Source organism: Gammaproteobacteria bacterium, from assembly GCA_034522055.1.
Classification (GTDB): Bacteria; Pseudomonadota; Gammaproteobacteria; order JAABTG01; family JAABTG01; genus JAABTG01.
This window is the reverse complement of record JAXHLS010000002.1, coordinates 461,374-517,786: the sequence shown is the minus strand read 5'-3', so window position 1 is coordinate 517,786 and position 56,413 is coordinate 461,374. Positions and strand designations below refer to the sequence as shown.

The 56,413-nt window shown below is 67.1% G+C and carries 54 protein-coding genes (2 of these 54 running past the window's edge); 30 read left to right on the top strand and 24 right to left on the bottom strand.

The features are described from left to right. A protein-coding gene (locus U5S82_02500; GenBank protein ID MDZ7750539.1) for an Ig-like domain-containing protein crosses the window boundary here: on the top strand, positions 1-468 show its final stretch. It extends 8,274 nt beyond the left edge of the window; 468 of the gene's 8,742 nt are visible here — the last part of the coding sequence; the start codon falls outside the window, past its left edge; the stop codon is at positions 466-468. Positions 469-625: 157 nt separating this feature from the next. On the opposite strand, the gene U5S82_02495 is transcribed toward U5S82_02500, so the two are convergent. The 4 genes from U5S82_02495 to U5S82_02480 all read right to left on the bottom strand — a co-directional run bounded on the left by U5S82_02495 (position 626) and on the right by U5S82_02480 (position 4,836). Further along, entirely contained in the window at positions 626-1,951 is a 1,326-nt protein-coding gene (locus U5S82_02495) for an HlyD family type I secretion periplasmic adaptor subunit (GenBank protein ID MDZ7750538.1), read from the bottom strand. Positions 1,952-1,964: 13 nt separating this feature from the next. After that, the gene (locus U5S82_02490; GenBank protein MDZ7750537.1) at positions 1,965-4,121 is read right to left on the bottom strand and encodes a type I secretion system permease/ATPase; all 2,157 of its coding nucleotides are present in this window, start codon (positions 4,119-4,121) and stop codon (positions 1,965-1,967) included. A gap of 41 nt (positions 4,122-4,162) precedes the next feature. Then, on the bottom strand, positions 4,163-4,291 hold the full coding sequence (locus U5S82_02485) for a hypothetical protein (protein ID MDZ7750536.1): 129 nt from the start codon (positions 4,289-4,291) through the stop codon (positions 4,163-4,165). A gap of 128 nt (positions 4,292-4,419) precedes the next feature. After that, complete coding sequence (locus U5S82_02480; GenBank protein MDZ7750535.1) at positions 4,420-4,836, bottom strand: hypothetical protein; 417 nt, start codon at positions 4,834-4,836, stop codon at positions 4,420-4,422. Positions 4,837-5,428: 592 nt separating this feature from the next. Between U5S82_02480 and U5S82_02475 the strand changes: the two genes are divergently transcribed. Continuing rightward, positions 5,429-6,328 carry a choice-of-anchor L domain-containing protein gene (locus U5S82_02475; protein ID MDZ7750534.1) on the top strand — a complete coding sequence of 300 codons (900 nt, stop codon included), beginning with the start codon at positions 5,429-5,431 and terminating at the stop codon, positions 6,326-6,328. A 136-nt stretch (positions 6,329-6,464) separates the two neighbouring features. Here U5S82_02475 and U5S82_02470 read toward each other — a convergent pair whose 3' ends face one another. The 8 genes from U5S82_02470 to U5S82_02435 form a co-directional block, all read right to left on the bottom strand. After that, positions 6,465-7,034, bottom strand: a complete 570-nt coding sequence (locus tag U5S82_02470) for a rhomboid family intramembrane serine protease (GenBank protein ID MDZ7750533.1) — start codon at positions 7,032-7,034, stop codon at positions 6,465-6,467. 136 nt (positions 7,035-7,170) lie between these two features. Continuing rightward, positions 7,171-9,873, bottom strand: coding sequence for a glucosidase (locus U5S82_02465; GenBank protein MDZ7750532.1), 2,703 nt, complete (start codon positions 9,871-9,873; stop codon positions 7,171-7,173). A 22-nt stretch (positions 9,874-9,895) separates the two neighbouring features. Further along, on the bottom strand, positions 9,896-12,022 hold the full coding sequence (locus tag U5S82_02460) for an amylo-alpha-1,6-glucosidase (protein ID MDZ7750531.1): 2,127 nt from the start codon (positions 12,020-12,022) through the stop codon (positions 9,896-9,898). Between the two features lie 3 nt (positions 12,023-12,025). Then, the gene (locus U5S82_02455) at positions 12,026-12,841 is read right to left on the bottom strand and encodes an SDR family oxidoreductase (GenBank protein ID MDZ7750530.1); all 816 of its coding nucleotides are present in this window, start codon (positions 12,839-12,841) and stop codon (positions 12,026-12,028) included. An 84-nt stretch (positions 12,842-12,925) separates the two neighbouring features. After that, positions 12,926-13,780: an SMP-30/gluconolactonase/LRE family protein gene (locus tag U5S82_02450; protein MDZ7750529.1), complete on the bottom strand. Its 855-nt coding sequence runs from the start codon at positions 13,778-13,780 to the stop codon at positions 12,926-12,928. Further along, positions 13,777-14,262 (bottom strand): gluconokinase, encoded by a 486-nt coding sequence (locus tag U5S82_02445; GenBank protein ID MDZ7750528.1) that lies wholly within the window; start codon positions 14,260-14,262, stop codon positions 13,777-13,779. The genes U5S82_02450 and U5S82_02445 overlap by 4 nt, the downstream gene beginning before the upstream one ends. 179 nt (positions 14,263-14,441) lie before the next feature. Then, positions 14,442-15,152 carry an endonuclease/exonuclease/phosphatase family protein gene (locus U5S82_02440; GenBank protein MDZ7750527.1) on the bottom strand — a complete coding sequence of 237 codons (711 nt, stop codon included), beginning with the start codon at positions 15,150-15,152 and terminating at the stop codon, positions 14,442-14,444. A 5-nt stretch (positions 15,153-15,157) separates the two neighbouring features. Next, positions 15,158-17,296: a VTT domain-containing protein gene (locus U5S82_02435; GenBank protein MDZ7750526.1), complete on the bottom strand. Its 2,139-nt coding sequence runs from the start codon at positions 17,294-17,296 to the stop codon at positions 15,158-15,160. A gap of 210 nt (positions 17,297-17,506) precedes the next feature. Between U5S82_02435 and U5S82_02430 the strand changes: the two genes are divergently transcribed. Then, complete coding sequence (locus U5S82_02430) at positions 17,507-18,445, top strand: carbohydrate kinase family protein (protein MDZ7750525.1); 939 nt, start codon at positions 17,507-17,509, stop codon at positions 18,443-18,445. Between the two features lie 135 nt (positions 18,446-18,580). Here U5S82_02430 and U5S82_02425 read toward each other — a convergent pair whose 3' ends face one another. From U5S82_02425 to U5S82_02410, 4 genes are all read right to left on the bottom strand, one after another. Next, positions 18,581-20,662, bottom strand: a complete 2,082-nt coding sequence (locus tag U5S82_02425; GenBank protein ID MDZ7750524.1) for a thioredoxin domain-containing protein — start codon at positions 20,660-20,662, stop codon at positions 18,581-18,583. A gap of 81 nt (positions 20,663-20,743) precedes the next feature. Then, positions 20,744-21,919: a sensor domain-containing diguanylate cyclase gene (locus tag U5S82_02420; protein ID MDZ7750523.1), complete on the bottom strand. Its 1,176-nt coding sequence runs from the start codon at positions 21,917-21,919 to the stop codon at positions 20,744-20,746. Between the two features lie 4 nt (positions 21,920-21,923). Further along, positions 21,924-22,805 carry an HDOD domain-containing protein gene (locus U5S82_02415; GenBank protein MDZ7750522.1) on the bottom strand — a complete coding sequence of 294 codons (882 nt, stop codon included), beginning with the start codon at positions 22,803-22,805 and terminating at the stop codon, positions 21,924-21,926. 129 nt (positions 22,806-22,934) lie between these two features. Next, complete coding sequence (locus tag U5S82_02410; protein ID MDZ7750521.1) at positions 22,935-23,813, bottom strand: SPOR domain-containing protein; 879 nt, start codon at positions 23,811-23,813, stop codon at positions 22,935-22,937. Between the two features lie 146 nt (positions 23,814-23,959). Between U5S82_02410 and lgt the strand changes: the two genes are divergently transcribed. Next, positions 23,960-24,763, top strand: coding sequence for a prolipoprotein diacylglyceryl transferase (lgt, locus tag U5S82_02405; GenBank protein MDZ7750520.1), 804 nt, complete (start codon positions 23,960-23,962; stop codon positions 24,761-24,763). 445 nt (positions 24,764-25,208) lie between these two features. Here the strand turns inward: lgt and pip are convergent, their stop codons facing one another. Beyond that, positions 25,209-26,168, bottom strand: a complete 960-nt coding sequence (pip, locus tag U5S82_02400) for a prolyl aminopeptidase (protein MDZ7750519.1) — start codon at positions 26,166-26,168, stop codon at positions 25,209-25,211. A 128-nt stretch (positions 26,169-26,296) separates the two neighbouring features. Between pip and U5S82_02395 the strand changes: the two genes are divergently transcribed. After that, positions 26,297-26,572, top strand: coding sequence for an RND transporter (locus tag U5S82_02395; GenBank protein ID MDZ7750518.1), 276 nt, complete (start codon positions 26,297-26,299; stop codon positions 26,570-26,572). A gap of 4 nt (positions 26,573-26,576) precedes the next feature. Beyond that, positions 26,577-27,449, top strand: coding sequence for a class II glutamine amidotransferase (locus U5S82_02390; protein ID MDZ7750517.1), 873 nt, complete (start codon positions 26,577-26,579; stop codon positions 27,447-27,449). Positions 27,450-27,469: 20 nt separating this feature from the next. On the opposite strand, the gene U5S82_02385 is transcribed toward U5S82_02390, so the two are convergent. After that, on the bottom strand, positions 27,470-27,883 hold the full coding sequence (locus U5S82_02385; GenBank protein MDZ7750516.1) for a PilZ domain-containing protein: 414 nt from the start codon (positions 27,881-27,883) through the stop codon (positions 27,470-27,472). Positions 27,884-28,063: 180 nt separating this feature from the next. Here U5S82_02385 and U5S82_02380 point away from each other — a divergent pair, with 180 nt between their 5' ends. From U5S82_02380 to U5S82_02360, 5 genes are all read left to right on the top strand, one after another. Next, entirely contained in the window at positions 28,064-28,897 is an 834-nt protein-coding gene (locus tag U5S82_02380) for a thymidylate synthase (GenBank protein ID MDZ7750515.1), read from the top strand. A gap of 4 nt (positions 28,898-28,901) precedes the next feature. Next, a complete protein-coding gene (locus tag U5S82_02375; protein MDZ7750514.1) occupies positions 28,902-29,402 on the top strand; it encodes a dihydrofolate reductase in 501 nt (166 codons plus the stop codon). Between the two features lie 61 nt (positions 29,403-29,463). After that, positions 29,464-30,015: an RNA polymerase sigma factor gene (locus U5S82_02370; GenBank protein ID MDZ7750513.1), complete on the top strand. Its 552-nt coding sequence runs from the start codon at positions 29,464-29,466 to the stop codon at positions 30,013-30,015. Continuing rightward, on the top strand, positions 30,012-30,743 hold the full coding sequence (locus tag U5S82_02365) for a hypothetical protein (GenBank protein MDZ7750512.1): 732 nt from the start codon (positions 30,012-30,014) through the stop codon (positions 30,741-30,743). The genes U5S82_02370 and U5S82_02365 overlap by 4 nt, the downstream gene beginning before the upstream one ends. A gap of 102 nt (positions 30,744-30,845) precedes the next feature. After that, entirely contained in the window at positions 30,846-31,316 is a 471-nt protein-coding gene (locus U5S82_02360; GenBank protein ID MDZ7750511.1) for a DsrE family protein, read from the top strand. Between the two features lie 369 nt (positions 31,317-31,685). Here the strand turns inward: U5S82_02360 and U5S82_02355 are convergent, their stop codons facing one another. The 3 genes from U5S82_02355 to U5S82_02345 form a co-directional block, all read right to left on the bottom strand. Beyond that, positions 31,686-32,528 carry a symmetrical bis(5'-nucleosyl)-tetraphosphatase gene (locus tag U5S82_02355; GenBank protein ID MDZ7750510.1) on the bottom strand — a complete coding sequence of 281 codons (843 nt, stop codon included), beginning with the start codon at positions 32,526-32,528 and terminating at the stop codon, positions 31,686-31,688. A gap of 108 nt (positions 32,529-32,636) precedes the next feature. Further along, entirely contained in the window at positions 32,637-33,020 is a 384-nt protein-coding gene (apaG, locus tag U5S82_02350) for a Co2+/Mg2+ efflux protein ApaG (protein ID MDZ7750509.1), read from the bottom strand. Positions 33,021-33,059: 39 nt separating this feature from the next. Continuing rightward, positions 33,060-34,445 carry a lysine 2,3-aminomutase gene (locus tag U5S82_02345; protein MDZ7750508.1) on the bottom strand — a complete coding sequence of 462 codons (1,386 nt, stop codon included), beginning with the start codon at positions 34,443-34,445 and terminating at the stop codon, positions 33,060-33,062. Positions 34,446-34,936: 491 nt separating this feature from the next. Between U5S82_02345 and U5S82_02340 the strand changes: the two genes are divergently transcribed. The 15 genes from U5S82_02340 to U5S82_02270 all read left to right on the top strand — a co-directional run bounded on the left by U5S82_02340 (position 34,937) and on the right by U5S82_02270 (position 50,241). Beyond that, complete coding sequence (locus tag U5S82_02340) at positions 34,937-37,216, top strand: LPS-assembly protein LptD (GenBank protein MDZ7750507.1); 2,280 nt, start codon at positions 34,937-34,939, stop codon at positions 37,214-37,216. Positions 37,217-37,237: 21 nt separating this feature from the next. After that, positions 37,238-38,521: a peptidylprolyl isomerase gene (locus U5S82_02335; protein MDZ7750506.1), complete on the top strand. Its 1,284-nt coding sequence runs from the start codon at positions 37,238-37,240 to the stop codon at positions 38,519-38,521. Between the two features lie 32 nt (positions 38,522-38,553). Beyond that, the gene (gene pdxA / locus U5S82_02330) at positions 38,554-39,534 is read left to right on the top strand and encodes a 4-hydroxythreonine-4-phosphate dehydrogenase PdxA (protein MDZ7750505.1); all 981 of its coding nucleotides are present in this window, start codon (positions 38,554-38,556) and stop codon (positions 39,532-39,534) included. Positions 39,535-39,555: 21 nt separating this feature from the next. Next, complete coding sequence (gene rsmA / locus U5S82_02325) at positions 39,556-40,368, top strand: 16S rRNA (adenine(1518)-N(6)/adenine(1519)-N(6))-dimethyltransferase RsmA (GenBank protein MDZ7750504.1); 813 nt, start codon at positions 39,556-39,558, stop codon at positions 40,366-40,368. Between the two features lie 559 nt (positions 40,369-40,927). Next, on the top strand, positions 40,928-42,343 hold the full coding sequence (locus U5S82_02320) for a form I ribulose bisphosphate carboxylase large subunit (protein ID MDZ7750503.1): 1,416 nt from the start codon (positions 40,928-40,930) through the stop codon (positions 42,341-42,343). Positions 42,344-42,391: 48 nt separating this feature from the next. After that, positions 42,392-42,736: a ribulose bisphosphate carboxylase small subunit gene (locus tag U5S82_02315; protein ID MDZ7750502.1), complete on the top strand. Its 345-nt coding sequence runs from the start codon at positions 42,392-42,394 to the stop codon at positions 42,734-42,736. A gap of 283 nt (positions 42,737-43,019) precedes the next feature. Further along, entirely contained in the window at positions 43,020-45,194 is a 2,175-nt protein-coding gene (locus U5S82_02310; protein MDZ7750501.1) for a CsoS2 family carboxysome shell protein, read from the top strand. Positions 45,195-45,202: 8 nt separating this feature from the next. Further along, a complete protein-coding gene (locus tag U5S82_02305; GenBank protein MDZ7750500.1) occupies positions 45,203-46,765 on the top strand; it encodes a carboxysome shell carbonic anhydrase in 1,563 nt (520 codons plus the stop codon). Beyond that, positions 46,765-47,016, top strand: coding sequence for a carboxysome peptide A (locus U5S82_02300; GenBank protein MDZ7750499.1), 252 nt, complete (start codon positions 46,765-46,767; stop codon positions 47,014-47,016). The genes U5S82_02305 and U5S82_02300 overlap by 1 nt, the downstream gene beginning before the upstream one ends. Continuing rightward, positions 47,016-47,294: a carboxysome peptide B gene (locus tag U5S82_02295; protein MDZ7750498.1), complete on the top strand. Its 279-nt coding sequence runs from the start codon at positions 47,016-47,018 to the stop codon at positions 47,292-47,294. Before U5S82_02300 ends, U5S82_02295 begins: the two co-directional genes overlap by 1 nt. A 64-nt stretch (positions 47,295-47,358) precedes the next feature. After that, the gene (locus U5S82_02290; protein MDZ7750497.1) at positions 47,359-47,673 is read left to right on the top strand and encodes a BMC domain-containing protein; all 315 of its coding nucleotides are present in this window, start codon (positions 47,359-47,361) and stop codon (positions 47,671-47,673) included. Positions 47,674-47,718: 45 nt separating this feature from the next. Further along, complete coding sequence (locus U5S82_02285; protein MDZ7750496.1) at positions 47,719-48,021, top strand: BMC domain-containing protein; 303 nt, start codon at positions 47,719-47,721, stop codon at positions 48,019-48,021. Between the two features lie 41 nt (positions 48,022-48,062). Then, positions 48,063-48,539: a ferritin-like domain-containing protein gene (locus U5S82_02280; GenBank protein MDZ7750495.1), complete on the top strand. Its 477-nt coding sequence runs from the start codon at positions 48,063-48,065 to the stop codon at positions 48,537-48,539. Positions 48,540-48,569: 30 nt separating this feature from the next. Further along, entirely contained in the window at positions 48,570-48,878 is a 309-nt protein-coding gene (locus U5S82_02275; GenBank protein ID MDZ7750494.1) for a 4a-hydroxytetrahydrobiopterin dehydratase, read from the top strand. 370 nt (positions 48,879-49,248) lie between these two features. After that, on the top strand, positions 49,249-50,241 hold the full coding sequence (locus U5S82_02270) for a LysR substrate-binding domain-containing protein (protein ID MDZ7750493.1): 993 nt from the start codon (positions 49,249-49,251) through the stop codon (positions 50,239-50,241). 514 nt (positions 50,242-50,755) lie between these two features. Here the strand turns inward: U5S82_02270 and U5S82_02265 are convergent. Beyond that, entirely contained in the window at positions 50,756-51,289 is a 534-nt protein-coding gene (locus U5S82_02265) for a hypothetical protein (protein ID MDZ7750492.1), read from the bottom strand. A 253-nt stretch (positions 51,290-51,542) separates the two neighbouring features. Here U5S82_02265 and U5S82_02260 point away from each other — a divergent pair, with 253 nt between their 5' ends. The 4 genes from U5S82_02260 (at position 51,543) to U5S82_02245 (ending at position 54,615) form a co-directional block, all read left to right on the top strand. Next, positions 51,543-52,079 (top strand): TRAP transporter small permease subunit, encoded by a 537-nt coding sequence (locus U5S82_02260; GenBank protein MDZ7750491.1) that lies wholly within the window; start codon positions 51,543-51,545, stop codon positions 52,077-52,079. After that, complete coding sequence (locus U5S82_02255) at positions 52,079-53,392, top strand: TRAP transporter large permease subunit (GenBank protein ID MDZ7750490.1); 1,314 nt, start codon at positions 52,079-52,081, stop codon at positions 53,390-53,392. Before U5S82_02260 ends, U5S82_02255 begins: the two co-directional genes overlap by 1 nt. A 192-nt stretch (positions 53,393-53,584) precedes the next feature. Continuing rightward, positions 53,585-53,902 carry a DUF1244 domain-containing protein gene (locus U5S82_02250; protein ID MDZ7750489.1) on the top strand — a complete coding sequence of 106 codons (318 nt, stop codon included), beginning with the start codon at positions 53,585-53,587 and terminating at the stop codon, positions 53,900-53,902. A gap of 80 nt (positions 53,903-53,982) precedes the next feature. Continuing rightward, complete coding sequence (locus U5S82_02245; GenBank protein ID MDZ7750488.1) at positions 53,983-54,615, top strand: hypothetical protein; 633 nt, start codon at positions 53,983-53,985, stop codon at positions 54,613-54,615. A gap of 24 nt (positions 54,616-54,639) precedes the next feature. On the opposite strand, the gene aroE is transcribed toward U5S82_02245, so the two are convergent. Together aroE and U5S82_02235 are read right to left on the bottom strand one after the other, a co-directional pair. Continuing rightward, entirely contained in the window at positions 54,640-55,494 is an 855-nt protein-coding gene (gene aroE / locus U5S82_02240; protein ID MDZ7750487.1) for a shikimate dehydrogenase, read from the bottom strand. Between the two features lie 34 nt (positions 55,495-55,528). Then, positions 55,529-56,413, bottom strand: the 3' portion of a protein-coding gene (locus tag U5S82_02235; protein MDZ7750486.1) for a cyclic nucleotide-binding domain-containing protein. The gene runs 183 nt beyond the window's last position; the window shows 885 of its 1,068 coding nt (coding positions 184-1,068); its start codon lies off the right edge, out of view — the gene reads right to left on this strand; it ends in the stop codon at positions 55,529-55,531.

The following is a 56,413-nucleotide window of genomic DNA, read 5'->3' as shown; positions in this document are numbered from 1 at the left end:
GGCGGCCCCGGCGCCGACACCGCCGCCGGTGGCCTGGGCAACGACACTATCGTCTACGACGCCCTCGACACCCGGGTGGTGGGCGGCGGCGGCGTGGACACCCTCCGGGTGGCGGGGGCCGGCGAACTCATCGACTTCAGCGGCATGGGACGGCTCAACACCGAGAGCGTGGAGCGCATCGATCTCACGGGGACGGGGGACAACACCCTGGCGCTGTCCTTCGCCCGGGTCTTCGATCTGGCGCAGGATTTCAACCTGTTCACTGCCGATGACACCCGCCAGGTGGTGGTGGATGGGGACGAGGGGGATAGCGTCAACCTGTTCGCCGATGACCCGGCCGACGTGAGCGCCGGGGCCGCGGTGGACATCGGCGGCACCCAGTACACCCCCTACACCCACGCCGGCCTGGCCGCCACGGTGTTCATGGCAGACGAGCTGGCGGTGGACACCCAGGTGCTGGTGGGGTAGAGGCACCTCGCCTGCGAGGGGCTCCTGCCGGCCACCCGGCCGGAATGCCGCTGGGTGCGCCTATTCCAGGGCGCCGGGGCAGTCGGCCGCCTGGTTCCGGCCCGCGGCCTTCATCGAGGCGGCGCCTGCAGGCCGAGTCGGCGGATTGTGAGCGCCGTCAGCGCTCCCGCAGGGCGCGCTCCTGGGCCCGGCGGATGGGCTTCATGAGGTAATCCAGGATGGTCTTCCTGCCGGTGAGGATGTCCACGCTGGCGGTCATGCCGGACATGATGGGCAGGGGGGCCTCCTCCGACCCCAGGTGTGTCTCTTTGGTGCGCAGCCGGATCTCGAAAAAGTGTTCCCCCTGCTCGTCCATGATGGAGTCGGCGCTGATGTGCTCCAGGGTGGCCTCCAGGCCGCCGTAGATGGCGAAGTCGTAGGCGGTGAGCTTGACCGTGGCGGGCTGGCCGGGGTGGAGGAAGGCGATGTCGGCGGGTCTTACCCGGGCCTCCACCAGCAGGGTGTCCTCGGCGGGGACGATCTCCACCAGGTCCATGCCCGGCTGGATGACCCCGCCCAGGGTGGTGACCATGACCTGCTTGACGGTACCGGCCAACGGTGCGCGCACCGCGGTGCGCCGCACCCGGTCGGCGGCGCTGATGTTGCTTTCCTCCAGGCTGTCGAGTTCGGCCCGGGCCTCGTTGAGTTGGGTCCGGGCCTCGGTGATGAAGCGCAGGCGGCGCTCGCGGATCCGGCCCTCGGCCTCCTCGATGGCGGCGCGCACGCGGGGGATGGCGAGCCGCACCATCTCCAACTGGCCGGCGAGGTCGTTGACGTCCCGCTCCCGGCGGATGAGGTCCATCTCCGACATGGCGCCCTTATCCACCAGCGGCGCCGTGATCTCCAGCTCCTTGCGCGCCAGGGCGAGGCCCCGGACGAGCTTGTCCCGCTCGGCCTGCAGCTCCCGCAGCTCCTGGGTCTTCTGGGTCAGCTGCTGGCGCAGGATGTCCACGCTGTTGGTGAGTTCCTGCTGGCGCGAGTGATAAAGGGCCAGCTCGCCGGCGTAGAGTTCACCCTTCTGCCGGTCGAGATCCGGTGGCACGACGAAGGGCCGCTCCTCCACCTCCGCCGCGAGGCGACCGATACGGGCCTCGAGGCTGGCGATGCGCAGGCGGCCCTCGCGCATGGTGGCGGAGAAACGGGTGTCGTCGATGCGCAGCAGCACCTGGTCCCGGTCCACCCAGTCGCCCTCGCGCACCAGGATCGCCGACACGATGCCCCCTTCCAGGTTCTGGACCACCTGCACCTGGCTCGATGGGATGACCCGCCCGTCGGCGCGGGTGACCTCGTCGACCTCGGCCCACCAGGCCCAGGCCAGGGCCGCGGCCAGGAAGAGGACGGTGAGCCACAGGATCAGGTGGCCCGCCCGGGGCAGGCGTTCCAGGTGGGCCGCATCCACCTCGGGCAGGAAGTCGGTCTCCTTGTGGCGGGGTCGTTTCGCCATGGTTCAGTTGGGCTCAGTTGGCCGTTTCACGGCCGGGGTCGTTCCCCGACAGGGCCTGGAGGACCGTGTCCCGCGGGCCGTCGGCCACCACCCGGCCCCGGTCCAGGACGATGAGCCGGTCCACCAGGGGCAGCAGGGTGGTGCGGTGGGTCACCAGTAACAGGGTCCTGTCGCGCCCGGCCTGCTCCTGGAGCAAGCGGCCCAGGAATCGCTGCTCGGCGCCACTGTCCATGCTGCCCGTGGGTTCGTCCAGGAGCAGCAGCGGCGGGTCCAGCAGCAGGGCCCGGGCGATGGCGATCCCCTGGCGTTGTCCCCCGGACAGGGCACGCCCCTGCTCCCCCACCTGCAGGTCATAGCCATCGGGGTGGCGGCTCAGGAAATCGTGGATACCAGCGAGCCGGGCGGCCCGCACCACCGCCTCGTCGTCCACGTGAGCATTACCGTAGACGATGTTGTCCCGCACCGTGCCGCTCACCAGGGTGATGTCCTGGGGCACGTAGCCCATGTCACGGCGGATCTCCGCCGGGTCCAACTGGTTGAGGTCGGTTCCATCCACCAGGATGTTCCCCTCCTGGGGCACGTAAAACTTCAGGAGCAGGCGTTGCACGGTGCTCTTGCCCGAGCCCACCGGCCCCACCAGGGCCACCCGTTGCCCCGGGCGGATGTGCAGGCTGACGCGCTCCAGGGCCGGGACCTGTTGGTCCGGGTAGCGGAAGGTCACGTCCCGAAACTCGATCTCGCCCCGCAGCCCGTCCCGGTGCAGGAAGCGCCGCTCCAGCGGGCGTTCCTCGGGCAGGGCCATGATTTGGTCCAGGGTGCGGTAGGCGGCGCGGGACTGGTGATAGCGGGTGAGCAGGCCCGCCACCTGGCCCATGGGTGTCAACGCCCGCCCGGTGAGGATGGCGCAGGCGATGAGCCCACCCATGGTGAGGCTGCCCGCGGCGATCAGGTATACCCCCTGGACGATGACGGCCACGTAGGTGAGTTGCTGGACCAGCTGGGCGAAGCTGACGCCCCCGGAGGACAGGAAACGGGCCTTGAGTCCGAGGCGGGCGATCTCCCCCACCCGCTGTTCCCAATCCCGCTGTACCTGGCCCTCGGCGCCCTGGGCCTTGACCGTGTCCAGGCCCATCAGGGTCTCCACCAGTACGGCGTGGCGGCGGGCGGTGGCCTGGAACATGCGCTCGATGAGGCCGCGTGCCCCGTACTGGAGCAGCAGTCCCGTTAAGATCACCACGGGGATGGCGATGGCCGGCAGCAGCGCCAGGGACGGGCCGCCGATGGCGTAGATAACGGCGATGAAGATGAGCACGAAGGGCAGGTCGATGACCGTGGCCAGGGTAGCCGAGGTGAAGAAGTCGCGGAAGGACTCGAATTCCTGGAGGTTGTTGGCGAAGGCCCCCACGGAGCCGGGCCGGGCAGCGAGCTGAACTCCCAGGACATGCCGAAAGATATGGCTGGAGAGCAGGATGTCCGCCCGCTTGCCGGCCATGTCGATGAAATAGCCCCGCACGGCCTTCATCAGGAAGTCGAACACCAGCACGATGCCGACGCCGATGGCCAGCACCCACAGGGTCTCCACCGCCTGGTTGGGGACCACCCGGTCGTACACGTTCATCACGAACAGAGGCGTGGCGAGGGCGAACAGGTTGATGAGCAGCGAGGCCACCACCACCTCGGCGTAGGCCGGCCACGAGCGCCTCAGGGTGGACCAGAACCAGTGCCCCGTGAGTGCCGGGGAGGACTCATCGGCGGGGCCGGCGAAGCGGTGGGCGGGCCTGGCGAGCAGCGCCCTGCCGGTGTATTCGGCCTCCAGTTCCGTCACCGGCAGTCGCACCTCACCGCCGCCGGTGGCAGGCTCCACCACCGTCGCCTCGTCGCCGTCCACGGCCATCAGCACCACGGCGTCGCCGTCCTCGAGCAGCAGCACCGCCGGCAGCACCCGCGCCGACAGCCTGGCCAGCGGCCGCTGCACCAGCCCGGCCGCCAGCCCCGCACGCTCGGCGGCGCGGATGAACAGGGCCGGGGTGAGGCGGCCATGCTCCAGGGGCAGCCCCGCGGTCAATGCGGCCGCCGACAGCGGCCGCCGGTGATGGCGGGTCACCACCACCAGCGCGCCGGCGAGGGGGTCGTTCGCCGACGAGGGGGTGTGGCCGGGTGTGTGGTCCATGCAGCGTCCTTCGCTGGAGAGTCCTCGGGTGTGGCCGCCCATTATCCCTTGCCCTTGCCCCAGACCCAAGCCCGGGGAGCGGTATCGCGCGTGTTTCTGTAGACCTGCCAGCCGATGGTCCCGCCAACGGCGGTCCGGAGGATGGAGAAGATGCCCGTCTTCAGGTCCATGGGCAGCCTGCGGCAGTAGGCGTTGCGGGGCGGGCAGAAGGGTGCTGCCGGCGCCTTCCCGCTGGGTGATGGGGAACAAGGGACGGAGTGAATTCCGCCCGGCGGGAGCGGTGCGGGTCAGCGGCGCCTCAGGTCCGGCGCCGGCGTTTGCGGAGGGTGCAGGCCTCGATGGCCGGGATGAACGCGTCATCCGGGATGGCGGCCACGGCGCCGTGGCGGCGGCGCGCGGCGTCCACCGTGGTCCAGATGTCGGCGGTGGCGTCGGCCGGGTCCAACCCGTCGCCGGCCGCTCCCAGGCCCTGTACACCCCCCAGCAGAATACGTTCGTAGACGCTCTTCGGCGTCACCGTGAGGTCGTCTTCATGGCCCAGGGCCGGCAGGGCCCTGGCCTTCAGGTGCTCTGCGAGTTCGTGGCACACGGCATGAGCCCCGGGCACGGTGCAGTCGTATTCCACCCCGCCCCGGCGCACCACCTCGCGGGCGTGGCGGCAGTGCGCACTGGCCGCCGCCAGCACCACTGAAAAGGGGCATTTCAGATCGCTCATGGGGTCTATGGTAAGTGCCGCCGGGCAGCGGGGGAAGGCCTCCTGCGCACCGTTCCGCGGCGGCCGGCGGGGTTGCATCAGCCCGTCCATCGAGGTCGGCTGCCCGTTCGTCACGAGCGGTGACCCGGCCCATGGACCGGCGGCGGGGGCGATGTCATGAGCCGGTCTTGCAGGTGTTGATGCCCATGGCTCATCTCCTCATATGCCGGATGACCTCCGCCAGTCGGTGGCCCAGCTTGGCGAATACGAAGCGGCGGCATAGGGCCCCGTGAGGCTAACCGGTCCAGTGGGCGTTGGATGGAATGGGCGTTAGCCCGGCGGCCCACTCCCGCGCGGCCGTGGGATAACTGAAAAAACCATGCCCGATCTTCCAAGGTTCCTGGGTTGAGGCACCATCGGCTGGAACCTTGTCGGTAGATTTTACAGTCTCGCGGTTAAAGATCGGCTCGACTCCACGCGGCGTTTTTTAAGGCATTTATTTTATTCAATTTCATTGAGCGCGTCGGGCCATGGCATGGAGTTTGCTTGTGATTGAGTGTTGCTGTTTGTTCCACGTATATGGTTGAAAATCAAACACAGGAGTTAAAGTTCAATGGCCAAATCTAATCTACGTAAAGGCGCCCTCGCCTCCGCCCTTGGCGCAGCGCTGCTGGCCCCAGGGGGGGCTAATGCCCTGGTGATCGACCAGACTTCGGCCGGTGATGCCGCCACCCTCGCCGCTTTGTTGGCAGGCGCGGGCAGTGGCATCACCGTCGTTGGCGGTACCGAGTCCTTCATCGGCGATGCACTGGCCTCCGGCACCTTCTCGGGCGCCGGCGGCGCCATCGGCATCGATGAGGGTGTGATCTTTTCCAGTGGCGATGCCGCCGATGCGGTGGGGCCCAATGCTCTCGATGCTACGACCACCGATTTCGGCAATCCCGGTGATGCCGACCTCGACACCGCGAGTCCGGACCCCACCTTTGACGCCGCGGGCATCGTGTTCGAGTTCACCACCACCACCGGCGACCTGTTTTTCAGTTATGTGTTCGCGTCGGAGGAGTACAACGAGTTCGTCGGTGGTACGGTGAATGACGCCTTCGGCTTCTTCGTGGACGGCGTGAATATCGCCCTCGTGCCCGGCACCAGCGACCCGGTGAATATCGACACCGTGAACTGCGACAACCCCTTCGCTCCGCCCGGGGGATCCAACTGCTCGTTGTTCAACAACAACGATCTGGACGACGGCGGGCCGTTCTTCGACGTCGAGTACGATGGCTTCACCGACGTCTTCACGGCCTCCATCCTCGGCCTCGGCGCCGGCAGTCACACCATGAAGCTCGTGGTCGGTGATGGTGGTGACCGTATCCTCGACTCGGCGGTTTTCCTGGAGGCGGGCAGCTTCAGCGGCACCGACCCCACCGACCCCACCATCCCGGAGCCCGCCACTGTGGCCCTGATGGGGCTGGGCCTGGCGGGCCTCGGCTGGAGCCGGCGCAAGGCGCGGGCCTGAAACGAGGTTTTGCACCCGCCGGCCGGCGGCCAACACCCTGCCGCGGAGTTCCGCGGCAGGTTTTTTCGTTTTGGCCGGTAGTCGCCCAAAGTGGAGCAGTACGCCCATCCGGGCCGAACACCGGGGCCGGTCCCCGTCACCTGGCCTGGGGGTAGGGCCGGAAGATGAGCACGAACAGCAGCCCGAACACCATGCCCGCGAGATGGGCGAAGTGGGCCACGCCCTGCCGGGTCCCGTAGACCCCCGCCACCAGTTCCAGGATGCCGACGAAGACCACGAAATACTTGGCCTTCATGGGAATGGGCGGGATAAGCAGCATCACCATCTGGTTCGGGAACTTGAGCCCGAAGGCCAGGAGGATGGCAAACACGCCGCCGGAGGCGCCCACCGAGGGGGCCGGCGGCAGGATGCCGGCGTAACCCAGGGCCACCTGCACCAGGCCCGCCCCCACCACGCAGAACAGGTAGTAGCCGAGGAAGGTCGCCGATCCCCACACCCGTTCGACGGGGGCGCCGAACATCCACAGCACGAACATATTGACGAACAGGTGAAACAGCCCGCCGTGCAGGAAGGCGTAGGTAAGCAACTGCCACGGAGCGAAATGACCGGGCTCCAAAGCCGCCGGCAGCCCGTAGCCGATGTCGGTGCCGAGGGGCCACAACGCGAAGTGCTGGAACGCCGCGTAGGGTGCTCCCAGCATCAGCATGTAGCTCAGGCCGTTGGCGATGAGCAGGACGGTGACGACGGGTATGGGGCGGTTCCCCGGTGAGGGTGGCTGTTCCTGCACGGCGGCTCCGGCAATGGCTTTCTTCAGGTTTCAGGTGGGCTTGAGCACGGTTGCCTCAGGCCAATTCGTCCATCCACGCCGGGTGCTGGCCGGCGTCGAGGCCGCTCCAGGGGGTGATGTCGCGCTGGTAGCGGCGCATCACCAGGTTGGCCAGCAGGCCGGTCCAGCCGGTTTGGTGGGCGGCGCCGAGGCCGCGACCGGTGTCGCCGTGGAAGTATTCGTAGAAGAGGGTGAGGTCCCGCCACGCCGGATCGGTGTGGAAGGGGCTGTCGGGGCGCAGGGCGGGGATGACCCCGTCGGCGTCGTGGCGGTAGAGGTCCACCAGGCGTCGGGCCAGCAGGTTGGCGATCTCCTGGAGGTTGATGCGCTTGCCTCCCAGGCACGGCGCGGCCACCGTGAACTCGGGGCCGAGGAAGCGGTGGAACTTCTCCAGGGCCTGGACCAGGGAATAGTTGGTGGGCAGCCACACCGGGCCGCGCCAGTTGGAGTTGCCGCCGAACAGGCCGGAGGTGGACTCGCCGGGCACGTACTCTATGGTGGCCTGGCCGATGCCGGGGATGTAGCCGAGATCCTGGCGGATGGCATGGAGGCGGCTCAGGCTGCGTACTCCGAAGGGCGAGAGGAACTGCGCCTCGTCCAGCAGGCGCTCGAGGATGCGGGCCAGCATGGAGTGGTCCACCAGGGCCAGCAGGTGCTCGCCGCGGGCGTTCTCCCAGTCGGGGCAGGCGCAGACGTAGCTGCCGCGGAACAGGCCGCCCTTGTGCTCCCGCAGCAGGGCACGGAAGCGGGGCGCCCCGGCCAGCAGGCGCCCGTCCACCACCTCGGCGGCGAACAGGGGGATGAGCCCCACCCAGGAATAGACATCGATGCGGTGGGCGCTGCCGTCGGGGGCCACCAGCAGGTCCTTGAAGAAACCCGCGTCCATGTCCCACAGGGAGGGCATGTCCGAGGGGTCGCGCCCGGCGATGGCCTCGGCGATGGCCAGGAACTGCCGGTAGCACTGGATGGCCATGGCCTCGTAGTCCGGGTCCTCGGCGGTCAGTTCCAGGGCCATCACCGTCATGTTGAGGGCGAACATGGCCATCCAGCCGGTGGCGTCCGCCTGCTTGAGGCTGTAGCCGGGGGGCAGGGGCCGGGAGCGGTCGTAGACGGAGATGTTGTCGAGGCCGAGGAAGCCGCCCTCGAAGAGGTTCTGGCCGCGGGCGTCCTTGCGGTTGATCCACCAGGCGAAGTTGAGCAGCAGCTTGTGGAACACCCGCTGCAGGTAGTGGTGGTCGCCGTGGCCGCGCTGCACCCGTTCCGCGCGGAATACCTTCAAGGCCCCCATGGCATGCACCGGCGGGTTGACGTCGCCGAAGGCCCATTCGTAGGCCGGGATCTGGCCGTTGGGGTGGAGATAGCGCTCGTTGAGCATGAGTTCGACCTGGTCCTTGGCGAAGTCGACGTCCACCAGGGCCAGGGCGGCGCAGTGGTAGGCCAGGTCCCAGGCCGCGAACCAGGGATACTCCCACTTGTCGGGCATGCTGATGATGTCGTGGGCCGCCAGGTGCCGCCACTGGTGGTTGCGGCCGCGGTGGCGGCCGGCGGGCGGGGCCACGTGGTCGCCGGCGAACCAGCGCGCGACGTCGTAGTGGAAGAATTGCTTGGTCCAGATCATGCCCGCCAGGGCCTGGCGCAGGATGCGGGCATCCTCGGCCCCGGCCTCGGGCAGCATGTCGTGGTAATAGTCGTCGGCCTCGGCCTGGCGCGCCGCGAACACCGCCGCCGTGGTGGCGAAGGGCTTCTTGCGGCGCCCCCGGCACAACAGCAACTCGATGGTCACGGCCTCGCCCTGTTCCACCCGCCACTGGCTCCAGGCCCCGAACTTGGTGCCGTGGCCGGCGTGGTTGATGGAATCGATGTCGTTGGTGATGACGTGGTGGTGGAAGCCGTCCTTGACGTGGGGCTGGGCATTGGCGGTGCCCCACAAGCGCCGGGTGTTGGTCTCGTTCCCGGTGAACAGGGGCTCGGCGTGCTGGGCCCCGTAGAGGTAGTAGTCCCCCAGTTCGTCGTGGCGGGCCTCGGCCACCCAGGCGGCGCCCGCGGGGGGCTTGCCGCGGCGGATGTCGGGACGCGGGGTGTCCTCGCCCCAGGCCCAGGTGTTGCGGAACCACAGGGTGGGAATGAGGTGGATCACCTCCGCCCGGGGCCCGCGGTTGCGGGCCTGGATGCGCACGTGGATCTCCTCCGGCCCCGCCTTGGCATAGTGCACCTCCACGTCCCAGTAGCGGCCGCCGTCCAGGGCCCCGCTGTCCAGCAGGTTGAAGGGCGGGGCGCTGCGGTCGCGGCGGGCGTTCTCCGCCACCAGGCGCTGGTAGGGGAACGCCCCCTGGGGGTACTTGTAGAGATAACGCAGGTGGCTGTGGCTGGGGGTGGCATCGAGGTAGAAGTAGTACTCCTTGACGTCCTCGCCGTGATTCCCCTGGTTGCCCGTGAGGCCGAAGGCCCGTTCCTTGAGAATGGGGTCGCGGCCGTTCCACAGGGCCAGGGCCAGGCACAGGCGCTGGGATGAATCACACAGCCCCGCCAGGCCGTCTTCGTTCCAGCGGTAGGCCCGGGAGCGGGCCTGGTCGTGGTCCAAGTATTCCCAGGCCGTGCCGCCGGGGCTGTAGTCCTCCCGCACCGTCCCCCACGCCCGCTCTGCCAGGTACGGCCCCCACAGGCGCCAGTCCTCGATGCCCTGGCGCTGGTTCTCCAGGCGTTGGCGTTCCTCGTTCATTTCATGCTCCGCAGAAAGGGTGTCAGGAACCGTTTCCAGATTTTTCAGCGCCCGCGGAAACGGTTCCTGATACCTTAAAATCCCGTCCTTTGGGGGTCTCGTATCCCGGCGGCCGGGTGGTGGGGCATGACGGCGGGGTCGTGCGGCGGGATGTCTGGGCACGGTGCAGTCGCCACCACGCTTCCAGGGTGCAGGCCACTGACCAGGCCTGGGCGGGGGCGCCGCGGGGGGCGTGGGGCGGGTCGCCGTCGAAGATCTCGCCGATGTGGCCGAGGCCCGCCTCGAACAGGTGGCCGGCCATGAGGGCGAGGCGGGCCTTGGCGGTATCGCCGTCGCCGCTGGTGCGATACTCGGCGCGGGCGAAATGGCCCAGCAGCCAGGCCCATACCGGGCCCTGGTGGTAACCGCCGTCGCGTTCCGCCACGCCCCCCTCGTAGCGCCCCCGATAGCGGGGATGAGAAGCGGCCAGGGAGCGCAGGCCGAAGGGGGTGAGCAGGTTTTCCCGGCACTCCGTCACCACCGCTTGGCGGGCGGCGGCGTCCAGGGGCGAGAAGGGCAGGCTGACGGCGAGGACCTGGTTGGGGCGAATGGCGTCGTCGTGGCCGGCGGGGCCGTCGATGACATCGAAGAGGCCGCCGGCCGGGCGCCGGAAGCGCCCGAAGCCCGCCGCGGTGCCGCGGGCGAGGCTGGCGAAGTCGCCGCCGTCCCGGCCGAGCACCCGGGCCAGGGTGCTCAGGGTGGCTAGGGCGTTGAACCACAGGGCGTTGACCTCCACGGGCTTGCCGTGGCGCGGCGTCACCTCGCGCCCATCCACCCGGGCGTCCATCCAGGTGAGCTGCTGGCCGGGCTCGCCGGCCCGTATCAGGCCGTCGGCGGGGTCCATGGCGATGCCATAGCGCGTACCCCGGCGGTAGGCCTCGACGATCCCCGCCAGCACCGGAAACACAGCGTTGAGGGTGGCGCGGTCCATAGTGGCCTCGAAATAGGTGCGCCAGCCCTCGATGAACCACAGGGCGGCGTCCACGGTGTTGTACTCGGGGGCGCTGCCGGCCTCGGGGAAGCGGTTGGGCACCATGCCCTCGCTGACGTGCCCGGTGAAGGCCAGCAACACCTTGCGGGCCAGGGCCGGCCGGCCGGTGGCCAGGGTGAGACCGGGCAGGGCGATCATGGTGTCCCGGCCCCAGTCGCCGAACCAGGGATAGCCGGCGATGACGGAGGCGCGAGGCGCCTCCCCCGAGCCGTCGAGGTGGACCAGGTAGGCATCGGCGGCATCCACCAGTTGGCGTATGCACGGCGGCACCACGGCGGCGGGAATACCCGGCAGGGCGGGGGGATGGAGGGCCTCCCGGCGCGCCAGGGCGGCCGCCAGGGATGCCTCGAGGTCGCCCCGGCCGGGCGCGTCCAGGGCCACCCCGATGCCTACCCAGGCATCGCGCTCCAGGGTCAGCTCCGCCGCCCCCACCCGCAGGTGGGTGTCCCGGTCATCCAGACCGCGCTCGCGCTCCCGATCGAGGGAGAAGTTCTCCATCCAGGTGTGGTCGGTGGTGAAGGTGGCGCCGTCCCCGTGGATCTCCAGCCAACGCTCGCCGGGCAGGTGGACGCGCAGGGCGTCGTCGGTCAGCTCGCCGTGGATGGCGAAGGCTCCGGGCTGGCTGCTGCCATGGTGGTCCCGCCAGGCGGCCAGGAGGCCGAGGCGGAGGCGGGGCGCCGTGTCCCGTTCCCCACCGGTCCAGCGGAAGGCCACGCGGGTATGGTTCTCGCCGTGCTCCATCCAGATGCGCTGCTCCAGCTCGAGGCCGTCCACCGTGAGGTGCCACACCGGCAGTCCGTGGTCGAGATGAAAGCCCTGGATGTGCGCGTAGCCCCGGGGGGCCACCACGCCGCCGCCCCAGTGGTTGGTGTGAAGCGGGGTCTCGCGGTGGCCGTCCACCAGCACCGCGTCGGCCTTGGTGAAGACCAGGGTGCGCCCCAGGGGGGGATGGAAAGGGGCGATGAGCAGGCCGTGGTAGCGGCGGGTGAGGGCCCCGGACACGGTGCCCCCGGCGTAGCCGCCGATGCCGTTGGCCAGCCACCATTCGCGCACGCCGGCGGCCGTCGGGTCCTGGCAGATCTCCGGTCCCAGGCGCACGAAGGGGGGTGATCGGGTCACGGCCTAACCGCCCTCGCGGAAACCGGGATAGAGGGTCATGCCGCCGTCCACGTAGAGGGTGGTGCCAGTGACGTAGTCCGAGGCATCGGAGGCCAGCCACACCGCCGCGTGGCCGATGTCCATGGGGTCGCCCACGCGCTCGTAGGGGATGAGCCGCAGCAGTTCGGCCTCCGCCTCGGGGGTCTCCCAGGCGCTGCGGTTGATGGGGGTGCGGATGGCGCCGGGGGAGATGGCGTTGACGCGGATACGGTTGTGGGCCACCTCCTGGGCCAGGCTCTTCATGAACATGAGCAGGCCGCCCTTGGAGGCGGCGTAGTTGACATGGCCGGCCCACGGGATGACGTCGTGCACCGAGGACATGCAGATGATCTTGCCGGCGGCGCAGGACACCTCGGGGATGACGCCGCGGCGGCAGAACTCGCGCACCGCCTCGCGGGTGCACAGGAACTGGCCCGTGAGGTTGACGTCCAGCACCTGCTGCCACTGGCGCAGGGTCATCTCCTGGAACGGCGCGTCGCGCTGGATGCCGGCGTTGGCCACCAGGATCTCCAGGCTGCCCCAGGCGTCGATGACGGCGTCGAACATGGATCGCACCTCGTCCTCGCTGCTGACGTCGGCCTCGATGGCCATGGCCTCACCGCCGTCGGCTTTGATCTCGTTAACCAGCCGATGGGCGTCCTCCGGGTTGGCCACGTAGTTGATGGCCACTCGGGCGCCGGCCATGGCCAGGGCGCGGGCGACGGCGGCGCCGATGCCGGAATTGCCGCCGGTCACCAGGGCACGCTGGCCGCGCAGGGTATCGGGATGCAGGTGGCTCATGTCGGGGTTCCTTGTTCGGATGATCGCATTTTTCACTCGCAGCGCCGCAATGGCGCAGTAGTAAACGGTGTCGGGAAACTTATTTCAGGGGCGTCCTGCTCCCGGTACCTCGACGCGCAGTTGCTCTATGCGGCCGCTGCGCAACCGCGGGGCGTCTTCGGGGCTGTCCGTCTCCGCCGTGCAGACATAGAGGGTACGCCGGTCGGCACCCCCCAGCATGCAGGCGTAGGGGGTACCCGTGGTGGTGCAGCGGGCCAGCAGGCTGCCACCGGCCGCCACCCGCAGCAACTCCCCGCTGCCGGGGGAGGCGATCCACAGGGCGCCTTCGGCATCCAGGCAGATGCCATCGGGGGTGGCGTCACCCAGTTCCGCCCACACCCGGCGGGCCGCCATGCGCCCGTGGGGGTCGAGGGCGAAGGCCGTGACGCGGTGGGCGAAGGTCTCGGCCACCAGCAGGGTGGTGCCGTCGGGGGTGATGGCGCAGCCGTTGGCGAACATCAGGTCGGGGGCGAAGACCTCCACGCGGCCATCCTCGTCCACCAGCAGCAGCTCGCTGGCACGGGGGGCCTCGCCGCCGTGGAGGTCGAAGCCGAAGTTGCCGGAGTAGATGCGCCCGGCGGTATCCACCACCATGTCGTTGCAGTGCCAGGGGGCGAAGGCCGAGAGGTCGGCGTATTCCGTGATGCCTTCCGGCCCCACCTTCATCAGGCGCCGCCCGGTCATGTAGACCACCATCAGGGTGCCGTCGGGCAGCCAGCCGAGGCCGCCCGGCAGGTCGGTGGTGGTGGCCACGGTGGTGAGGGATCCGGCCCCGTCCAGGGTCATGATGGCGCGGGCGTGCTGGTCCGTGAACCACAGGCGTCCGTCATGCCAGCGCGGCCCCTCGGGAAAGGCGAGGCCGGTGGCCGCCACGGTGGTGGAGAGGGTCGCCGGCGTCATGGGGCGAGACCGAGGGTGTCCAGGATGAGGGCCGCTTGCTCCGGGGTGGTCAGGTGGATGGGCACCAGCACGGCGTCCTCGGGCGGTTCCAGGGCGGCCACCTGGCTGTCCAGGAGTTCGGCCGGCATGAAGTGTCCCCGGCGCGATGCGATGCGCTCCCGGATCATCTCGGGGTCGCCGCACAGGTAGGCGAAGCGGATGTCGGGGATGCCGTCCGCCAGCAGGTGCCGGTGGCTGCGCTTCAGGGCCGAGCAGGCCAGTATGGTACCCGTTGCCCCTTGGGCTAACAGGATCTCGTTGAGCCGCTGCAGCCACGGCAGCCGATCGGCCTCGGTGAGGGGCCGGCCCGCGCTCATGCGCGCGATGTTGGCGGCGGGATGGTGGTCGTCCCCCTCGATGAAGTCCCACCCCAGCCGTGCCGCGAGGGCACGCCCCAGGGTGCTCTTGCCCGAGCCCGATACCCCCATGATGACGATGATCAAGAAATACCCTTTGGTGTCGGTCTGCGACCGTGTTGTCCGGGCGCCATTATGAACCCAAGCCCCGGTGTCGTGCGCCCCCGGATTACAGCATTCGGCCGGGGGGCGGGATGAATCCCGACCCGCATCCGTGTCGCTGGAACGAGCGGTGGGGGTGTTTGTAGGACAACACCACCCGGGGTTTATACCTCGACCACGGCCTTGAGGGGCAGGTGGTCGGAGGCGATGCGGGCCAGCGGGGAGCGGTGGGCGGTGACGGAGACGAGGCGCGGGCGCGGGCGCACCCAGATGCGGTCGAGGGCCAGCAGGGGCAGGAGGGCGGGAAAGGTCGCGGGGGCCGGGGTGCGGGCGAACCAGCGGGTGAGCCAGCGCCGGGGGCGTCCCCATAGCAACCACTCGTTGAGGTCGCCCACCAGCAGGGTGATGCCGGCGGGCGGTCCCTGTTCCAGCTGTTCGAGCAGGCGCAGGGTCTGGTGGCGTCGTTCTCCGGGGGCGAGGCCGAGGTGCGTGACCAACAGTCGCAGGCCGCCGGCACCGGCGGCCAGGCGCACATCGATGGCCCCGCGGGGTTCGCGCCGGAATACGCTGAGGTCGATGCGCTCGACGTTGTCGACGGGCAGGGCGGTGAGCACCGCGTTGCCGTAGTGCCGTCCGTCCTTCAGCAGCGTGGGACCGGCCAGTGCGTGGTAGCCGGTGGCCTCCGCCAGCATGTCCAGTACCTCCTGTCCCAGCACTTCCTGGAGGGCGATGATGTCGGCGTCCAGTTCCCTGATGACGGCGGTCAGGCGGGGAAGGTTGGTGTGGCGGTCGCGGCCCACTCCGGCGTGGATGTTGTAGGTGGCCACCGTGAGGCGGCCGGGGGGGGCTGCGCCGTGGATAGGGGCCGGGGACAAAGGGGTTATGCCTTTTCGTCTTTGCCGTTGCGTTGGCCCCGGCGAACCAGCCAGTTGTGGACGCCCCAGATCAGGGCCACGATGCCGCCGGTGACGGCCGCGAGGACGGCGAACTCGGGCAGATCGGGCTTGCGGATGGCGGCCGCCACGCGGTCCGTGAACAGGGCGATGGCGAACACCCCGGGTCCCATACCGACGAGGGTGCCCAGCACGAAGTCGCGGAAGCGGATGTGGGAGGCCCCGGCCACCATGTTGATCACGGTGAAGGGGGCCACGGGCACGATGCGCAGGGTGATGATGGTGAGGATCCCCCGCTGGGCGAGGCGCCGGCTGAGCCTGTTGATGCGCCCGCCGGAGAGGCGGCGCAGCAGCCGGCGTCCCGTGGCGGAGCCGATCCAGTAGCTGGCCACGGCGCTGGCGATGCTGCCCGTCAGGGCCAGACCGAAGCCGAGCCAGGGGCCGGCCACCAGCACGGTGACGATGATCATCAGGGTCACGGGCACCGAGAGGATGCCTCCGGCCACGAAGGCCGCCAGCAGTAGCAGGGCGCCGCCGAAGGATTCGCCGGCCGTGCCGGCCGCGGCCACCAGGGCGTCCACCTCCAGCAGGCCCCCGAGGGGCGTCCAGCGCCACGCCGCCGCCAGTCCCAGCAACACCGCCAGGATGGAGAGGACGGGACCCATCTGGCCGAGGATGGACTTGCGCTCGTCCTCGGGGATGAGGCGCTCGGCCAATTCCTCGGGGGTGATGGGGGCTTCGGGGTCGACGATGTCATGTTCCGGCAACAATTCGTCGGCCAGGTCGGGCACTGCGGCCTCCAGATATTCGAGGGTGCGCGGACCGCCGCGCAGGGCCTCGATGCCTGCCACCAGGGAGTCGGCGCTGGCAATCCGGCGCGCCACCGTGGCCGCGTCGCTACCCAGGTGCTCGGCGAGCAGGCGGTTGCGCAGGCCGGCCACGCCGTCGCGTTCGGTGTCTGTGGTGGCCTCCACGGCGATGTCACATTCCGTGTCCAGCCCCATGGAGCGGTTGCTCAGATTGGCCGAGCCCACGCGGGCCAGGGTGTCGTCCACCACCATCACCTTGCCATGGACGGAGATGTAACCGTCACCGAGGTCCTCGCGGTGGGGGTAATAGATGCGCAGGCGGTCGGGATGGCGGGCCGCGTCGAGCCGCCGCAGCAGGCGCGAGCGCAGGACGTCCATGGTGTGCTGCTCCAGCCATCCGCCCGTCTTCAGGGGCAGTACCATCACCACCTCGGGCCCGTCGGGTTCCTCCAACCGGGCCGCCAGGGCATCCGCCAGGACGGGGGCGCTGAAGTACTGATTCTCGATGTAGATCCAGCGCCGCGCGGCGGCGATGGCATCCAGGTAGAGACGCTCCACTTCCCGCACCTCGGGACGCCCGTTGTAGGCCGGGTCGGTGCGGACGATGCCCACGCGGGACGGACGCAGGTGGGCCTCCACATGCCCGGGCCAGGGCGATGAGTCCACCGGTGGTGTCGCCTTCAGGGTCTCCCCGGTACAGCGCCACCAGCGCTGGCGTGCCAGCTCGTCCACGGCCAGGGCCGCCTCGCCCTCCACCATGGCCTGGATGTCGTGGAACGGGGGATAGGGCTGGCCCTCGGCATTCACCCGCAGGGGGTCGCCGGGGGCGTGGTCGGGCCGGTCCCAGCGGTCCCGTGACAGGTCCATGCCGCCGACGAAGGCGAGGTGATGGTCGACGACGACGATCTTCTGGTGCTGGGAGGCTCCGAAGGGACAGTCGTCGTCCAGTTCGTAACGCAGGCGGGGGTGACGGTGCCAGTCCAGCTTGTAGAGGGGCAGCCACTGGCGCTCGGCGGCATAGAGTACGGCCCAGTCCCAGTTCAGCACCCGTACCTGCAACTGGGGGTTCTTCGTGACCAGGGTATAGAGGAATTCTCCGAAGGCGTCGGGCAGGTCGTCCGCCTTGTCCTCACGGATCAGCCGTACCCGGGTGTCGATGTCCCAACCGAGGATGAGGATGCTGTGGCGGGCGCCCGCCATGGCCTCCCGCACGGCACGGAAATAGGCCTCGCCGTCGATGAGAAAGGCGAGCCGCTCGGCGGGCAGGATGCGCCAGCAGTTGGTGGATTCGCGGAGAATTGTGTGATCGGCGGCCATTGTTGCAGGAACGTTGGTGTCCTTGGGGTACCCGTCGCGCGGGGCCGCGGCTGGGGGTCGGACATGGGTCGAGGCATGCATGATAGCAGTTTCACATCGTTTCATTGACCGGGCGCCGTGTCTCCGTTGGACGGATACCCCGCGGAAATGGCAAACTGATCGATTAATTAGATTATTCAAAGCATTAAACAAATAGGGGAAAAGATAACCATGTCCGCACTGATATGTGGTTCCTTCGCTTTCGACAACATCATGATGTTCCATGACCAATTCAAGAATCACATCCTGCCGGACCAGGTGCATATCCTCAATGTGTCTTTCCTGGTGCCCGACATGCGCCGCGAATTCGGCGGCTGTGCCGGCAACATCGCCTACAACCTGAAGCTGCTGGGGGGCAAGCCCATGCCCATGGGAACCGTGGGCGAGGACTTCGCCCCCTATGGGACGTGGATGGATGACAACGGCATTTCCCGGCAACATCTGCGCACGGTGGACGGTACCTTCACTGCCCAGGCGTTCATCACCACCGACAAGGACGACAACCAGATCACCGCCTTCCATCCCGGGGCCATGAACTACGCCCACCTCAACGAGGTAGGCGCCGCCAAGGGCGTCACCATCGGCATGGTCTCGCCGGATGGCCGGGACGGCATGATCGAGCATGCCGAGCAGTTCGCGAAGGCGGATATCCCCTTCATCTTCGACCCGGGTCAGGGTCTGCCCATGTTTCAGAAGGACGAGTTGCAGACCTTCATCGAGCAGGCCACGTGGGTGACGGTGAACGACTACGAGTGGCGACTGTTGCAGGACCGCACGGGCTACAGCGAGCAGGATGTCATGGACCGGGTGGAGGCCCTGATTATCACCAAGGGCGCCGAAGGATCCGTGATCCACGCCCGCCCCGACATGCGTACGGAGATCCCCTCGGTTTCGGTGACCACCATCAACGATCCCACGGGCTGCGGCGACGCCTATCGTGCCGGCCTCCTGTACGGCCTCATGAACGACATGGACTGGGAGACCATCGGCCGCCTGGCGGCCCTCATGGGCGCCATCAAGATCGAGCACCACGGCACCCAGAACCACCGTTTTTCGCCGGACGAATTCGCCGCCCGTTTCCGCACCGCCTTCGGTTACGATTTCAAATAGGGTTTGGCGCGGCCGGGGATGTCGGGCAGAAGCCCGACAAATATACGGCCACCGCCCGTTCCTGCGGCACGGATGTAGGTCGGGATTCATCCCGACATCCAGGCCCGCCGTACGGGCCCCGAGCAAATTAAGGTGTCAGGAGGCGGCGGTGAGGCGCTGTTGCAGTTCCTCGGGGCTGGTGATGGGGGTGCTGCAGGCGAAGCCCTCGCACACGTAGGCGATGGCGCCGCTGTCCGGTGCGCTCCGTTCGGCGAGGGCGCCGGGGAGGCTGGCCTCACCGGCGGGGATGGCGAACACCTGGCGGCGCGGCGCGTAGGCGGCGTTGACGGTCTCCTGCCAGCGGGGCAACTCGCCGGCAGCGCCGCGGATGACCACGCTGGTGGTGGCGTTCAGGTACTCCTCCAGGGCCAGCAGCAGGGCGTTGTGGGCGTGGGGCAGGCGGCCGATGGCGGGCCAGGCGGCGCGCAGGGTGCGCTCGGCGGCATCCAGGTAGCGGGTCTCCCCCAGGAGATGGCCGAGCCGGATGAGGCCATGGGCGGCGATGCCGTTGCCGGACGGCATGGAGTCGTCCCCCAGGGACTTGGGGCGGTGGATGAGGGCCTCGTGGTCGTCGGCGGTGAAGAAGAAACCGCCGTTCTCCCGGTCCTCGAAACGCGCCAGCAGCACCTCCGCCAGGGCCACGCATAGTTCCAGGTCGGTGGTGCGCCAGCGTACGGCCAGCAGGGCCAGGATGCCGTCCATGAGGTAGGCGTAGTCGTCCAGGTAGGCGTCGAGGTGGGCGCGCCCGTCCTTGTAAGTGGCGAGCAGGCGGCCGTCCCGCCACATGTTCCCGCGCAGGAAGTCCAGGGCCCGGTCGGCGGAGTCGGCCCAGGCGGGCTCGGCGAACACCCGCGCCGCGGTGGCCATGCCCTTGATCATGAGGCCGTTCCAGGCCGTGAGTACTTTGTCGTCCCGGCCCGGGCGCACGCGCTGCTCGCGTTCCCGGAAGAGGATGGTGCGGGCCTCGTCCAGCAGGGCCGCGGCCGTGGCGGTGTCCAACCCTGCGTGGGCGGCGGTCTCCTCCAGGGTGTGGTAGGTGTGGAGATGCCAGCGGCCCTCGAAGTTGGCCTCGCGGTCGAGGCCGAAGCGGTGGGCCAGCACGGCATACTGGTCGGCCGTCAGCAGGGCCCGCGCCTGGTCAGGCTCCCACACGTAGAAGCGCCCTTCCTCGCCCTCGGAGTCGGCGTCCAGGCTGGAGTAGTAGCCGCCTTCCGGGGATTGCATCTCCCGCATCACCCAGCCCGCGGTCTCCACCACCACCCGCTTGAACAGGGGGTTGGGGGCGAGCTGCCAGGCCTCGCCGTAGAGGGCGAGCAGCGGGCCGTTGTCGTAGAGCATCTTCTCGAAGTGGGGGATCATCCAGTGGTTGTCCACGGAGTAGCGGGAGAAGCCGCCTCCCAGCTGGTCGTAGATGCCGCCGCGGGCCATGCGCTCCAGGGTGAACAGGGCCATGTGGCCGGCCTGCTCGTCCACTCGCCCGCTGGCGCGGGTGGCGGCCTCGTGGCGCAGCAGGCGCTCGATATTGGTGGGATGGGGAAACTTGGGCGCCTCGCCGAAGCCACCGTGATGCGCGTCGAAGGCCTGTTGGATCTGCTGGCGCGCCAGCTCCAGGGGGGCGCCATCGAGGCGCACACCGGAGTCGAGGCGGGTGGCATCGACGCGTTGCAGGGCGGTGATCATCTCCTGGTTCTGGGTGCGGATCTCGGCCTGCTGCTCGCGATAGGCGCGGGCCACGCCCTCGAGCAGCTCCCTGAAGGCCGGCATGCCGTAACGGCGTTCCCTGGGAAAATAGGTGCCGCCGAAGAAGGGCGTGTGGTCGTCGTGGGTGAGGAACATGGTCAGGGGCCAGCCACCCGGGCGCTGGGCCAGCATCTGATGGGCCGTCTGGTAGATGCGGTCGAGGTCCGGACGCTCCTCGCGGTCCACCTTGATACACACGAAGAGTTCGTTCATGAGCCGGGCCGTGGTCTCGTCCTCGAAGGATTCGTGGGCCATCACGTGGCACCAGTGGCAGGCGGAATAACCGATGGACAGCAGGATGGGCTTGCCATCGTCCCGTGCCTTGGTCAGGGCCTCCTCGCCCCAGGGATACCAGGCCACGGGGTTGTGGGCGTGCTGCAGCAGGTAGGGGCTGGTCTCGCCCGCGAGGGCATTGGTGTAGGGCTGTGGTGCTGACATGGGCCGCGCTCCCGACTAAATGTTGAGTAATTTAGTCGGATTTTACACGGCGCGTCCGGGTCTGTCTCTCTGGGAGGGCGATCAGGATACCGCCACCCGGTTGCGGCCATCGCGCTTGCAGCAGTACATGGCCTGGTCTCCGTGGCGCATGAGTCGTTCCAGCTGCTGGCGGGCGCCGTCCTCGCCGTCATCGTCCAGGCAGGCGACGCCGATGCTGGCGGTGACGCGCATGTTCTTCGACACCTGGGGCCAGGCCAGATCCTCGATGCGGGCGCGTATACGCTCGGCCAGGCTGCGGGCCCCGGAGGCGCTGGTGTGGGGCAGGGCCACCACGAACTCCTCGCCGCCGGTGCGGGCCAGGATGTCACCTTCACGGGTGTGCTGGCGCAGCACCCCGGCGACGTCCCGCAGTACCTGGTCCCCCGCGGCGTGGCCGAAGCTGTCGTTGACGCGCTTGAAGTGATCGAGGTCCATCACCAGCAGGCACAAAGCCTCCTTGTGACGCACCGCGCGGGCGACCGCGGCCTCGGCCTCGGGAAAGAAAAAGCGCCGGTTGTGGAGGGTGGTGAGCTCGTCCACGGTGGACAGTTCCTGGTAGCGCCGCCGCAGTTCCTCGGCCTCCTTGAGGGCCTGGGCTAGCTGGCGTGTGCGGTGCTCCACCGCCTGCTCCATGCGCCGCACCACCCGGTGACTCGCCAGCATGTGGCCGACCACGCCGCAGAACAGGGCCAGGGCGTGGCGGTGCCCGTGTTGGAAGTGATCCGTCTCGGGATGGAAGACGGCGGTGACGCCGAACACCGTGTCGCCGGTGACGATGGGCATGCACAACACCGAGCCCCGGACCGCGGTGGCGGGGGTTTCCTCGATGCCCAGCATGCGGGCGATGGAACACTGCGGTTCGTACTGAGGCTCGCGGGTGGAGGCGGCGATGCCCAGCAAGCCTTCGCCCACGCACACGCGGGTTCCGTATTCGGGCAAGCGCTGCCATCCCAAGGGAACGGTGCCCTGGACCGCCGGCCGGGAGAGTTCCGCGCCGGCAACGAACACCAGGGTGTCGCCTTCCACCAGGAAGATGGCGCTACGGGCCAGGTCCTGGTGCTGCATGAGGATGTCCAGGGCCTCGGCCAGGAGGGTATGGGTATCTTTATGCTGCATGTCCATGGCCGTCACCGCCGCGATCGCGGACAGCGTGTCCAGCAGGCCCATGAAGCGGCTGCCCATGTCGTTGGCGGCTCTGAGGAAGGGCGCGGGATTCACGGCCTCAACTTTCTCCTGCCAGGGCTGCCGCCATGTTGAGGGTCTGTTCGTACTTGCGCTCGAAGGCCGCGCTGATGGCGGCCATGTCTGTGACGGGGATGCCCAGGGTATGCAGTTCCTCCGGGATGGATGGAGGCAGGCCCGGTTCCTCCGCCTGGCGCCACTCCGACCAGCGGGCGCAGTTGCCGACCAGCAGCACGGTAGGCCAAAACGGGCCGCGGTAGTGCGGGTCGTGGTGATGCTCCATGGTCCGGGCCACTTCCTCCGGCAGGTGCCAGCGCCGTGCCAGCCAGCCGCCGGCGGCGTGGTGGTCGATGCCCACCCACTGCCGCTCGTGCTCCGCGAGGCGCCGGACGGGGTCGTCACCGGCCGCTTCCAGGGCCAGTGATAATTCGTTGGGAAAGAGGTGAGCGAGGGCCAGTAGGCCGAGGCCGTGGAGCAGGCCGCTCAGGTAGGCTGGTTCTGCCTGGGGTTGGTGGTCCAGGGCTACTCGGGGGGCCAGAAAGCGGGCCATGTCTGCCGTCAGCAGGGCGCTTATCCAATAGCGGCGGGCATCGAAACCCCGTGTCTGCTCATAGCTGAGGGCATCGCCGAGGCTGATGGACAGGCCCAGGCTGCGCACCATGTCGAGCCCGAGCACGCGGATGATGGCGTCCTTGACGCCGTAGATGGTGGTGGTATTGCCGAAGAAGGCGGAGCGCGCCACGCCGACGATGCGTGCGGCGAGGGCGGGATCGAGTTCTATGGCCTCGGCGACCTCCCCCATGCCGGCATCCTCGGAAGAGAGGATGGCCAGGAGGCGCTGGGAGGCAACGGGCAGCGGCGGCAGTTCCTGGAGCTTGTTGATGCGCAGGCGCGTATCGTTGGCAACGAGGTTATCGGGCATTGCAGTTCGCATCGAAGGGGCGCGGTATGAGACGTTTCGGTTGGTTGTTGTCGTTTGTTGTCTGATAGCGGCCGCAGGCCGCGACACTTTACCCCCTTGCCACCCCGCCGCGCCGCGGGTGTTTCGGTATCAGCGCCGGTAGGGCCAGGCGCCGGGATGGCGGGCCGCGAGTTCCGGTCGCGAGGCATAGGCCTTGGCCTCCCCTCGGTCCTTGAAGTTGGACACCACCAACCGATACCAGCGCCGGCCGTCCACCTCCACGCGCTCGATCCGTGCCGGCTGGCCTTGCTCGTGGAGTCCGCGCAGGGCCCGGGTCGCGCGTTCCCCATCGCGGAAAGAGGCGAGGGCCACGCTCCACCTGCCGCCGGCCAGCTGGATCCCCTGGCCGGAGGTGAGTTCGGTCTCCTCGGCCCACAGGGCGAGCTGTTCCTCGGATACCTTGGTCACCGGCTTGGGGGGCGCATCCTTGGGGGCGACGTAAAAGCTCAGGGGCTCGTTCATGGTGACGGGGGGTTCGCTCTCCCGGCCCACCGTGATGTCGCCCTCGATGAGGCAGACGATGTCCTCGTCCGGCTTGGCCTTGCCCCAGACGTCGGTGCCCCGGATCCCGGCGGTGACGGCGGCCACCCGGATGTCCAGATGGCGGCGATGGGGCCGCGAGAGCAGAGTGGTGGTGAAGCGGAACGCGCCTTTCGCCACCTCGAGGAGTCCCGCGAAGGGGCCATCCGGCTCGGCGGGCGGGGCGAAGCGTTCGAGATGGAAGCGCGCATTCTCGCCCAGCTTGACGTGGCTGCCCTCGGCGAGGCGCAGCAGCAGGCGCCCGCCGTTCCCGGTGCGCAGCCTGTCGGCGGGCCGCAGCACCATGCCCGGGGCCACGGGCACTATGGCGCCCTGGCGTTCCATCCAGGCCGGGGACTGAAGGCCCTCCACCATGCCCGCCTCCTGGGCGGAGGCGGCGAGGGTGGCGACAAGCAGGAGCGGAGCAATGAACGGGCTGAGTCTGTACATATTCTGGGCCTGGTCTGGTGGGTGGAGGGCCAACCTTCAGTATAGCCAGCGAGGCCCCGTGGGTGGTGGGCGTTCGGGTAGCGGCTGCAATGGGTGCCCGGATATCGCGCCCAACCGGGCGTCGCCAGCGGTTACACTACCGCCCCATGCTCCATTACCCCCACATCGACCCGGTGGCCCTGCAGTTGGGGCCGGTGGCCATTCACTGGTATGGCCTCATGTATCTCGCCGGCTTCCTCGCCGGCTGGTGGCTCGGCCGCTGGCGCGCCGCGCGGCCCGGATCGGGCTGGCGGCCGGCGGAGATCGGGGACCTGTTGTTCTACCTGGCGGTGGGGGTGGTGGTGGGGGGACGGCTCGGCTACGTGGTGTTCTATGATTTGTCCCATTTTCTCGACGACCCCCTGAGCCTGGTGCGGGTGTGGCAGGGGGGCATGTCCTTCCATGGGGGCTTCCTCGGGGTGTTGGTGGCCATGGGGCTGTTCGCGCGGCGGACCGGACGCTCCTTCTTCATGGTCACCGATTTCATCGCTCCCCTGGTGCCCCCGGGGCTGTTCGCGGGGCGCATCGGTAACTTCATCAACGGCGAACTGTGGGGCGGTCCGACGGAGCTGCCCTGGGGCATGGTGGTGGGGAACGGGCGCTGGGGCGATGTGGCACGTCACCCTTCCCAGCTCTACGAGGCGCTGCTGGAGGGCGTGGTGCTGTTCGTCATCCTGTGGCTCTATTCCGCCCGCCCGCGGCCCACGATGGCGGTTTCCGGCCTGTTCCTGTTGGGCTACGGGGGCTTTCGGGCGCTGGTGGAAGTGGTGCGCGTGCCCGATGCCCACATCGGTTATCTCGCCTTCGGTTGGCTCACCATGGGGCAGGCCCTGTCCCTGCCCATGGTAGTGGCGGGTGCCGTGTTGATGTGGCTCGCCTACCGTCACCGGCCCTCTGCCGCCGGCTGCTGATCGGGGCCGCCGGCGAGGCTGGGCCGAAAAAAAACCCGGGCCCTCGCGGGACCGGGTGCTCTCAAAAAGCGAGGATTGAGAAGTTACAAGGGCCACCCTACGGGAGCGCCCTGAGCATTTCCAAGCATTCAGCGTGCCATATTTTAACTCGCTGATAAATAAGTAAGTTTTTCTAAAGGCATGGAGTTCGGCTGAATCTATGTAAAGAATTCCGACAACACGACACGCCAGCCGTCGCGGTGCCTGACGGCATCACGGACCGCGGTGTATGCGATGTAAGCGGTTGATTTGACGGCCTGGGTACCCTGGATCGAGGGGATGTCGGCGGCGCCGGCGCGGCGGGACACGCCGGCCCGACAGATGGCAATTATTCCGACAAAGGAGACAACCGCCGAGTGCGCCAGGGGGCTTTGTGCGGCGCTTCGACGACAAACGGCGCTGCCCCTCAGGCGACGCCGCCATAGTGATCCGTGGCGGCGACGAGCTGTTGGGCGATACCGGTTTCGAAGGCGGAGTGGCCGGCCTCCGGCACCACGACGAATCTCGCTTCCGGCCAGGCCTGGTGTAGCTCCCATGCGGTTTCCAACGGGCAGATGACGTCATAGCGCCCATGGATGATGGTGGCGGGGAGGTGCCGGATGTGCTCGACGCCGGCGAGCAGGCGATTCTCGTCATCGAAAAAGCCGCGATGGACGAAGTAGTGGCTCTCGATGCGGGCGAAGGCGAGGGCGAAGGCGGGTGAACCGAAGGCCTCGATGAGTTCGCCACAGGGCACCAGTTCGCTGGTGGCGGCCTCCCATTGACTCCACGCTCGTGCGGCCTCGAGCTGTACCCGGCGGTCGTCGCCGTGAAGCCGGCGGTGGTAGGCGTGCAGCAGATCGTGGTGCTCCGCCGCGGGGATGGGCGCCAGGAAGCGTTGCCAGGCGTCGGGGAACAGCCGGCCGGCCCCATCCTGGTAGAACCAGTGCAACTCCTTCTGGCGCAGGAGAAAGATCCCCCGCAACACCAGTTCGGTAACCCGCTGGGGATGCCGTTCGGCATAGGCCAGGGCCAGGGTGGAACCCCAGGAGCCGCCGAACAGCTGCCAGGCATCGATGTCGAGGTGGCGGCGCAGCGCCTCCAGATCCGCGATGAGCTGCCACGTGGTGTTGTCCTCCACGCAGGCGTGGGGCAGGCTCTGGCCGCAGCCACGCTGGTCCATGAGGACGATGCGGTAGACCTCCGGATTGAAGAACTGGCGCATGCGGGGGTTGGAGCCTCCCCCCGGACCGCCGTGCAGGAATACCACGGGCTTACCGGCGGGATTGCCCGACTGTTCGTAGTAGATGGTGTGGCGCGGCGATACCCGCAGGAAACCGGACTCGAAGGGCGTGATGGAAGGATAGAGTTGGGGGCGTTGATTCATGGTGCGGTTGAACGAGATGGGTTGATGGTGGGGGGAGGCTTGATGAGTGGATCCCTCAAGATGGGTGGCGCATTATCGCACTATGTGGCGGGGTGTGTGCCGGCCCCGCCACGTATTAAGATGAGGCCATGAATATTCCCGGCGTCACAGGTCCCTTGTCCTGGGTGCAACGCATACCCTGGCCCCTGCTCATCCTCGGAAGCCTGACCCTGGGGCTTGCGCCTTTCTTTCCCGAGCCCCATCTGCTGGAGAAACTGAGAATGCTGGTTCAGGGTGAGCTGGTGCGCCCCATCGATATCTTCGATCTGTGTCTGCATGGCGCGTTCCCGCTGCTGTTGCTGCTGCGCGTGGCCCTGCACCTGGGGGGCGGCCAACGGGCGGGCGCCCCCTCCGGCGAGGATTAGGCCGGTGTGTGAACTGCTCGCCATGTCCAGCAGGGAACCCGCCACGGTGAGTTTTTCCCTGGACGAATTCGCCCGCCATGGCGGCTATGCCGGCTCCAACATGGACGGTTGGGGAGTCACCTTCTACGAGGGACGGGATGTGCGCACCGTGCGCGAGCCCCTGGCCGCCTGGGAGAGTCCCGCGGTGGAGTTCGTGGCCAGCCAGGACTATCGCAGCACCTGTGTGGTCGCCCATATCCGCCAGGCCACTTCGGGGATCGTGGGTCTGGCCAACACCCAGCCCTTCACCCGTGAACTCGGTGGCCGCATCCACACCTTCGCCCACAACGGTGATCTGCCGGGGCTCGAGGGTCTGGCATCGCCCCGCGGCTGTTACCGCTGTGTGGGCGATTCGGATTCGGAACAGGCCTTCTGTCTGCTCATGGGCCGTCTGGCTCCTCTGTGGCTGGAGGCGGGGCCGCCGTCGCTGGAGGAGCGGGTCGCGGTGGTGGAGGCCTTCGCGGCGGAGTTGCGCCCCCTCGGGCCTGCGAATTTCATCTACGCCGACGGTGAATACCTGTATTTCCATGGTCATAAACGATCCCAGATGACCCTCGAGGACATCCGTCCGCCGGGCTTGTTCTATTTGATACGCCAGTGCGATAGTCGTAAGCCCCAAGATCACCATCACCGGGACGCTTCCCTGGGCGGCATAGATATCAGCTTCTCCAGCCCACGCCAGGAAGTGATCCTGGTAGCCAGCGTACCCCTCACGCGGGAGGACTGGGTGCCCATGGACGAGGGTGAGCTGATAGTGGCCGGAGGCGGGCGGGTGATGCACCGTTGCGTGCCCGCGGGCTCGGAGCAGGCAATTGCGACCCCGGGTGAGGGGGGGTGATGCCGAGCGCGCAGCCGTTGTCAGTCCACCGCGGCGGGGAAGTCCTTGGCGAAGTTGGCTATCCATTCCAGGGCTGCCGCCTCGTCGCTGAGTTCTCTGCCCTCCAGGGCGTTCACCCGGCGGCGGTACTCGTCGATATGGCAGATCTGCTCCACCATACGCGCCCGATAGGCGGACTCGGCGCTGGGGAGGGTGACGCCCACCTCGAAGTGATTGTTCACGGGCCTGCACCAGGCCACCAGACCCTGGTCCTCGAAGGCGGGGCGGGTGATGGGGATGCGAATGGTGAGCAGGGACCCCACCTGCCAGCATTCTGCGGCGGCGAACCACAATCCACCACCATCGCCGGTGGCCGTGACCTCCGGATCGGGTGCGCGCGCGGCCAGGGAGACCTCGATGGGAATGTGCGCCGGGTGACGAATAAAACCTTTCATACTCTGGACCACTCTGGTCCCGGGAATACGGTGCCGGGTAAATAGCTCTCCCGATCTCCTGAGACGGCTTTCGTTGCCGCCCGCTGCCGGGTTTCTGAAGCTGGCTGACTGCCTTGTTATGTTTACATCATATATAGAAGAACATTCTATTCCTGTCATGGTTCATTTAATCTCTGTGAAATGCGTCAATATTTGGACTTGATGAGTCGCGTGCGCCACCAGGGCGTGCGCAAGGAGGACCGCACGGGGACGGGAACCCTGAGCGTCTTCGGCCACCAGATGCGTTTCGACCTGGCGGCGGGCTTCCCGCTGGTGACCACCAAGAAGCTGCATTTGCGCTCCATCATCCACGAGCTCCTGTGGTTTCTCAAGGGAGAGACCAACACGGCCTACCTCAAGGCCCATGGGGTCTCCATCTGGGACGAGTGGGCGGATGCCAACGGCGACCTGGGGCCCGTCTATGGCCGTCAGTGGCGTTCCTGGGCCACCCCGGACGGCGGGACCATCGATCAGATCGCCCAGGCCGTGGACCAGCTGCGCAGCAATCCGGATTCACGCCGTATCATGGTGTCGGCCTGGAACTGTGCCGATCTCCCCGACGAGGGCGTCTCGCCCCAGGAGAACGTGGCCCGCGGCCGCATGGCCCTCGCCCCCTGCCACGCCTTTTTCCAGTTCTACGTGGCCCAGGGGCGCCTATCCTGCCAACTCTACCAGCGCAGCGCGGATATTTTCATCGGCGTGCCTTTCAACATCGCCTCCTATGCCCTGCTCACCCTGATGATGGCTCGGGTCACGGGGCTCGAGGCAGGGGATCTCGTCCATACCCTGGGGGATGCCCATCTCTATCTGAACCATCTGGAACAGGCGGACGAACAGCTCGCCCGTGAGCCGCGTTCCCTGCCCACCATGGTCATCAACCCGGCCGTCCCGTCCCTGTTCGACTTCGTGTTCGAGGATTTCGACCTCCAGGGTTACGACCCCCATCCCCATATCAAGGCGCCGGTGGCGGTGTGAGACGGTGAGGCTGTCCCTCATCGCCGCGGTGGACCGCAACGGTCTCATCGGCGCCGGCCGGCATCTGCCCTGGCGCTTGCCTGCCGATCTGCGGCGCTTCAGGCAGATCACCATGGGCCATCCCATCGTCATGGGCCGTGCCACCTGGGATTCCCTGGGCCGCCCCCTGCCGGGCCGGGAGAACGTGGTGGTGAGCACCAGGCTGGCCCTGGATACCCCGGGCGCCACCGTGGTGCGGTCCGTGGACGCGGCCATCCTGGCCGCCAGTCGCGCCAACGAGGCCATGGTGATCGGTGGCGCCACCCTCTACGCCCAGACCCTGCCCCGGGCCGAACGCATCTACCTGACCCGGGTGGAGAGTGAATTCGAGGGCGACGTGTTCTTTCCCCGCTTCGACGAGACGGACTGGGTGGAGGTGGCCCGCGAGCCCCATCCTGCAGACGACGAGAATCCCTGGTTCTACGCCTTCACGATCCTGGAGCGCAAGGACCCCGGCGGCGCCTGAGAAGGGAATAAATCCCGACCCTGGCCCGTCTTACTGTTATGTTGGGACAACGCCTTACACCGTGATCGGTTTCCTGCAACGCCGCCTCTCCGTGCGACGGGCCTTGGAGAGCGCGCGCCCGCGACTCTACCGGCTGGCCTGGTCCTGGTGTCACGATGCCGACGAGGCCAACGACGTGGTGCAGGAGGCCTGCCTCAAGGCCATGGAACGCACCGCTCAGCTCAGGGACCCGGCCAAGACCGAACAATGGCTGGTGAAGATCATGTCCAATGTCTTTCTGGATCGGGTGCGGGCGCGTCGTGAACACATGGATATCACGGCCATGGAACTGGAGGCTGCGGACGATGGTCCGCTGGAAGCGGCCCAGCGCAGCCACGCGGTGGACCAGGTGCGTGCCGCCATCGCGGAGTTGAGCGTGGACCAGCGCATGGTCCTCACCATGGTGGATCTGCAGGATTTCTCCTATGCCGAGGTGAGCGAGGCCCTCGATATTCCCGTGGGCACGGTGATGAGCCGCTTGTGTCGTGCCCGCAGGCGCTTGAAAGAGCAATTGTTATTGCAGGCGGCCATACCCCGTTCCGCCGTGGCCGGACACCTGAGGCGCGTCAAATGAGCACAGATGACATGGATCTTTCCGACGAGTCCCTCAACGCCATCGTGGATGGTGAGTATCCCATGCACGAGCAGGCGGAACTCATGGCCGTGGTGCAGGCCCATGCCTCCCATAGCAACCGCCTGTGCGCCCTGCGTTCCCTCAAGGTTATGGTGCAGAACGCCTATGCGGAAGTGCCGGCCCCGGCCGGCGGGAATCGCCGACGCCGGCGTGTCGGTCTCATGGGGGTCGCGGCTTCGCTGGTCCTGGGGCTGGCTGCCGTTCTCGGTGTGGGTCTGTACGGTGACGCCCGGCAGGCGGAGCGCTTCGTGGTCCTCGATGCCGATGGCCGCGGCCAGCGCCCGGCGGTGGCGGAAGACCGGGAGACACGCATCGTGTTCCACCTGCTGGATGGGGACATGGATAAGGCGGGCGAACTGCTCGACGAGATCGAGACCCTGCTGGCAGATTACCGCCACCGCAACGCCGCGCTGCGCGTCGAGGTGGTGGCCCACAGCGATGGCCTGGCCCTGTTGCGCCGGCGCCTGTCCAGCCATCAGGAACGTGTCGCCAGCCTGGCCGAGGCCTACCCCAACCTGGCCTTCGTCGCCTGCAGTAATACGGTGCGCCGGCTGCGGGTGGAGAAGGGGCTGGAGGTGACCCTGGTGCCCGAGGCCCGTGAGACGGCATCCGGCGTGACCCATGTGGTTAAGCGCCAGCAGGAGGGATGGGCCTATATCAAGGTTTGATGGTTCCAAAGGCCATGACCTTTAGACGGTGAGGTCGTGGTGCCCCATGGTACGGGGATGAGTCGACACCGCACCATAAACAGTTGTTTGGAGGATATAGCAATGAACAAGACATTCGTAATGTTAGGGGCCGCAGTCATGTGGGCCATGATGGGTATCGGTGGTGCCGTGGCCTATGAGAAACAGAAGGTGGTCTACCACATCAATTATGACGACCCCAAGACCCAGGCCGGCGCCCTGCGCAACATCCAGAACCACATCAACGCGGTGGGCAAGGAAAATTTGGAGCTGCGAGTGGTGATGCACGGCAACGGCCTGTCGCTGCTGCTCGATCCGGACATGAAGGGTGAGGCCACCCTGGCGGCCAATGCCACTCCCCAGATGCAGGCCAAGGTGGCCGGTCTCAAGGACCAGGGCATCACCTTCAAGGTGTGCGCCAATACCCTCAAGGGCAAGAAGGTCACGGACCCCGAGAATCAGCTCTACGATTTCACCAAGGCGGACATCGTGCCGAGCGGCGTGGCCGAGCTGGCCGCCCTCCAGGCCCAGGGTTTCACCTATATCAAGCCCTGATCCGCAAACCGGTTTCCCGGGCGGTAGGATACGGCTGCCCGGGACCTTGACGGCCCGCCTCGTGCGGGCTTTTTTTGGCTCGTCAGCAGAATTCGTGGGTGAATGTTTCGCTCGCGGTGAGCAGGCTGTCGGGATGAATCCCGACCTACAAAAAGCGTAACCGCGAAAGACGCGAAATGACGCGAAAAGGGAGAAGGTCAGAGGCGTAGGTCGGCTGCTCTTGGCAGCCGACGGAAACTCGGCGCTTTGCGGGCGCGGATGTCGGTTGCCGAGAGCAACCGACCTACAGACTGAAGCCCGACACACACCCCCACCGCCCATTCCTTTGGCACGGATGTAGGTCGGGATTCATCCCGACAATCAAACCCTTCAGGCCTTGAGGTCGGGGCGGGAAAAGCGCGGGCAATGGAAGTCGAAGCGGCGTCCGTCCTCCAAGCGCAGGGCCGTCAGCCGGCCGCCCCACAGACAGCCCATGTCCAGGGGGTGGACGCGCAGGGCGGGGTCCGGTAGCGGGGCCAGGGCCAGGGTGGACCAGTGGCCGAAGATGATGGGCTCGCCCGCACTGGCGCGGCCCGGCACGGCGTACCAGGGCATCAACGGCGGCGGGACGTCGGTGGGCGGGCGTTTCTCAGCCAGGTCCATGCGACCATGGGTGTCGCAGTAGCGCAGGCGGGTGAAGACGTTGGTGATGCAGCGCAGGCGATCCCAGCCCGTCAGATCCTCGTTCCAACGGCTGGGCCCATCGCCGTACATGTGGGCCAGGAATTCCCCGTGGCCTGTCCCGCGCAGTACCTCATGGAGTTCGGCGGCGAGGCGTTCGGCATCCGCCACATTCCATTGGGGGACCAGACCGGCGTGGACCAGGGTATAGCCATGGCCGCGATGTATCAGGGGCCGATGGCGTAGCCAGTCCAGCAGTTCGTCGCGGTCGGGGGCCTGCAGAATGGCGTCGAGGGTGTCTTTCTTCTTCGGCTTGTGCTCGGGGCGCGCGGCCACGGCCAGCAGATGCAGGTCGTGGTTGCCGAGTACGGTGACGGCGGCGTCACCGAGGTCTCGCACCAGGCGCAGGACCTCCAGGGAATGGGGGCCGCGGTTCACCAGATCCCCCGTGAACCACAGCCGGTCGCCGGCGGTATCGAAGCGGATGGCCTCCAGCAGCGCGAGCAGCGGGTCGTGGCACCCCTGGATGTCGCCGATGGCGTAGGTGGGCATCAGGCCGCTACCGTGGCGACGATGCGGTGACCGCCCGGGGTACTGTGGATATCGTCCATGGCGCGGATGGCCCGGCCCGGCTGACATCGGCCGGGCACCTCACTTCGGTCAATGCAGGGTATGGGGCACCGCCAGGGAAAAGGCGGGGATGACGGCTTCGAACTCGCTGCCGTCGTCGGCGCGCATGAAATACTCGCCGCGCATGCTGCCCACCGGGGTCTCTATGAGGGTGCCGCTGGTGTACTGGAACTGCTGACCGGGTTGCAGATGAGGCTGCTGACCCACTACGCCTTCCCCGTTCACCTCCTGGACCTGACCCTCGGCGTCGGTGATGACCCAGTGCCTGGACAGCAATTGGGCGGCGATGCTGCCGGTGTTGGAGATGGTAATGGTATAGGCGAAGGCGTAACGGTCGCTGCCCGGATCGGACTGCTCGGGCAGGTAGACGCTTTCCGCGTGCACATCGATGCTGTAGCTGTGTTCGTCTGACATTAAAGTGAGTGCCATGGTGGTGTGAGTACCGGATCGGGCTCAGCCAAGGTCCCGCGGTGTGGGGGGGCGAGCCGGCTGCTGAAAGAAGAAGGCCTCTTCGCCGAAGGCCGGGCGCAGGTCGTCCAGCCAGGTGGCGCCGTCATCGTAACGAGCGAAAAAGGGCCGTTGCACCCAGCGGGGGTCGCGGGCCTGGATGAACCGCAAGACGAACACCTTCTCGCCATGGATCTCTGCCACGCCCTGGATCTCTACCTTGCCGGGACTGGCGCTCATGGATGGACCGCGCGCGGTGCGTGCGAGGCCGGATACCCGGCTGATGGCCGTGCGGTAGACATCCCACGCCCGTGCCAGGGGCACCTCGAAGTAACGCCGCGCGCCGGTGTCCCGTTCCACGAACATATAGTACGGGATCATGCCGAGCCTCACCTGGGTGCGCCACATGCGGGACCACACTCCGGGATCGTCGTTGATGTTGGCCAGCAGGGGGGCCTGGGTGCGGATCTCCGCCCCGGTGTCGCGGATGCGCCGGATGGCCTCGCGGGCGATGGGTGTCTCCATCTCCCGCCAATGATTGAAATGGGCCATGAGGGCGAGGTGGCGGCCGCTGCGCACGGTCTTCTCGAACAGGCGCAGCAGATCGTCGGCGTCGTCGTCGGTGACGTAACGCTGGGGCCAGAAGGTCAGCGACTTGGTGCCGATGCGGATGTGCTGCACGTGTTCCAGGGATGGCTGGAGCAGGCCCGCCAGGTAGTCGGCCAGGTGCCGGGTCTTCATCACCATGGGGTCGCCACCGGTGATCAGAAGGTCTGATACCTCGTGGTGGCGGCGCAGATACTCGTGCAGCAGCCCCGCCTCCTTGGCGGAGAAGCGCAGGGTGGTGTCGCCCACGAACTGGGCCCAGCGGAAGCAGAAGGTGCAGTAGGAATGGCAGGTCTGGCCGTGGCTGGGGAAGAACAGCACGGTCTCCCGGTACTTGTGCTGCAGGCCCGGCACCCGCTCGCCGTCCAGATCAGGCACGTTGAGTTCCTGCTGGTCCCCGGGGTGAGGATTGAGCCCCTGACGGATCTCATGGGCCACCGCGCGCCGTTCACTGCGGTCGCCCGCGCGCCTGTGGACCTCCGCCATGCGTTGGAAGTCCGCGTCGGAGAGCATGCCGCGCTGGGGAAAGGTGAGCTGGAACACCGGATCCTCGGGGGCCCGGTCCCAGTCGATGAGGACGTCCGTCACGTAGCGGTTGACGCGGAAGGGCAGCACGTCCGCCACTATCTTCATGTCGGCTACCAGTTCCTGCGGCAGGCCATGCAGTTGGGTAATGCGATCCAGGTGGCGCTCGGTATAGACCTCATAGCGGCTGGGTACGCCCGGCCAGGGCGCGTATGCCGCGGCATTACTTTTCGTTCTCTGCAGGGCAGTTTCGTAGGGCATGATTCGATTCGGGTAGTTGGCGGTTGAACGGTCCGGTAGGGACTCCCCGCTGGCGGAGGTCCCGCCTGCGGCCGCTCAGGGATACTTGGGTACCCGGGCCATTGCCTGCCTGTCCAGCCCCCAGCCCACTAGCGGCGGGCGGTGCGCAAGCACGGGTGCCGGCGGTCAACCGGGACGATCCAAGTCAGCAACCTTAACATTGGAGCGGGTGGCCATCAAACCGGCTATGTCATTGTTTTGCGGTTCGATGGCCCGTCCGAGGGGCACCGCGCCGGATGGCCGGGCCGGCGTCGTGGGTCGCGAGCGTGGGTAACGCCAGGGGCCCCACCGGATGATGGAACGGCCGGCATCGGGTCTCTGCGCCCGCTGGCCGGACGGTCCCGCGTGCCCGTACGCCCCGCCCTCGGGTGCCTGAACTGCCGGAATTGCCGAACACCTTAAACTGTGCGATGTTAGCCGCCTCTTAAGTCATCACAATCAGAACTCTCCCAGTGAGCCATCGCGATTACCTGCTTGCGGTCGCCATCGCGGCGGCGGCGTATATGCCGTATCACACCGTGGCTGCGGCGGATTGGTCGCTTTGTGTCGACCAGGAGGTGGTGCCGCCGCGCCCGCCATGGGAGGGCGATGCGGGTCTCCTCGATGCCGGGGCACTGGAGTTGTTCGCGGACGAGGCGGTCCTCGAACGCGACGGCATATCCACCCTGCGCGGCGACGTGCGGGTGCTGCGGGACGGCGACCGGCTCCATGGCGGCCTCGTGGTCTACGATCGCGATGCCGACGCCATGGATATCGGGGATACCGTGCGCTACTGGAGCAGCGACCTCTATCTCAGCGGCAGCCGCGCCCACTACGAGTTCGGCACCGGCGAGGCGTGGCTGGATGACGTGACCTTCCGTCTCGGCCAGGAACATGCGCGGGGTACCGCCGACACCGTGAGGCTGAGCACCGCTGACGTGCTGCTAATGGAGCGCATGACGTATACGACTTGTTCGCCCGGCGCGGTGGATTGGGAAATCGGGGCCGCCAGCGTCGAGATCGACCGTGATGCCGACGTGGGTGTGGCGAGGCACGCCAAACTGGAATTCAAGGGCGTGCCCATTCTCTATACGCCCTATCTCAGCTTCCCCCTGAGCGATACCCGCAAGAGCGGTTTCCTGGCCCCCACCATCGGTCAGTCCACCGAGACCGGCTTGGACGTGACCATTCCCTACTACTGGAACATCGCCCCCGAGCGGGACGCCACCCTGGCGCTACGGCACATGTCGGACCGGGGTACCCTGTTCCAGGGCGAATACCGCTACCTGGTGGATGACGGCCACGACGGCGAGGGCCTGTTGAACCTCGAATATCTGCCGGATGACGACGAGTTCGGTGCGGATCGCAGCCTCATTGCCCTGGAGCACCGGCAGCGGCTCAATCCTTACTGGCGTACCCGGGTGGATTTCACCAACCTGTCGGACGGTGAATACCTGAATGACCTGGGCACCGATCTGGCGGTATCCAGCACCCGCTTCCTGCGTCGCCACGCCGAACTCGGCTATGCGAGATACGGCTGGAACGTAATCGGACGCGTGGAACACTTTCAGATCCTCGACGACAGCATTCGCCAGGCCAGCCGGCCCTACCGCCGCCTGCCCCAATTGCGCGCCACCTATTCCAAACTCTTCGACGACCGTCGCCTGCGATTCGACTTCACTGGCGAGGCGGTGAACTTCGATCAGGATGACCGCGTCGAGGGCGGGCGCTACCATCTGGCCCCCACCCTGAGTTACCAGTATCGCACCCCTGGTACCTTCCTGGTGCCCAAGCTGACCTTAAATTACACAGCCTATGACCTGAGCAACCGCCAGGCTGGCGAGCCCGCCTCGCCGGATCGTACGGTGCCGGTGGCGAGCGTCGACAGCGGCCTGGTGTTCGATCGCCCCTTCACCTGGGGCGGCAGCGGGTTCATCCATACCCTGGAACCCCGGCTGTTCTATCTCTATGCCCCCGAGCGCAATCAGGATGACCTGCCCCTGTTCGACACCGGCGAGTTCTCCTTCAACTTCGCGCAACTGTTTCGCGAGAACCGCTTCAGCGGCGTCGACCGCATCAACGATGCCAATCAGGCCACCGTGGCCCTCACCAGCCGCGTGATCGGGCACGACGGCGGCGAGCGCTTGCGCGCCAGCGTCGGCCGCATCTACTTTTTTTCGGACCGTGAGGTCACGCGGCGGCCCAATGATCCACCCCTCACCGCCGACAGTTCCGATGTGGTGGCGGAGCTGGCCGCCGACTTCGCCCGGCGCTGGCGCCTGCGTGGTGGGATCCAGTGGGACGAGGAAAACGATTGGGTGGAGAAGGGAACTACTCAGCTGCGTTACCAGCCTAACGAAGAGGCGGTGGTCAACCTTGCCTACCGTTTCGTACGGGACAGCCGTGACGAGCGGGACCGGCGCTTCAAGGACCGTACCATCGAGCAGACGGATGTCTCCGCCCGCTGGCCCATCGGTGTCTCCACCGCCCTGGTGGGGCGTTGGAACTACGAGATCACTAATGACCGCACCCTGGACTCCTTCGTCGGCGTGGAATACGAGAACTGTTGCTGGGGCATACGGGCGGTGGCGCGCCGCTTCCTCAAGGATGGTGATATCGTGGGCGCCGGCACGGACACCGATTACTCCACGGGTTTCTTCGTGCAACTTCAGTTGAAGGGGCTGGCCGGCATCGGCAGCGAGGCCGCGTCCTTCCTCGAAAAGCAGATCCCCGGATATCAAAACACCTTCTAGCAGGCCCTTGCCTCATAATTGATGAAACGCATTCTGTACACCGTAATCCTGTTGTTACCCCTGTGGGCCGTCGCCCAGGGCAATGTCCGTGAGCTCGACCGCATCGTCGCCGTGGTGAACGACGACGTCATCATGAAGAGCGAACTCGAGCACGCCGCCCGCAGTGTGCTCGCCGACCTCCGGCAGAAGGGCACCCGTCCGCCGCCGGATGCGGTGCTGCTGCAGCAGGTCCTGGACAAGCTGGTGATGGAACGCCTGCAGCTCCAGGAGGCCGAGAAGCTCGGCGTCGTCGTGGACGACGAGCTGGTGAACCGCGCCGTGGCGAGCGTGGCGGCGCGTAACGGCCTGACGGTGGCCCAGTTCCGGGAGGTGCTGGAGCGAGACGGCTTCGATTTCGCGGGCTTTCGTGAGGAACTCAAGGAGCGCTTGACCATGGAGCAGGTGGCACGGCGCCAGGTGGACCGGCGCATCCGCGTCACCGACCGCGAGCTGCAGGATTATCTCAGCCTGCAGGAAGAGACCGCCGGCGGGCGCGAGTACAAGCTGGGTCACATCCTGGTGTCGGTGCCGGAAGCCCCGACGCCGGAGGAACTGGCCACCGCCCGCGAAACCATCGCGGGCCTGCTGGAGCGGGCGCGGGCCGGCGAGGATTTCCGTGCCCTGGCGGTGGCCCATTCCGACGGCCAGAATGCCCTGGAGGGTGGCCAGATGGAGTGGCGGGAACGGGACCGCCTGCCGTCCCTGGTGGGGGACGTGATGGCCGATATGGGGGCCGGCGACGTCACGGATGTGCTGCGCAGTTCCAGCGGTTTCCATATCTTCAAGGTGCTCGATGTGCGCGAAGGCGAGCGCACCATGATTACCCAGACCAAGGCTCGCCATATCCTGTTGCGGCCCGATGAACTCACATCGGGCGATGACGTGCGCATCCGGCTGGCGCAGCTCAAGGATCGCATCGAGGGCGGGGACGATTTCGCCGAACTCGCCCGTTCCCATTCCCAGGACCGGGGTTCGGCGGTCAACGGCGGTGACCTCGGCTGGGTGAACCCCGGTGACACGGTGCCCCAGTTCGAGCGTGTGATGGACGACCTCGCGCCGGGGGAGATCAGCGAGCCCTTCGAGTCGCCCTTCGGCTGGCATATCGTCCAGGTGCTGGAGCGCCGCGACCACGACAGCACCGAGGAGGTGCGCAAGGCCAAGGCGCGAGAGGAACTGCGCAACCGCAAGCGGGGCGAGGAGATGGAGGCCTGGTTGCGTCGCCTGCGGGACGAGGCCTATGTGGAAAACCGGCTGTTCGACGAATAGTCATCGCACTTCGGTGACCCGTGGGTGATGTAGTGGCAGAGCCGCTTCCGGTGGTATTCACTCCCGGCGAGCCGGCGGGTATCGGCCCCGACCTGGCGTTGATGATGGCGCGTGACGGCAGCGACGTGCCCTGGGTTGCCATCGCCGATCCGGACCTCATGGCGGCGCGGGCGCGGCGTCTCGACATCCCGGTGGAGGTGCTGGTGCACGATGCGGCCGAGCCCCCCCCTCCGACTCGTCCCGGGGTCTTGCGCGTGGTTCCTGTCCCGTGTCCCGTCCCCGTGGTCCCGGGCCACCTCGACCCCCGCAACGGCGCCTACGTCCTGGAGACCCTGGCGCAGGCGGTGGATGGCTGCCTGGCCGGCGACTTCGCGGCCCTGGTCACCGGGCCCGTGCACAAGGGCAACATCAACGAGTCGGGGGTGGCCTTCACCGGCCATACCGAGTTCCTGGCGGCGCGCTGCGGCGTCCCCCAGGTGGTGATGATGCTGGTGGGCGGCAACCTACGGGTGGCCCTGGTGACCACCCATCTGCCCCTGGCCGAGGTGCCCCGGCATATCACCCCGGAGCGCCTGGAGGCGGTGGTGCGGATCCTGGTGGCGGAACTCGGGAAGCGTTGTCGCCTGCCCCATCCCGCCGTGCGGGTCCTCGGCCTCAATCCCCATGCCGGCGAGGGTGGCCATCTCGGCATGGAGGAGATCGAAGTCATCGAACCGGTGCTTAATCGCCTGCGGGCCGAGGGTATGCGCTTGGAGGGGCCGGTGCCCGCGGATACCGCCTTCACACCCGCCGGCCTGGCCGATGTCGACGTGGTGCTGGCCATGTATCACGACCAGGGACTGCCGGTGCTCAAGCACGTCGGTTTCGGGGCGGCCGTCAACGTCACCCTCGGCCTGCCCTTCGTGCGCACCTCGGTGGATCACGGCACCGCGCTGGCCCTGGCGGGCAGCGGGCACATCGACGACGGCAGCCTCAAGGCCGCCATGGCACTGGCGGCTAGCCTGAGCGGCTGAAGCCGCTCAGGCAGCGCCAACATGCGCGCTAGAAAGCGCTTCGGCCAGCACTTCCTCCACGACCAGGGGGTGGTGGAACGCATGCTGCGCGCCCTGGCTCCGGCGCCGGCGGATCGGGTGGTGGAAATCGGGCCGGGACCGGGGGCTCTGACCTACCCGTTGCTGGACCATGTGCCGGCCCTGGACGTGGTGGAACTGGATCGTGACCTGGCGGCGCGCCTGGAGGCGCACCCGGCCGCCGCCGCCGGGCGCCTGCGGGTGCACCGTGGCGACGTGCTGCGGTTCGACTTCGGTGCCCTGGCCGGCCCGGCTGCGGGCCTGCGACTGGTGGGTAACCTGCCCTACAACATCTCCACCCCCCTGTTGTTCCATCTCTTCGACCAGCTCGATGCGATCCGCGACATGCATTTCATGCTGCAACGGGAAGTCGTGGCTCGTATGGCCGCGGCGCCGGGGTCGAAGACCTATGGCCGGCTGTCGGTGATGGTGCAGTACCACTGTCGGGTGGAACGTCTGTTCGGTATCGGGCCCGGGGCCTTCACGCCGCCGCCGCGGGTGCACTCCGAGGTGGTGCGTCTGGTGCCCCATGCCGAGCCACCGGTGACGGTGGTCGACCCCGAGAGCCTCCAGCGGGTGGTGCGCGCGGCCTTTGGCCAGCGCCGCAAGACCCTGCGCAATGCCCTCCAGGGCCTGGTGGATGCCGAGGCCATGGCGGCGGCCGGTATCGACCCCGGCCAACGCCCGGAACGGCTGTTCCTGGCCGACTTCGCGCGGCTCGCCGATCTGGCCGCGGACTATCCCGCGGCGCCAGCTCCGACACCATCCCGCCCCTGAAGGGCGGTTCGGCGGTGGATGGGTCCAGGATCGGTGCGTTTTATACACGGTGCCTCCAGACGCCGCTGTCATAGACGAAGATCCATGTAAGACACGTTCAATATCGATTTCCAAAACGATGTCCCGGTCCGGATACTCGTGCGCCAGTATTCGGGTCAGGGCATGCGATGTGGATATTCACCGGTTACCACCGCCTCCGTCGCCGAGCGGGGGGCGGCGGATTCTGTCAACGGTGATGTCGGCCGGCGTTTTCCAGATCCTTTTCGCTGTGCTCGGCCGCGGTCGCTAAGTCACCCTCGTACTCCAGATGGTCATCTCGGGCCGCAGGCCCGCCAGCGGCCTTGTCCGCATCGTCATCCAGATGGCCGCTTCCCGGGTCACTCCCCACCCTGCTGGCGCGGATGGCCTGACGACAGGCGCATCTATAGATGAATCCACATGGGTGACATCGAATACATCGATTTCTAATGATAGTTCCCAGGCGCTAACGTTACCGGACGTTTAAGGGTCAGGCGTATTCCCGAAACCGAAGAAGGCGAGAAAACCACAGGAGCTGACGATGAGTGTGAAGACCTATGACGCGGGTGTTAAAGATTACCGGCAGATGTACTGGACCCCGGACTATGTGCCCCTGGATACCGACCTCTTGGCCTGTTTCAAGTGCACCGGCCAGCCGGGCGTGCCACGGGAAGAGGTAGCGGCGGCGGTGGCGGCCGAGTCCTCCACCGGTACCTGGACCACGGTGTGGTCCGATCTCCTCACGGATATCGAGTACTACAAGGGCCGGGCCTATCGTATCGAGGACGTGCCCGGCGACTCCGAATCCTTTTATGCCTTCATCGCCTATCCCCTCGACCTCTTCGAGGAAGGCTCCATCACCAACGTGCTCACCTCCCTGGTGGGCAACGTGTTCGGCTTCAAGGCCCTGAAGCACCTGCGCCTCGAGGATCTCCGTTTCCCCATCGCCTATATCAAGACCTGCATGGGCCCGCCCAACGGCATCACCGTCGAGCGCGACAAGCTCAACAAGTACGGGCGCCCGCTGGTCGGCGGTACCATCAAGCCGAAGCTCGGCCTGTCGGCCAAGAACTATGGCCGTGCGGTGTATGAATGCCTGCGCGGTGGTCTCGATCTGACCAAGGACGACGAGAACGTCAACTCCCAGCCCTTCATGCGCTGGCAGAACCGTTTCGAGTTCGTGGCCGACGCGGTACTCACCGCCCAGCAGGAGACCGGCGAGCGCAAGGGCCACTATCTCAACGTCACCGCCCCCGACCCCGAGCAGATGTACGAGCGCGCCGAATTCGCCAAGTCACTCGGCATGCCCATCATCATGCACGACTTCCTCACCGGTGGCTTCACGGCCAATACCGGCCTGGCCAAGTGGTGCCGCAAGAACGGCATGCTGCTGCACATCCACCGCGCCATGCACGCAGTCATCGACCGCCACCCCAAGCACGGCATGCATTTCCGGGTGCTGGCCAAGTGCCTGCGGCTGTCCGGCGGCGACCACCTCCACACCGGCACCGTGGTGGGCAAGCTGGAGGGTGACCGGGCCTCGACCCTGGGCTTCGTGGACCAGCTTCGTGAGTCCTTCGTACCCGAGGACCGCAAGCGCGGCATCTTCTTCGACCAGGACTGGGGCTCCATGCCCGGTCTGTTCGCCGTGGCCTCCGGCGGTATCCACGTGTGGCACATGCCGGCCCTGGTCGCCATCTTCGGCGACGACTCCGTCATGCAGTTCGGCGGCGGCACCCAGGGCCATCCCTGGGGCAACGCGGCCGGTGCCGCGGCCAACCGCGTCGCCCTGGAGGCCTGCGTCAAGGCGCGCAACCAGGGCCGCGAGATCGAGAAAGAGGCCCGCGACATCCTCATAGAGGCGGGCAAGCACAGCCCCGAACTGGCCATCGCCCTCGAGACATGGAAGGAGATCAAATTCGAGTACGAGACCGTGGACAAGCTGGACGTGGGCTGAACCGCGACCGCCACGACAATCTTCACAGACGGATAGAGGAAAAACGACATGCCAATGACCACTGAAATGGGTGATTACCAAACTGTCAGCACCCTGGAGACCTTCGGCTTCCTGCCGCCCCTGACCCAGGAGGAGATCTACGACCAGGTGGCCTACATCCTGGCCCAGGGCTGGACCCCCGCCATCGAGCACGTCCACCCGGCCAATGCCATGCGCAATTACTGGACCATGTGGAAGCTGCCCTTCTTCGGCGAGACCGCGCTGGACCACGTGGTAGCGGAGCTGGAGGCCTGCCATCGCAACTACCCGGACCACCACGTGCGCCTCATCGGCTACGACAACTACACCCAGAGTCAGGGCAGCGCCTTCGTGGTGTTCGAGGGTCGCCGCTGAGGGCGGTGGGTACACCACGTCAAAACCAACGGGGGATTCCATGGCACAGACCAAACTAGAGCTGACGTCGAGCGCCCGCGAGGCCGCCATGGCCCGGCGCCGGGCCCAGTCGACTCAAGGCAAGCGCAGCATCACGGGGGGGACTGATCGCACCCGCGGTGTGGTTGCGGGCGCCGTTGCGGCGCCATCGCCACCGCCTGCGCCCGCCACTCCCGTGGCGAGGCCTGAGCCATCCCCCCGGCCCTCTGCCGGGTCATCCCCACGGACCCCCAGGCGGGCACCGATGGTCTCATCCGCCGGTTCCACCCGGGAAGTCGCCCGCCGCCGCCGTGCGGCTCTGGCGGAGGCGGGGCGAAAGGCGGAGGCCACTCGGGATCGTACCCGGGCCGACGCCATCGCCCCCTCGCGCGGGAGTCGTGCCGAGGCCGTCAAAGAGCAGGCCGGCAAGAAGGGTGACTGTGGTTGTGGTTGCAAGGGCGAGGGACGGGAGTCCACTGCACCAGTCCCCGCCCCCGAGCGACGGGCGTCCCTGACGCCCACCTCCAGGACATCCCCCGGACGCGGTCAGCCGCGGCGGGTCAACGCCACCATGCCAGCGGCCCGCGCCGCATCCAAGGCGCGGCGGGCGGCCCAGTCGGCCACCGGCAAGAGCGCGTCCGCCAGCCCTACCTCCATGGCGGGTATCGCCCGCCAGGCCAATCCCAGTATGTCGACTCGCGAGCTGGCGCAATCCATTCGCGAGCAGCGCAGCCGCAACGGCCGCTCCTCCAGCACCAAGAGTGCCCCCTGTGGCCGGGTGCGTTCCTCACGCACCGCCGGGGATCGCGGAGACCGGGGTGCCCAGGATGCCACCTGGAAGGTGGGTACCAGCGAAACCGGCGGCGGCCAGACCGTCACCGGCACCCGGGTGGGGCGTGCCAAGGGGGTGACCGGCGACGAGCCGAGTACCTGTCGTGCGGTTACCGGTACCGAATACATGGGGGCCGACATCTTCCGGGAGTTCTGTCAGACGGATCCCCAGCGGAGCCCCCTGAAGGTGGGGATCAGTCCCACCACCCGAGGGAATCGCGTGACCGGCAACGAGGTGGGGCGCTCCAGCCACGTCACCGGCGATGAGCCGGGTACATGCAAGAACGTCACCGGCACCGAGTATCTGTCCCCCGATCAATTCGACACCTACTGCGGTATCCGTCCCGCGCCCGGGCCGGCCAAGGTGAGCCGCACCCAGACCGCGGGTGGCGAGCGGGTGTCGGGCGTCATGGTGGGCCAGTCTTCGAAGGTCACCGGAAACGAGTACGGCGCCGGGGTCAAGACCACCGGCTCCCAGTATACCCAGCCCCAGGAGACCCAGTCCCAGGGCCGTGGGAAACGGGGTGGGGTGCCGCCCAAGGTGGGCACCTCCACGACCTTCACGGGTGGGACCGTGACCGGTACCCGCACCGGCCGCAGCGAGCGCGTGACGGGTGACGAGCCCGGCAGCTGCAAGCGCGTCACCGGCGACGAGTACGTGGACCTCAATCAGTACGAGGCCTTCTGTGCCAGCCGCCCCGAGCCGTCTCCGCCCAAGGTGGAGCAGACCCATACCCTGGTAGGGCGTACCGTCACCGGCACCCGCACCGGACGCGCCACCAACGTCACGGGCGATGAGCCGGGCACCTGCAAGTCCATCACCGGCACGCCCTACGGCCCCGCCGAGGATTACGAGACCTTTTGTGCGCCCCAGGCGAGGCCGACGGCCATGGCCCGTGCCCAGCGCCGCAGCGGCCCCGTGCCGGGGGCGAACCTGACGGGCATCCAGCCCGGCGTCGGTGGCGGTATGACGGGCGCCGAGCGCGGGGCCTGTGAGCCGGTTTCCGGTACGCCTTACGTGGGCAGCGATGATTTCGGGGCCACCTGTGGGGCCCTGCCCGGGCAGGAGGATTTCCCCCAGGCCCTGGATGGCGCGCCGTGGCAGAGCTTCAGCGTTGAGTCCCCCGCCCGCATGGCCCATCAGGCACGGGCCCAGGGTGGCGTCACCGGCACTCGCTACGAGCAGGGTCAGATCACCGGCGCCTTCAACATGGGCACCGGCAAGGTGACCGGCACCGAGGAGTTCCGTTTCGACCACCGCCGCGCCGGTAATGCCAACCTGATGGACATGGCCCCGGCATCACCCGGAACCGCGAAGGCAGGAGCCGTCGCCCCCGCCGCCGAGGAGAAGCCTCGAGTGACGGGCGAGGGGCAGTCGGCGGGCCTCAAGATCACCGGCGATGACTGGGACCGCAATGAGCGGGTGACCGGCACCGAGGGCACCTCCGCCATGCGCCGGAATCCCACCCGGCGGGGCGGGCCCACCTCCGTCATGTTGCCGCCCAAGCGGAACCAGGAGGCCCCGGAGCCCGTGTCCCTGGTGACCGGCAGCGCCGGCACCACCGATAAAGGTTCTCTCATCACCTATTCGGGCGGCGCCCGGGGTTGAAGGCGACGATGCTCCCTGCTTCCCACCAGCCCGGTAGCAGTGGCCCGCGCCGCGAGGTCACGGCACCCTTGGCGCCGCCCCGCGCCGATCGAGTGCGTCCGGCGCGCCCGCGGGAGGGCCTGGCCCCGGCCGCCGGGACGGCGGTGCGTCCGGGTGCCGTGCGGGTGCCCGGGGGTGGGATCCATCCGCTGACGGACACGGCGCGCAATCGCGCCCTCCATGCCTACGAGAGCCGGGTCAAGGAGGCCTTCGACTGCATCGTGCCGACCCTGCGGCGCATCTCCGCCCTTCAGCACGAGGGCGCCTTCGAGGCCATGGCCCAGGACATCGCCCGCGAACGTCTGGGTTTCGAACTGCCCGGCACCATCCTGGCGGATGCCTGGGTGGACCAGCTGGACATGCGGCGTCTCTATGCCTGGTGCGTGTTCGAGACCTATCGTCGTTTTGCCGCGGACTTTTTCCACGCCGATCCCCTCGGCGGGCGGGATGGCGCCGGCTTCCAGGCCGCCCTCCAGGAGTGTGGCTTCCATGCCCTGGACGTCACCCCCTGCGCCGATGGCCGCCTGGCCCATGTGGTGAGTTACGTGCTGCGCCTGCCCTTCGGTGCGGTACGTCGCAAGTCCTACGCCGGGGCGATGTTCGATATCGAGGAAAACGTGGCCAAGTGGGTGGAGACCGAACTCATGCGGTTCCGTGGGGGCCGGCCCAATACCGCCGATGCCCCCACCCGCTACCTGAAGATGGTGGTCTACCACTACAGCACCAGCGACCCCTTCCACGAGGGCTGCGCCGCTCACGGTTCCGACACCGCGGCCGCGGCGCGTGCCGGCCTGGAGCGCCTGGAAAACTTCCAGCGCGCCATCCAGAACGGTTTTTGCTGTGGCGCCTCGGTGGATTTGCTGCTGGTGGGCATGGATACGGACAGCGACGCCATCCGCGTCCACGTCCCCGACGCCAAGGGCAATATCTCCCTGGAGCGGCCGCTGGACGCGGCGGACATCTACCGCGCGACCCTGGGCCTGCCGATGGCCGAGGCCCGCCAGCATATCTTCGAGGCGGTACGCAGTCATGCCCCCGGGGGGGTGGACGGCGGCATGGCCCGTTTCATCGGCCTGCTGGTGGAGCACAACATCTCCCAGATCGACTACGTGCGCGAGAATCACGGCGGGGCCTACACGGACATCGGCCACCGGGAGCGCTTCATCGGCGTGGGGATCGGCTTCGAGGAGATACAGCTGCGTAATCTCACTTACTTCGCTTACCTCGACACGTTGGAGGAGGGTGCGCCGAACATGGACGTGGGGGTGAAGATATTCCAGGGCCTGAACACCGCCCATGGCCTACCCATACCCGTCGTGGTGCGTTTCGATTATCACGGCGCGGTGCCGGGGGCGCGGCAGCGGGCCACGGCGCGCTGTGCACGGGTGAGCGCGGCCATAGGCGAGCGCTACCCCCGACTCGTGGATGCCGGCCTGCTGCACCTGCTGACCATGGTGCGCGACTGCGACGGCAGGGAGCCGCCCGAGCCCCAGTCCTGCACGGTGTTGGGGATGGCGGTGGAGAGTCACTGATGAAGATCGTCAAGGTCTTGAGGCCCCTGGTGGCCACCAACCGCATCCCCATGATGGAGCACAAACACCTCCAGGTGGTGCAGGACGGCAGTGCCCTGGCGGTGGCCGTGGACGCGGTGGGCGCCAAGCCGGGGGATTGGGTGATCTGCGTCGGTAGCTCTGCGGCCCGTGAAGCCGCGGGCAGCAAGGGGTATCCCAGCGATCTGACCATCGTCGGCATCATCGACCATTGGGAGGATGAAGAGGCCTGATGGACATATTCCGGGTGCGGGAGACGTTGGTCTGTACGGAACGCCACGCGGGGTTGGGCCATTCCCATCTGCGGGTGCTGGAGGACGCCAGCGGCAAGCTGGAGGTGGCCACGGACCCGGTGGGATCGCGGCCCGGGGACTGGGTGTTTACCGCCAAGGGCACCGCGGGCCGCTTTGCCCACGCGGATCCGGCCATTCTCACCGACATGGCCATCTGCGGGATCATCGATTACTGGTTGGACGATGAGATGGAGATGGTTGGGCAAGGGAGTGCATGAAGCAACAACTTGAGATTCAAGGCGACGAGGCCCCTCGGGCCTTCAACACGACAGGAGAGACGAGATGGCAAACGAGACCATGGGGATAGCCCTGGGGATGATCGAGACCCGGGGCCTGGTGCCGGCAATCGAGGCGGCAGATGCCATGACCAAGGCGGCGGAGGTGCGGCTCATCGGCCGCGAGTTCGTGGGTGGCGGTTATGTCACGGTGCTGGTGCGGGGCGAGACCGGTGCGGTGAATGCGGCGGTGCGCGCGGGGGCCGATGCCTGCGAGCGCGTGGGCGATGGCCTGGTGGCCGCCCACATCATCGCTCGCCCCCATAAGGAGGTGGAACCGGTGTTGCCATCGGGTACGCCGGAGTCCGGGAAGGCGGCATAACGCCGTCGGCCGTTAACTGATATTCGACAAGCGGAGAGAAGCAAGATGGCAAACGAGACCATGGGGATAGCCCTGGGGATGATTGAGACCCGGGGACTGGTGCCGGCGATCGAGGCGGCAGACGCCATGACCAAGGCGGCGGAGGTGCGGCTCATCGGCCGCGAGTTCGTGGGCGGCGGTTATGTCACGGTGCTGGTGCGGGGCGAGACGGGCGCGGTGAACGCGGCGGTGCGCGCGGGGGCCGATGCCTGCGAGCGCGTGGGCGATGGCCTGGTGGCCGCCCACATCATCGCCCGTCCCCATAAGGAGGTGGAGGCGGTGCTGCCCGACGGCAAGTCCGCGGCCTGAGCCATGGACCTGCACGTTGGTGACTACCGGCGCCCGTCGTCATGAGAAACGCACGGATTCACCCCCGTACCCTCGGCTACCTCGGCAGGGCCTTGAGCCTCGAGTTGTCGGCGGTCCAGCAGTACATGACCCAGGCCTCCCTGGCCGAGGCCTGGGAACTGCAGGATGCGGCTCGGCGTTTCCGCGAGGAAACCGTGGAGGAGATGCAGCACGCCCAACGCATTATCCAGCGCATGCTTGTGGACGGCGTCGCCCCCAACGCGTCGCAGTTGCGGCCGGCGGGTGTCGCCCGCAGCCTGCCGGAGTTGTTGCGTCAGGACATGGATCTGGAGTTGGAGATCGTCGGACTCTATGCCGATGCCGTGCAGTTCTGCCGGCGCATCGGCGACGGCGACCATGGAGAGTTCTTCGCGGCCTTGCTGGAGGAGGAACGCCACCACGCCCAGGAGATGGAGGCCTGGCTGGCATCCCTCGGGGTACCCTTGAAATCCACCGGGGCCGAACGTGCGTATTTCTGAAACATTACCAACCTTCAGGAGGCATGGCTCATGGTTCAGCCGTGGAAGCAACGCAAGCGCCCCGCCCGCCTCGAGCGCCGGCTAGAGTTCGAGGATTACGAGACCACGCGTGAGTTCCTGGACCAAGCGGCCGAGCTGTCGGAGCAACGGGGCATCTACCCCGACCTCAGTTTCGGACGTACCTATGTGAACATCACCCTCCACCCGGAAGACGCGGACAGCGAAATCCCCGTGGAATTAGAGGATTTTGCCGCCGCATTGGATCGTATCCTCGAAGGCATGGACGGCTCATCCGGTGCCCCCTCCCGCCTTCGGGGCGTCGTCACCCCGGGTAGCTGAACCGCGAGTACTGCACCATGAACGACATGAAAGAAAAAGCGTCTGACCCTCAGACGCCCGGTACGCCGTCGAAACAACAGTCAGGCCCTGGCGGTGGAACCGCTTCCGGGGCAGGGAAGTCGGAGGGGGGCAGCGTGCCTCGTGCCAAAGGTGGGGTCGTCGCCCCCAAGACCCGGACCCGGACGACCCGCGCCGCCGGCGCAAAGCCTGGGCGTTCCGGCGCTTCGAAAGAAAGTGCGGCGGCCTCCGCTTCGAAGGACATGGACAGTTTTCCCTCGCGCTGCAGGGTATGGCCCGATTGACTTCGGTCGGCCATCGGGATGAAGGCCCCGCCGCCGCGGTGACGCCGACTTTGGGGGGCGCGCAAGCCATGAAAGACAATGGGTACCGTCATCCCAGTTTCGCCAGCAGCGGTGACCGTTTCGTCCGCCACACCACCCTGCGCCAGTTGCAGATCATGGAGGCAATCGTGCGCCTCGGCAGCTTCACACGGGCGGCGGAGGAGCTGTTTCTCACCCAGCCCACCGTATCGATGCAAGTCAAGAAGCTGGCCGACACCGTGGGCATGCCCCTGTTCCAGCCCGCCGGCCGCGGCGTGGAGGCCACGGACGCGGGGCGGGAGGTGTATGGAGCGGCCAGGGAGATCCTCAATTCCCTGGCGGAGCTGGAGACGCGGCTGGCGGATCTGGAAGGCCTCAAGCGGGGCCGGCTGCGCCTCGGTGTCATCACCACCGCGAAGTACTTCGCCCCCGAGATCCTGGGGGCCTTCTGCGAGCTCTATCCTGGCGTCGATGTTTCCCTCAAGGTGACCAACCTCGAGCGTATCCAGGAGCGCCTGATGGCCAACGAGGATGACCTATCCATCATTGGCGAGAGCCGGGTCGGCGAACTGGATGCGGAGATCATCCCTTTCGCACCCAATCCCCTGGTGATGGTGGCGCGGCGGGATCACCCTTTGGTGAAGGAACGAAATATTCCCCTGTCCCGCATTGCTCAAGAACAGTTCCTGCTACGGGAGCCCGGGTCGGGTATCCGGGGGGCGGTGATGAAGCGCTTCCAGGAGCAGGGCCTGCGCCCCAATGTACGCATGGAACTCGGCAGCAACGAGGCCATCAAGCACGCCGTCGTGGGGGGGCTCGGCATCTCAGCCCTGTCCCTGCACTCCTTCACCCTGGAGGGCCCCAACGGCCCCTTGGCCCTGCTGGACGTCGAGGGCTTTCCCATCCTGCGCTGCTGGCACCTGGCCCATCCCCGTAACCGCGATCTGTCCCTGGTGGCCAAGACCTTCCTGTCCTTCGCCATCTCCAGGGAGCCCGATATCCGCGCCCGCATGGAGTCTTTGCTTAAGGAGATGAGTCCTTGAGGGGGGGGAAAGGGAAATGGGAAACGGGAATGGTGAATAGGTTGTAGGTCGGGCTTCAGCCCGACAGCCGGCGGTGGGGTTCCGGCCCGGCCCGGGGTGTGCGCGGCGGGTTTGGATGTCGGGATGAATCCCGACCTGCATCCGTGCCGCTGGAACGAGCGGTGGGGGGTGTTTGTAGGTCGGGCTTCAGCCCGACAGCCGGCGGGTGGTACCGGCCCCGCCCGAAGTGCGCGCGGCGGGTTTGGATGTCGGGATGAATCCCGACCTACATCCGTGCCCCGGGAACCGTCGGTGGCGGCGCCCCTGTAGATCGGGCCGTAGGTCGGCTGCTCTTGGCAGCCGACAGGGGTCGGGGCGGAGTGTCGGGATGAATCCCGACCTACACATCCCTCGACCGGGCTACACTCCTGCCATTTCCCATTTCCCATTTCCCATTTCCCATTTCCCATTTCCCATTTCCCATTTCCCATTTCCCATTTCCCATTTCCCATTTCCCATTTCCCATTTCCCACTTTCAAGAAGCCATGGCACCAGCGGCATCCACCGGGGTGGCGGTGATGTGAGTCACGTAGCTGCCCAGGTTCACCAGGGTCACGCCCATCACCACGTCGAGCATCTGAGCGCGGCTGAAGCCTGCGTCCATGAGCTGTGCGGCGAGTTCTTCCGGCACCCAGCCTCGCCGTTCGGTCACCGCCTTGGTGAAGCGGCGCAGGGTTTGTAGGCGTCGATCGCCGATGGCCCGGTTCTCATTAATGGCGGCCGCCATCTCCGCACCGCGGGGGTCCTCGCTACGGGGGTATTCGAGGGTGCAATAGTGGCAGTTGTTGCTGTGGGCGGCGGTGAGATAGACCACCTGGCGTTCCAGGCTGTCGAGGGCGGAATCGGCAAACCGTGCCTGCAGCTGGGTGAAGGCTCCCAGAATGGCGTGGCTTTCGGCGAGGGTGTGCTCCAAGGGAGAGGCCGCCACTGTATCCTGGTCTGCCTGCTGCGGCGTGAAGGGCGTGGCCGCAGGACCTCTGTCCGTGGTTTGAGGGCTGAACTCGGTCATGATGGATTACCTCGGGGATGTGGAAAGTAAAGTTGAGCTTATTGCTTGGTTTTTTCGGGAGCAAGGGTTTCGGCGCCAGGAAAATCGGGAAATGACATCGGTTTTTCCGTGGGGTTAGATGGTTGCCCCGTTTGCTTGGGTGAATTATCGAAGTACCTCTATGAGTCATGCCCGCCGGGGTGTGGGGCCTCGGCGTGTCATAAACGGTGCCGGCGGATGCGGGAGAGCGATCAACCGTTATAATCCTCACCCCATGAATACCGCCCTGATCTCCTGGAACACCCGCATCGCCCGGGCCATCGACCGCCTCAGCGAGGGGACGGGGCGCGCCGTCTCATGGCTGGTGCTGCTGATGGTCCTGCTGATGGTCTACGACGTCGGGGGGCGCTACCTATTCAATACCGGATCGGTGGCCCTCCAGGAGTTGGAGTGGCATCTGTTCGCGGCGCTGTTCCTGCTGGGCGGGGCCTACACCCTCAAACACGATGACCACGTGCGCCTGGACGTGATCTACCAGAGTCGCTGGATGGGGCCGCGCCGTCGCGCTTGGGTGAATCTCTTCGGCAGCCTGCTGCTGTTGATGCCCTTCTGTGCCCTGGTCATCTACAGCGCCATGCCCTTCGTGACCAATGCCTACGGGTACAACGAAGGTTCGCCGGACCCGGGTGGATTGCCCCACCGTTGGCTGCTCAAGGCCTGCATCCCCCTCGGCTTCGCCATGTTGATGCTCCAGGGGATCAGCCTGGCCCTGACCAGCCTGAACGCGCTGCTCGGCCCCAGGGACCGTTGATGGAGTACTGGGCGCTGGTGATGTTCCTGGTGCTGGTGCTCGCCCTCATGGCGGGTTTCCCGGTGGCCTTCACCCTGGGGGCGGTGGCCACCTTGTTCGGCGGCATCTTCCTCGGTTTCGATTTCTTCGACCTGCTGCCTCTGCGCATTTGGGGGGTGATGACCAACTTCACCCTGTTGGCGGTGCCCCTGTTCGTGTTCATGGGGGTGATGCTGGAGAAGTCGGGTCTCGCCGAGGACCTGTTGGAGACCATGGGCGCCCTGTTCGGCCGGCTGCGGGGTGGTCTCGCCCTGTCCATCGTGTTCGTGGGAGCGCTGCTGGCCGCCACCACCGGGGTGGTGGGGGCCACGGTGGTGACCATGGGCGTGATCGCATTGCCGGCCATGCTCAAGCACGGCTATGCGCCGCAACTGGCCACCGGCACCATCGCCGCTTCCGGCACCCTGGGGCAGATCATTCCCCCCAGCATCATCCTCATCCTGCTGGGCGACGTCATCGGTGTGCCCGTGGGGCGGCTGTTCATCGGCGCCGTGGTGCCCGGGTTGCTGCTCATCTCCCTGTTCGCCCTCTACATCGTGTGGAAGGCATGGCGCCACCCGGAATGCGCGCCGGCCCTGGCGGCGGGGGCGCCGGGCAGCCTGGCGAAGCGTGTGGCCACGAGCCTGTTGCCACCGTTGCTGCTGGTGTTCGCGGTGCTCGGCTCCATCTTCTTCGGGGTGGCGTCGCCCACGGAGTCCGCCGCCGTGGGCGCCCTGGGGGCGATGTTGCTGGCCGGCGTCCGGCGGCGCCTGAGGCTCCGGAATCTCCAGGAAGCCATGCGCCAGACCACCCGCCTCACCAGCATGGTGTTCCTGATCCTCATCGGCGCCACCGCCTTCGGCCTGGTGTTCCGCGGCATGGGGGGCGACGACCTGGTAAAAGAACTCATGACCGGCCTGCCGGGCGGGCAGTGGGGTTTCCTGATATTCAGCATGCTGCTCATATTCGGCCTGGGCTTCTTCCTGGATTTCCTCGAGATCTGTTTCATCGTGGTGCCCATCCTGGCGCCCATCGCCCAGCATTTCGGCATCGATCTCATGTGGTTCGCACTGCTCATCGCCGTCAATCTCCAGACCTCCTTCCTGACCCCACCCTTCGGTTTCTCGCTGTTCTATCTCAAGGCGGTGGCGCCGCCGGAGGTACGGATTTCTCATATCTATGCCGGCGTCCTGCCCTTCGTCGGCGCCCAAATCCTGACCATTGCCGTCCTGGTGGGCTTTCCCGACCTGGTTCAGTGGTTGCCGGACCTGATGGATGAGTTGCATGGATTTTGAAAAGCAGGGAATGGTTGAACAGCAGTGAATAGGGAATAGTGAATAGTGAATTGCTAAAACCAAAGGCGGCGAGGTGGGGGGTTGATAAGCCGACCCTGGGAGCGGATGCTGCAAGCTATTCCCTATTCCCTATTCCCTATTCCCTATTCCCTATTCCCTATTCCCTATTCCCCCTAACCAAAGGAGACCCCTATGGACGACAACACCCGCACCGAGATCGAAGCCGCCGTGATGCGCGCCTTGGTGAAGCATCTGCAGGAACGTACCGATGTGCAGAACATCGACCTCATGAACCTGGCCGGCTTCTGCCGCAACTGTCTGGCCAAGTGGTGGAAGGCCGAGGCCGAAGCCAGGGGTTTCGAGCCCAGCTATGACGAGGCCCGGGAGGTGATCTACGGCATGCCCTACGGCGAGTGGAAGGACAGATACCAGACCGAGGCGACGCCTGAACAGCAGAATCGCTACGAGGAGACCAAGCCGCTCCACGCCAAAATCAGCGGCCACAATTGACCCCCATGCATGGGTTTGGGGTGGCTGTCGCCCCGGCTGTGGTACAGGCATGTGGCGGACATCAGGCGGGAGGGGCGGCCATGGCAGATGACGGGGTGGTCCGCGGTGGGCCTGTCGCTTTCGGTCGCAGCCGGTGGTGGCTGGCGCTGTTTGGGATCCTGGTCCTGGCGTTACCCTGGGCCGGGGTGGCCGCGGAGCGCCCGGTGTTGACGGGGGTCTGGGTGCTCGATGAAGGGGTCGAGGCGGTCGCCGGGGAGCGCTTGAAGGAGGCCCTGGAGGCCCGCTCGTCGCGTCCACGGCGGGGCGGCAAGGCCGGGGAAGGGCGTGACGGCACGGCACCGCCGGTCGTGCCCGGGTTGCCGCGCGCCATTCACCAGACCCTGGATATCGTTCACGAGGAGCCGCGCATCCGTATCACCCCCGGTGACGGCCAGATGGAACACCTGTTCACCGATTATCGCGGCGCCAGCGTATCGGCGCGGGGAGCCTCTCAGGTGGTGGCCACCGCGGGTTGGGAGGGGGACGCCCTGGTGGTGGAGAGCCACCTGCGGGGTGGTATGCGGATGCTACGGCGCTACCGCCTCGACCCTCAGGACGACAGTCTGTCCATGACGCTGGAACTCAGTGGGCGCTGGTGGCCGGAGCCCGTAAGCATCCCCCTGAGATACCAGCAGGCTACGGCCACCGCCGCGGCGGAAGCGGGGCGGAAATAGGGTGCGGCGGCCGCGCCGCCCGTCTCAGACCTCGTTCGAGGCCGGGCTCTCTCTGGGTTCGGACCGCAGCATGCGGATCACCCCCAGGGTGTCCGGGCGCACGCCGCGCCAGATGCGGAATGACTCCGAGGCCTGCTCCACCAGCATGCCGAGGCCGTCCGCGACGTGGGCGGCGCCGTTCTGCTCGCCCCATTTCATGAAGGCCGTGGGCTGGTCGCCGTACATGAGGTCATAGCACCAGGCGCCGTCCTCCAGCAGGCCCTCGGGGAGGGCGGGCACCTTGCCGTCGATGCCGGCGGAGGTGGCATTGATGACGAGATGAAACCTGCGCCCGGCCAGGCCGTCGAGGCCGCAGCCTTCCACCGGACCGGCGTCAGCAAAGTCCGCGGCCACGGCCTGGGCGCGACCCGCCGTGCGGTTGGCGATCACCAGACGGGCAGGGTTGCGCTCCAGCAATGGGCCCACGATGCCGCGGGTGGCGCCGCCGGCGCCCACCACCAGGAGCTGCCGGTCCTCCAGTTCGCAGCCCAGGTTGGCCACTAGGTCACGCACCAGCCCGAGGCCGTCGGTATTGGCGCCGTGGATGGCGCCGCCGGCATCGAACCACAGGGTGTTGAGGGCGCCCGCGCGACGACCGCGGTCCGTCACCTCATGGGCAATGGCGAAGGCTTCTTCCTTGAAGGGCAGAGTGACATTGAGGCCGCGGCCTCCGGCGTTCATGAAGGTCTCGACGGCCTCCTGAAAATGTCCGGCGGGAACGTGGATGGCCTCGTAGCCCATGGCCTCGCCGGTCTGGTTCGCAAAGGCCCGGTGGATGGCCGGGGATTTGCTGTGGCTGACGGGGTCGCCCATGACGGCGTAGCGGTCACTCATGGTCATGCCCTCCGGGATTCACGTGTCGCCCGCCGTCTCCTCAGCCGGCAGCGGCCCTGGCCTCTTTGACGGCCGTCAGGCCGCCCTCGAGGACATAGGCATTCAGTCCCCGCTCGGTCAGCAGGTAGGCCGCAGCCGAGCTGCGGCGTCCGGTGTCGCAGTAGACGATGTAGTCGCGGTCCTTGGGCAGGCCCTCGGCCTTGAGGCGCAGCATGTAGATGGGGATGTTCACGCTGCCCTTGATGGCACTGTTCTGATGCTCGCTCTCCAAGCGCACGTCGATGAGCTGGGTGCTGCCTGCGCGCACCATCTCCTTGGCCTTCTCGAAGTCCACCTCCTTCTGCATCGGGGCCTTGAGGAGTTCCTCGAAGTCCTGTTTCGACAGGCGCATGAGCTTGGAATCCGTGACGGCGCGCACCGTGGCGTTGCGCGGCTCGTTGGAAAGCAGGGCCTCCTCGCCGAAGGCGTCGCCGTCGATGAGTTCTGCCAGGGGCAGCTCCTGGCCGTTGGGCGCCCGGCGGGTGACCTTACAGCGGCCCTCGCTGATGATGTAATAGTAGTCCCCCTCGCCACCCTGCTCGACGATGACGTCACCCGCCTTGGCCGGGAACTCCTGGAGCTTCATGAACATCTGCTGGATGTTGGCCGGGGGGATGCTCATGAAGGCGCTGGACTGGAGGATGCGGGACATCCAGTCGCCGGCCTCAGCGGGCTCGCCGTTGTCCGAGGTGAGGTCGCTGACCTCGATGCCGGAGAGCTGGTCCCAGGTGAGCAGGATGTCCAGCAGGTCACTGTCGAAGCGGGTGATGCTCACCTCGGTCCTGGCCCTGGCGGTGTGCTGGCGTGGCTGGAAATTGCCGATGGGGTGCCTGGCATCCGCGGTGCCCCCCTTGACCACACGATTCTGGCCATCCCCCGTCGTCAG

What these genes read in the sequence shown, in the direction of transcription:
- U5S82_02495 (MDZ7750538.1), bottom strand. Translation starts at nt 1,951, where the DNA reads ATGGCGAAACGACCCCGCCACAAGGAGACCGACTTCCTGCCCGAGGTG.
- U5S82_02490 (MDZ7750537.1), bottom strand. Translation starts at nt 4,121, where the DNA reads ATGGACCACACACCCGGCCACACCCCCTCGTCGGCGAACGACCCCCTC.
- U5S82_02485 (MDZ7750536.1), bottom strand. Translation starts at nt 4,291, where the DNA reads ATGGACCTGAAGACGGGCATCTTCTCCATCCTCCGGACCGCCGTTGGC.
- U5S82_02480 (MDZ7750535.1), bottom strand. Translation starts at nt 4,836, where the DNA reads ATGAGCGATCTGAAATGCCCCTTTTCAGTGGTGCTGGCGGCGGCCAGT.
- U5S82_02475 (MDZ7750534.1), top strand. Translation starts at nt 5,429, where the DNA reads ATGGCCAAATCTAATCTACGTAAAGGCGCCCTCGCCTCCGCCCTTGGC.
- U5S82_02470 (MDZ7750533.1), bottom strand. Translation starts at nt 7,034, where the DNA reads ATGCTGATGCTGGGAGCACCCTACGCGGCGTTCCAGCACTTCGCGTTG.
- U5S82_02465 (MDZ7750532.1), bottom strand. Translation starts at nt 9,873, where the DNA reads ATGAACGAGGAACGCCAACGCCTGGAGAACCAGCGCCAGGGCATCGAG.
- U5S82_02455 (MDZ7750530.1), bottom strand. Translation starts at nt 12,841, where the DNA reads ATGAGCCACCTGCATCCCGATACCCTGCGCGGCCAGCGTGCCCTGGTG.
- U5S82_02450 (MDZ7750529.1), bottom strand. Translation starts at nt 13,780, where the DNA reads ATGACGCCGGCGACCCTCTCCACCACCGTGGCGGCCACCGGCCTCGCC.
- U5S82_02435 (MDZ7750526.1), bottom strand. Translation starts at nt 17,296, where the DNA reads ATGGCCGCCGATCACACAATTCTCCGCGAATCCACCAACTGCTGGCGC.
- U5S82_02430 (MDZ7750525.1), top strand. Translation starts at nt 17,507, where the DNA reads ATGTCCGCACTGATATGTGGTTCCTTCGCTTTCGACAACATCATGATG.
- U5S82_02425 (MDZ7750524.1), bottom strand. Translation starts at nt 20,662, where the DNA reads ATGTCAGCACCACAGCCCTACACCAATGCCCTCGCGGGCGAGACCAGC.
- U5S82_02415 (MDZ7750522.1), bottom strand. Translation starts at nt 22,805, where the DNA reads ATGCCCGATAACCTCGTTGCCAACGATACGCGCCTGCGCATCAACAAG.
- U5S82_02410 (MDZ7750521.1), bottom strand. Translation starts at nt 23,813, where the DNA reads ATGTACAGACTCAGCCCGTTCATTGCTCCGCTCCTGCTTGTCGCCACC.
- lgt (MDZ7750520.1), top strand. Translation starts at nt 23,960, where the DNA reads ATGCTCCATTACCCCCACATCGACCCGGTGGCCCTGCAGTTGGGGCCG.
- pip (MDZ7750519.1), bottom strand. Translation starts at nt 26,168, where the DNA reads ATGAATCAACGCCCCCAACTCTATCCTTCCATCACGCCCTTCGAGTCC.
- U5S82_02395 (MDZ7750518.1), top strand. Translation starts at nt 26,297, where the DNA reads ATGAATATTCCCGGCGTCACAGGTCCCTTGTCCTGGGTGCAACGCATA.
- U5S82_02385 (MDZ7750516.1), bottom strand. Translation starts at nt 27,883, where the DNA reads ATGAAAGGTTTTATTCGTCACCCGGCGCACATTCCCATCGAGGTCTCC.
- U5S82_02380 (MDZ7750515.1), top strand. Translation starts at nt 28,064, where the DNA reads ATGCGTCAATATTTGGACTTGATGAGTCGCGTGCGCCACCAGGGCGTG.
- U5S82_02365 (MDZ7750512.1), top strand. Translation starts at nt 30,012, where the DNA reads ATGAGCACAGATGACATGGATCTTTCCGACGAGTCCCTCAACGCCATC.
- U5S82_02360 (MDZ7750511.1), top strand. Translation starts at nt 30,846, where the DNA reads ATGAACAAGACATTCGTAATGTTAGGGGCCGCAGTCATGTGGGCCATG.
- U5S82_02355 (MDZ7750510.1), bottom strand. Translation starts at nt 32,528, where the DNA reads ATGCCCACCTACGCCATCGGCGACATCCAGGGGTGCCACGACCCGCTG.
- apaG (MDZ7750509.1), bottom strand. Translation starts at nt 33,020, where the DNA reads ATGTCAGACGAACACAGCTACAGCATCGATGTGCACGCGGAAAGCGTC.
- U5S82_02345 (MDZ7750508.1), bottom strand. Translation starts at nt 34,445, where the DNA reads ATGCCCTACGAAACTGCCCTGCAGAGAACGAAAAGTAATGCCGCGGCA.
- U5S82_02335 (MDZ7750506.1), top strand. Translation starts at nt 37,238, where the DNA reads ATGAAACGCATTCTGTACACCGTAATCCTGTTGTTACCCCTGTGGGCC.
- rsmA (MDZ7750504.1), top strand. Translation starts at nt 39,556, where the DNA reads ATGCGCGCTAGAAAGCGCTTCGGCCAGCACTTCCTCCACGACCAGGGG.
- U5S82_02320 (MDZ7750503.1), top strand. Translation starts at nt 40,928, where the DNA reads ATGAGTGTGAAGACCTATGACGCGGGTGTTAAAGATTACCGGCAGATG.
- U5S82_02315 (MDZ7750502.1), top strand. Translation starts at nt 42,392, where the DNA reads ATGCCAATGACCACTGAAATGGGTGATTACCAAACTGTCAGCACCCTG.
- U5S82_02310 (MDZ7750501.1), top strand. Translation starts at nt 43,020, where the DNA reads ATGGTCTCATCCGCCGGTTCCACCCGGGAAGTCGCCCGCCGCCGCCGT.
- U5S82_02305 (MDZ7750500.1), top strand. Translation starts at nt 45,203, where the DNA reads ATGCTCCCTGCTTCCCACCAGCCCGGTAGCAGTGGCCCGCGCCGCGAG.
- U5S82_02300 (MDZ7750499.1), top strand. Translation starts at nt 46,765, where the DNA reads ATGAAGATCGTCAAGGTCTTGAGGCCCCTGGTGGCCACCAACCGCATC.
- U5S82_02295 (MDZ7750498.1), top strand. Translation starts at nt 47,016, where the DNA reads ATGGACATATTCCGGGTGCGGGAGACGTTGGTCTGTACGGAACGCCAC.
- U5S82_02290 (MDZ7750497.1), top strand. Translation starts at nt 47,359, where the DNA reads ATGGCAAACGAGACCATGGGGATAGCCCTGGGGATGATCGAGACCCGG.
- U5S82_02285 (MDZ7750496.1), top strand. Translation starts at nt 47,719, where the DNA reads ATGGCAAACGAGACCATGGGGATAGCCCTGGGGATGATTGAGACCCGG.
- U5S82_02280 (MDZ7750495.1), top strand. Translation starts at nt 48,063, where the DNA reads ATGAGAAACGCACGGATTCACCCCCGTACCCTCGGCTACCTCGGCAGG.
- U5S82_02275 (MDZ7750494.1), top strand. Translation starts at nt 48,570, where the DNA reads ATGGTTCAGCCGTGGAAGCAACGCAAGCGCCCCGCCCGCCTCGAGCGC.
- U5S82_02270 (MDZ7750493.1), top strand. Translation starts at nt 49,249, where the DNA reads ATGAAAGACAATGGGTACCGTCATCCCAGTTTCGCCAGCAGCGGTGAC.
- U5S82_02265 (MDZ7750492.1), bottom strand. Translation starts at nt 51,289, where the DNA reads ATGACCGAGTTCAGCCCTCAAACCACGGACAGAGGTCCTGCGGCCACG.
- U5S82_02260 (MDZ7750491.1), top strand. Translation starts at nt 51,543, where the DNA reads ATGAATACCGCCCTGATCTCCTGGAACACCCGCATCGCCCGGGCCATC.
- U5S82_02255 (MDZ7750490.1), top strand. Translation starts at nt 52,079, where the DNA reads ATGGAGTACTGGGCGCTGGTGATGTTCCTGGTGCTGGTGCTCGCCCTC.
- U5S82_02250 (MDZ7750489.1), top strand. Translation starts at nt 53,585, where the DNA reads ATGGACGACAACACCCGCACCGAGATCGAAGCCGCCGTGATGCGCGCC.
- U5S82_02245 (MDZ7750488.1), top strand. Translation starts at nt 53,983, where the DNA reads ATGGCAGATGACGGGGTGGTCCGCGGTGGGCCTGTCGCTTTCGGTCGC.
- aroE (MDZ7750487.1), bottom strand. Translation starts at nt 55,494, where the DNA reads ATGACCATGAGTGACCGCTACGCCGTCATGGGCGACCCCGTCAGCCAC.